The 56,041-nt window shown below is 69.4% G+C and carries 59 protein-coding genes (2 of these 59 running past the window's edge); 18 read left to right on the forward strand and 41 right to left on the reverse strand.

The window, feature by feature from the left end; genetic code table 11:
• Window positions 1-192, reverse strand: the 5' portion of a protein-coding gene (locus FHU38_RS15360; RefSeq protein ID WP_167171950.1) for a sensor histidine kinase. The gene continues 3,300 nt to the left of window position 1, outside the view; only the first 192 of its 3,492 coding nucleotides appear in the window; it begins with the start codon at window positions 190-192; the stop codon falls past the left edge of the window.
• 1,124 nt (window positions 193-1,316) lie between these two features.
• On the opposite strand from FHU38_RS15360, the gene FHU38_RS15365 reads away from it, so the two are divergent.
• From FHU38_RS15365 to FHU38_RS15375, 3 genes are read left to right on the forward strand one after another with little or no spacing between them, the layout of a single operon-like run.
• Window positions 1,317-2,483: a type III PLP-dependent enzyme gene (locus FHU38_RS15365; RefSeq protein WP_167176119.1), complete on the forward strand. Its 1,167-nt coding sequence runs from the start codon at window positions 1,317-1,319 to the stop codon at window positions 2,481-2,483.
• Window positions 2,473-2,862, forward strand: coding sequence for an adenosylmethionine decarboxylase (gene speD / locus FHU38_RS15370; RefSeq protein WP_167171953.1), 390 nt, complete (start codon window positions 2,473-2,475; stop codon window positions 2,860-2,862). The genes FHU38_RS15365 and speD overlap by 11 nt, the downstream gene beginning before the upstream one ends.
• Window positions 2,863-3,738 (forward strand): spermidine synthase, encoded by an 876-nt coding sequence (locus tag FHU38_RS15375; protein WP_167171956.1) that lies wholly within the window; start codon window positions 2,863-2,865, stop codon window positions 3,736-3,738.
• Here the strand turns inward: FHU38_RS15375 and FHU38_RS15380 are convergent.
• The 7 genes from FHU38_RS15380 to FHU38_RS15410 form a co-directional block, all read right to left on the reverse strand.
• A complete protein-coding gene (locus FHU38_RS15380) occupies window positions 3,704-4,048 on the reverse strand; it encodes a DUF3817 domain-containing protein (protein ID WP_167171958.1) in 345 nt (114 codons plus the stop codon). The genes FHU38_RS15375 and FHU38_RS15380 overlap by 35 nt on opposite strands.
• A gap of 1 nt (window position 4,049) precedes the next feature.
• The gene (locus FHU38_RS15385) at window positions 4,050-4,451 is read right to left on the reverse strand and encodes a transcriptional regulator (RefSeq protein ID WP_167171961.1); all 402 of its coding nucleotides are present in this window, start codon (window positions 4,449-4,451) and stop codon (window positions 4,050-4,052) included.
• 55 nt (window positions 4,452-4,506) lie between these two features.
• A complete protein-coding gene (locus FHU38_RS15390) occupies window positions 4,507-5,355 on the reverse strand; it encodes a lytic transglycosylase domain-containing protein (protein WP_167171962.1) in 849 nt (282 codons plus the stop codon).
• A 108-nt stretch (window positions 5,356-5,463) separates the two neighbouring features.
• Window positions 5,464-5,952 (reverse strand): helix-turn-helix transcriptional regulator, encoded by a 489-nt coding sequence (locus FHU38_RS15395; protein ID WP_167171965.1) that lies wholly within the window; start codon window positions 5,950-5,952, stop codon window positions 5,464-5,466.
• A gap of 314 nt (window positions 5,953-6,266) precedes the next feature.
• The gene (locus FHU38_RS15400; protein ID WP_167171968.1) at window positions 6,267-6,434 is read right to left on the reverse strand and encodes a hypothetical protein; all 168 of its coding nucleotides are present in this window, start codon (window positions 6,432-6,434) and stop codon (window positions 6,267-6,269) included.
• A 202-nt stretch (window positions 6,435-6,636) separates the two neighbouring features.
• Entirely contained in the window at window positions 6,637-7,782 is a 1,146-nt protein-coding gene (locus FHU38_RS15405) for a CaiB/BaiF CoA transferase family protein (RefSeq protein ID WP_167171971.1), read from the reverse strand.
• Between the two features lie 32 nt (window positions 7,783-7,814).
• A complete protein-coding gene (locus tag FHU38_RS15410; protein ID WP_167171974.1) occupies window positions 7,815-8,936 on the reverse strand; it encodes an acyl-CoA dehydrogenase family protein in 1,122 nt (373 codons plus the stop codon).
• Between the two features lie 121 nt (window positions 8,937-9,057).
• Between FHU38_RS15410 and FHU38_RS15415 the strand changes: the two genes are divergently transcribed.
• Both FHU38_RS15415 and FHU38_RS15420 read left to right on the forward strand, forming a co-directional pair.
• Window positions 9,058-9,663: a TetR/AcrR family transcriptional regulator gene (locus FHU38_RS15415; protein ID WP_167171977.1), complete on the forward strand. Its 606-nt coding sequence runs from the start codon at window positions 9,058-9,060 to the stop codon at window positions 9,661-9,663.
• A gap of 74 nt (window positions 9,664-9,737) precedes the next feature.
• Complete coding sequence (locus tag FHU38_RS15420) at window positions 9,738-11,339, forward strand: succinic semialdehyde dehydrogenase (protein WP_167171981.1); 1,602 nt, start codon at window positions 9,738-9,740, stop codon at window positions 11,337-11,339.
• 11 nt (window positions 11,340-11,350) lie between these two features.
• Here FHU38_RS15420 and FHU38_RS15425 read toward each other — a convergent pair whose 3' ends face one another.
• The 4 genes from FHU38_RS15425 to FHU38_RS15440 all read right to left on the reverse strand — a co-directional run bounded on the left by FHU38_RS15425 (window position 11,351) and on the right by FHU38_RS15440 (window position 15,815).
• Complete coding sequence (locus tag FHU38_RS15425) at window positions 11,351-14,362, reverse strand: helix-turn-helix transcriptional regulator (protein ID WP_167171984.1); 3,012 nt, start codon at window positions 14,360-14,362, stop codon at window positions 11,351-11,353.
• Between the two features lie 44 nt (window positions 14,363-14,406).
• On the reverse strand, window positions 14,407-14,571 hold the full coding sequence (locus tag FHU38_RS15430; RefSeq protein WP_167171986.1) for a hypothetical protein: 165 nt from the start codon (window positions 14,569-14,571) through the stop codon (window positions 14,407-14,409).
• Between the two features lie 162 nt (window positions 14,572-14,733).
• Window positions 14,734-14,940, reverse strand: a complete 207-nt coding sequence (locus FHU38_RS15435; RefSeq protein ID WP_208415691.1) for a DUF397 domain-containing protein — start codon at window positions 14,938-14,940, stop codon at window positions 14,734-14,736.
• A gap of 14 nt (window positions 14,941-14,954) precedes the next feature.
• Window positions 14,955-15,815, reverse strand: coding sequence for a helix-turn-helix domain-containing protein (locus tag FHU38_RS15440; RefSeq protein ID WP_167171988.1), 861 nt, complete (start codon window positions 15,813-15,815; stop codon window positions 14,955-14,957).
• Window positions 15,816-16,004: 189 nt separating this feature from the next.
• Between FHU38_RS15440 and FHU38_RS15445 the strand changes: the two genes are divergently transcribed.
• The gene (locus FHU38_RS15445; RefSeq protein ID WP_167171991.1) at window positions 16,005-16,373 is read left to right on the forward strand and encodes a hypothetical protein; all 369 of its coding nucleotides are present in this window, start codon (window positions 16,005-16,007) and stop codon (window positions 16,371-16,373) included.
• Here FHU38_RS15445 and tesB read toward each other — a convergent pair.
• From tesB to FHU38_RS15480, 7 genes are all read right to left on the reverse strand, one after another.
• A complete protein-coding gene (gene tesB / locus FHU38_RS15450; protein ID WP_167171994.1) occupies window positions 16,361-17,278 on the reverse strand; it encodes an acyl-CoA thioesterase II in 918 nt (305 codons plus the stop codon). The two genes, FHU38_RS15445 and tesB, sit on opposite strands and share 13 nt — an antisense overlap.
• A gap of 37 nt (window positions 17,279-17,315) precedes the next feature.
• Window positions 17,316-18,740, reverse strand: a complete 1,425-nt coding sequence (gene pyk / locus FHU38_RS15455; protein ID WP_167171997.1) for a pyruvate kinase — start codon at window positions 18,738-18,740, stop codon at window positions 17,316-17,318.
• 101 nt (window positions 18,741-18,841) lie between these two features.
• Window positions 18,842-19,519 (reverse strand): DUF2461 domain-containing protein, encoded by a 678-nt coding sequence (locus tag FHU38_RS15460; protein ID WP_167171999.1) that lies wholly within the window; start codon window positions 19,517-19,519, stop codon window positions 18,842-18,844.
• 45 nt (window positions 19,520-19,564) lie between these two features.
• On the reverse strand, window positions 19,565-20,209 hold the full coding sequence (locus tag FHU38_RS15465; RefSeq protein WP_167172002.1) for a cation transporter: 645 nt from the start codon (window positions 20,207-20,209) through the stop codon (window positions 19,565-19,567).
• Window positions 20,206-20,559 carry a Cd(II)/Pb(II)-sensing metalloregulatory transcriptional regulator CmtR gene (gene cmtR, locus FHU38_RS15470; RefSeq protein WP_167172006.1) on the reverse strand — a complete coding sequence of 118 codons (354 nt, stop codon included), beginning with the start codon at window positions 20,557-20,559 and terminating at the stop codon, window positions 20,206-20,208. The genes FHU38_RS15465 and cmtR overlap by 4 nt, the downstream gene beginning before the upstream one ends.
• Before the next feature lie 181 nt (window positions 20,560-20,740).
• A complete protein-coding gene (locus FHU38_RS15475) occupies window positions 20,741-22,258 on the reverse strand; it encodes an SLC13 family permease (RefSeq protein ID WP_167172009.1) in 1,518 nt (505 codons plus the stop codon).
• A gap of 122 nt (window positions 22,259-22,380) precedes the next feature.
• Window positions 22,381-23,406: a 6-phosphofructokinase gene (locus FHU38_RS15480; protein WP_167172012.1), complete on the reverse strand. Its 1,026-nt coding sequence runs from the start codon at window positions 23,404-23,406 to the stop codon at window positions 22,381-22,383.
• A 260-nt stretch (window positions 23,407-23,666) separates the two neighbouring features.
• Between FHU38_RS15480 and FHU38_RS15485 the strand changes: the two genes are divergently transcribed.
• Complete coding sequence (locus FHU38_RS15485) at window positions 23,667-24,758, forward strand: 3-deoxy-7-phosphoheptulonate synthase (protein ID WP_167172015.1); 1,092 nt, start codon at window positions 23,667-23,669, stop codon at window positions 24,756-24,758.
• A gap of 20 nt (window positions 24,759-24,778) precedes the next feature.
• On the opposite strand, the gene FHU38_RS15490 is transcribed toward FHU38_RS15485, so the two are convergent.
• On the reverse strand, window positions 24,779-25,282 hold the full coding sequence (locus FHU38_RS15490) for a polyadenylate-specific 3'-exoribonuclease AS (protein ID WP_167172019.1): 504 nt from the start codon (window positions 25,280-25,282) through the stop codon (window positions 24,779-24,781).
• 42 nt (window positions 25,283-25,324) lie between these two features.
• Complete coding sequence (locus FHU38_RS15495; protein ID WP_167172022.1) at window positions 25,325-26,086, reverse strand: lysophospholipid acyltransferase family protein; 762 nt, start codon at window positions 26,084-26,086, stop codon at window positions 25,325-25,327.
• Between the two features lie 225 nt (window positions 26,087-26,311).
• Between FHU38_RS15495 and FHU38_RS15500 the strand changes: the two genes are divergently transcribed.
• Both FHU38_RS15500 and FHU38_RS15505 read left to right on the forward strand, forming a co-directional pair.
• On the forward strand, window positions 26,312-27,073 hold the full coding sequence (locus FHU38_RS15500; protein WP_167172025.1) for an alpha/beta hydrolase: 762 nt from the start codon (window positions 26,312-26,314) through the stop codon (window positions 27,071-27,073).
• Window positions 27,070-27,633, forward strand: a complete 564-nt coding sequence (locus tag FHU38_RS15505; protein WP_167172028.1) for a hypothetical protein — start codon at window positions 27,070-27,072, stop codon at window positions 27,631-27,633. Before FHU38_RS15500 ends, FHU38_RS15505 begins: the two co-directional genes overlap by 4 nt.
• 51 nt (window positions 27,634-27,684) lie before the next feature.
• On the opposite strand, the gene FHU38_RS15510 is transcribed toward FHU38_RS15505, so the two are convergent.
• From FHU38_RS15510 to FHU38_RS27425, 7 genes are read right to left on the reverse strand one after another with little or no spacing between them, the layout of a single operon-like run.
• Window positions 27,685-28,572, reverse strand: a complete 888-nt coding sequence (locus tag FHU38_RS15510; protein WP_167172031.1) for an NUDIX domain-containing protein — start codon at window positions 28,570-28,572, stop codon at window positions 27,685-27,687.
• A 13-nt stretch (window positions 28,573-28,585) separates the two neighbouring features.
• Window positions 28,586-29,539, reverse strand: coding sequence for an ROK family protein (locus FHU38_RS15515; protein ID WP_167172034.1), 954 nt, complete (start codon window positions 29,537-29,539; stop codon window positions 28,586-28,588).
• Window positions 29,540-29,938 carry a hypothetical protein gene (locus FHU38_RS15520; RefSeq protein WP_167172037.1) on the reverse strand — a complete coding sequence of 133 codons (399 nt, stop codon included), beginning with the start codon at window positions 29,936-29,938 and terminating at the stop codon, window positions 29,540-29,542. It abuts the gene before it with no gap.
• On the reverse strand, window positions 29,935-31,068 hold the full coding sequence (locus tag FHU38_RS15525) for an ArsA family ATPase (protein WP_167172041.1): 1,134 nt from the start codon (window positions 31,066-31,068) through the stop codon (window positions 29,935-29,937). The genes FHU38_RS15520 and FHU38_RS15525 overlap by 4 nt, the downstream gene beginning before the upstream one ends.
• A 1-nt stretch (window position 31,069) precedes the next feature.
• Complete coding sequence (locus tag FHU38_RS15530) at window positions 31,070-31,513, reverse strand: SRPBCC family protein (RefSeq protein ID WP_167172044.1); 444 nt, start codon at window positions 31,511-31,513, stop codon at window positions 31,070-31,072.
• Window positions 31,514-31,540: 27 nt separating this feature from the next.
• Window positions 31,541-32,329 (reverse strand): metallophosphoesterase family protein, encoded by a 789-nt coding sequence (locus FHU38_RS15535; RefSeq protein ID WP_167172047.1) that lies wholly within the window; start codon window positions 32,327-32,329, stop codon window positions 31,541-31,543.
• A gap of 11 nt (window positions 32,330-32,340) precedes the next feature.
• On the reverse strand, window positions 32,341-32,766 hold the full coding sequence (locus FHU38_RS27425; protein ID WP_167172050.1) for a polyketide cyclase / dehydrase and lipid transport: 426 nt from the start codon (window positions 32,764-32,766) through the stop codon (window positions 32,341-32,343).
• Window positions 32,767-32,876: 110 nt separating this feature from the next.
• On the opposite strand from FHU38_RS27425, the gene FHU38_RS15545 reads away from it, so the two are divergent.
• Window positions 32,877-34,673 (forward strand): AMP-dependent synthetase/ligase, encoded by a 1,797-nt coding sequence (locus tag FHU38_RS15545; RefSeq protein ID WP_167172053.1) that lies wholly within the window; start codon window positions 32,877-32,879, stop codon window positions 34,671-34,673.
• 51 nt (window positions 34,674-34,724) lie between these two features.
• Here the strand turns inward: FHU38_RS15545 and FHU38_RS15550 are convergent, their stop codons facing one another.
• Complete coding sequence (locus tag FHU38_RS15550) at window positions 34,725-35,486, reverse strand: TetR/AcrR family transcriptional regulator (RefSeq protein ID WP_313886791.1); 762 nt, start codon at window positions 35,484-35,486, stop codon at window positions 34,725-34,727.
• An 81-nt stretch (window positions 35,487-35,567) separates the two neighbouring features.
• On the opposite strand from FHU38_RS15550, the gene FHU38_RS15555 reads away from it, so the two are divergent.
• Both FHU38_RS15555 and FHU38_RS15560 read left to right on the forward strand, forming a co-directional pair.
• Window positions 35,568-36,581: an ATP-binding cassette domain-containing protein gene (locus FHU38_RS15555; protein ID WP_167172055.1), complete on the forward strand. Its 1,014-nt coding sequence runs from the start codon at window positions 35,568-35,570 to the stop codon at window positions 36,579-36,581.
• Window positions 36,578-37,393: an ABC transporter permease gene (locus FHU38_RS15560; RefSeq protein WP_167172058.1), complete on the forward strand. Its 816-nt coding sequence runs from the start codon at window positions 36,578-36,580 to the stop codon at window positions 37,391-37,393. Before FHU38_RS15555 ends, FHU38_RS15560 begins: the two co-directional genes overlap by 4 nt.
• Window positions 37,394-37,397: 4 nt before the next feature.
• Here FHU38_RS15560 and FHU38_RS15565 read toward each other — a convergent pair whose 3' ends face one another.
• The 8 genes from FHU38_RS15565 to FHU38_RS15600 all read right to left on the reverse strand — a co-directional run bounded on the left by FHU38_RS15565 (window position 37,398) and on the right by FHU38_RS15600 (window position 44,343).
• On the reverse strand, window positions 37,398-39,314 hold the full coding sequence (locus FHU38_RS15565) for a peptidoglycan D,D-transpeptidase FtsI family protein (protein WP_167172062.1): 1,917 nt from the start codon (window positions 39,312-39,314) through the stop codon (window positions 37,398-37,400).
• Window positions 39,315-39,340: 26 nt separating this feature from the next.
• On the reverse strand, window positions 39,341-39,988 hold the full coding sequence (locus FHU38_RS15570) for a septum formation initiator family protein (protein WP_167172064.1): 648 nt from the start codon (window positions 39,986-39,988) through the stop codon (window positions 39,341-39,343).
• A complete protein-coding gene (gene rsmH, locus FHU38_RS15575; RefSeq protein ID WP_313886792.1) occupies window positions 39,988-40,944 on the reverse strand; it encodes a 16S rRNA (cytosine(1402)-N(4))-methyltransferase RsmH in 957 nt (318 codons plus the stop codon). The genes FHU38_RS15570 and rsmH overlap by 1 nt, the downstream gene beginning before the upstream one ends.
• 319 nt (window positions 40,945-41,263) lie before the next feature.
• Window positions 41,264-41,695: a division/cell wall cluster transcriptional repressor MraZ gene (mraZ, locus tag FHU38_RS15580; protein WP_009153812.1), complete on the reverse strand. Its 432-nt coding sequence runs from the start codon at window positions 41,693-41,695 to the stop codon at window positions 41,264-41,266.
• A gap of 361 nt (window positions 41,696-42,056) precedes the next feature.
• Entirely contained in the window at window positions 42,057-42,809 is a 753-nt protein-coding gene (locus FHU38_RS15585; RefSeq protein ID WP_167172067.1) for an ESX secretion-associated protein EspG, read from the reverse strand.
• Window positions 42,806-43,396 (reverse strand): PE-PGRS family protein, encoded by a 591-nt coding sequence (locus FHU38_RS15590; protein ID WP_167172069.1) that lies wholly within the window; start codon window positions 43,394-43,396, stop codon window positions 42,806-42,808. The genes FHU38_RS15585 and FHU38_RS15590 overlap by 4 nt, the downstream gene beginning before the upstream one ends.
• Entirely contained in the window at window positions 43,393-43,974 is a 582-nt protein-coding gene (locus FHU38_RS15595; protein WP_243852266.1) for a DUF3558 family protein, read from the reverse strand. The genes FHU38_RS15590 and FHU38_RS15595 overlap by 4 nt, the downstream gene beginning before the upstream one ends.
• A 3-nt stretch (window positions 43,975-43,977) precedes the next feature.
• Window positions 43,978-44,343, reverse strand: a complete 366-nt coding sequence (locus FHU38_RS15600) for a hypothetical protein (RefSeq protein WP_167172072.1) — start codon at window positions 44,341-44,343, stop codon at window positions 43,978-43,980.
• 274 nt (window positions 44,344-44,617) lie between these two features.
• Here FHU38_RS15600 and FHU38_RS15605 point away from each other — a divergent pair, with 274 nt between their 5' ends.
• From FHU38_RS15605 to FHU38_RS15615, 3 genes are read left to right on the forward strand one after another with little or no spacing between them, the layout of a single operon-like run.
• Window positions 44,618-45,703 carry an AAA family ATPase gene (locus tag FHU38_RS15605; RefSeq protein ID WP_167172075.1) on the forward strand — a complete coding sequence of 362 codons (1,086 nt, stop codon included), beginning with the start codon at window positions 44,618-44,620 and terminating at the stop codon, window positions 45,701-45,703.
• A gap of 7 nt (window positions 45,704-45,710) precedes the next feature.
• Window positions 45,711-46,979, forward strand: a complete 1,269-nt coding sequence (locus FHU38_RS15610; protein ID WP_167176129.1) for a DUF58 domain-containing protein — start codon at window positions 45,711-45,713, stop codon at window positions 46,977-46,979.
• Complete coding sequence (locus tag FHU38_RS15615; protein WP_167172078.1) at window positions 46,976-49,474, forward strand: transglutaminase family protein; 2,499 nt, start codon at window positions 46,976-46,978, stop codon at window positions 49,472-49,474. Before FHU38_RS15610 ends, FHU38_RS15615 begins: the two co-directional genes overlap by 4 nt.
• A 139-nt stretch (window positions 49,475-49,613) precedes the next feature.
• Here FHU38_RS15615 and FHU38_RS15620 read toward each other — a convergent pair whose 3' ends face one another.
• The 3 genes from FHU38_RS15620 to FHU38_RS15630 all read right to left on the reverse strand — a co-directional run bounded on the left by FHU38_RS15620 (window position 49,614) and on the right by FHU38_RS15630 (window position 52,280).
• Complete coding sequence (locus FHU38_RS15620) at window positions 49,614-50,015, reverse strand: DUF3040 domain-containing protein (RefSeq protein WP_167172081.1); 402 nt, start codon at window positions 50,013-50,015, stop codon at window positions 49,614-49,616.
• Window positions 50,016-50,224: 209 nt separating this feature from the next.
• Complete coding sequence (gene dinB / locus FHU38_RS15625) at window positions 50,225-51,475, reverse strand: DNA polymerase IV (protein WP_167172084.1); 1,251 nt, start codon at window positions 51,473-51,475, stop codon at window positions 50,225-50,227.
• Window positions 51,476-51,515: 40 nt separating this feature from the next.
• Window positions 51,516-52,280 carry a class I SAM-dependent methyltransferase gene (locus tag FHU38_RS15630; protein WP_167172087.1) on the reverse strand — a complete coding sequence of 255 codons (765 nt, stop codon included), beginning with the start codon at window positions 52,278-52,280 and terminating at the stop codon, window positions 51,516-51,518.
• Window positions 52,281-52,347: 67 nt separating this feature from the next.
• On the opposite strand from FHU38_RS15630, the gene FHU38_RS15635 reads away from it, so the two are divergent.
• The 3 genes from FHU38_RS15635 to FHU38_RS15645 all read left to right on the forward strand — a co-directional run bounded on the left by FHU38_RS15635 (window position 52,348) and on the right by FHU38_RS15645 (window position 55,403).
• Window positions 52,348-53,235 (forward strand): ParA family protein, encoded by an 888-nt coding sequence (locus FHU38_RS15635; RefSeq protein WP_167172090.1) that lies wholly within the window; start codon window positions 52,348-52,350, stop codon window positions 53,233-53,235.
• 3 nt (window positions 53,236-53,238) lie between these two features.
• On the forward strand, window positions 53,239-54,060 hold the full coding sequence (locus FHU38_RS15640; RefSeq protein ID WP_167172093.1) for an Fpg/Nei family DNA glycosylase: 822 nt from the start codon (window positions 53,239-53,241) through the stop codon (window positions 54,058-54,060).
• A gap of 278 nt (window positions 54,061-54,338) precedes the next feature.
• On the forward strand, window positions 54,339-55,403 hold the full coding sequence (locus FHU38_RS15645; RefSeq protein ID WP_167172097.1) for a quinone-dependent dihydroorotate dehydrogenase: 1,065 nt from the start codon (window positions 54,339-54,341) through the stop codon (window positions 55,401-55,403).
• On the opposite strand, the gene FHU38_RS15650 is transcribed toward FHU38_RS15645, so the two are convergent.
• Window positions 55,363-56,041 carry the 3' portion of an allophanate hydrolase-related protein gene (locus tag FHU38_RS15650; protein ID WP_167172100.1) on the reverse strand. The gene runs 644 nt beyond the window's last position, so 679 of the gene's 1,323 nt are visible here — the last part of the coding sequence; its start codon lies off the right edge, out of view — the gene reads right to left on this strand; it ends in the stop codon at window positions 55,363-55,365. The genes FHU38_RS15645 and FHU38_RS15650 overlap by 41 nt on opposite strands.

Consider the following 56,041-nt stretch of genomic DNA (forward strand, 5'->3'; position numbering starts at 1 on the left):
CTCGAACTGGCTCGCGACGGTGATGCCACCCAGAACCAGCGCGATCATGATGGGGATCAGGGTGACGGCGCCCAGCTTGGCCGGAAGGCCCCAGTCACGCCAGCGGAGCAAGGCCCGCAGCCTGGACCGCTTGGGCCGCTCCTCGCCGAGGAGCTGTCCGACAGGCACCTGGCCTTCTCCTGCAACGGTCACGAAGGTGACTCCTCTTCCGGATCGCTCGCTGTTCCACGGCGCAGCCCCGAGACGCCCCACCCGGACGGCCCGGGCCGCGCTCTGCTTCGCGACCAGTCACGCACCGCGCGCACACCCACCCTTGTCGCCTTCGCCGAATCTCTCGGCCTTTCACCGTTTGTCACCGTTGTCGGCGTTGTCACCGTTGTCGGAGCTGTCGGCGCTGTCACCGCCCGCCCCTGCGGTAGGCGCGCGGCGATCGTCAACGCTGGTGGACGGTCGCCGCACGGCAGCCGACCGTCGGAGCTCACCGGTCGGCGATGGCTCCACGACCACGGCGTTGCCGCACCCAATTGACGTCTCTGACGTCGGTCGGGGTGAAGAAAGCGTACACCAATCGGGTACTTGCCAAATCTTCTCGAGACGCCGCCGCTGACCAGCCAAAATGGCACTTCAACAGGGCCGCGAGCACCTCGATTAGCCGCGGCCACGACGCCGGGCCGCAATTCGGTTACCGCATTCATCCGGCAACACCCATCAAGCATCACCCACAAAGCGCAAGCCTCCGCGGCACTGTCACCCACCAGCGGCATGGCAGGTGACGTCAGGGTGGAGTGCGAACTGCAAAATGCGCACGATCATGTGGCACCACAACCTCGATCAACCCAGGTGCTTCCTCACCAGATCTCCGCCTTGAGCAGGGGGTCTTCACAAGGACGTCGCGTCCGGGTGAGGGAGGGGCAAGCCCGGCGGCGGTAGGTCACACCCCCGGCCAGGTGTTACTCAGCGTAGAACGACAGCGTGGCAAGGCCCACAGCGGGTCACTCACCGACACCACGCCGTCGCACCCGGTCGACGGCAGGCCGTGGCCGACGATCGGCCGCCGTCCGCACGACGAACGGACCGAACCACCGAACACAGGCGGTGGTCGGCCCCCGGCGCGTCAAGCCGTGCTACCCGTGGCGGAATCGCGGACGCATTCGCGACCAGGAATCGAAACAAAGCACGCACGAAATGTGGCTGGATTCGCGATGGGACGCGCACGGCGAGGCACCGAATATCGATTCACGGACAGCCGCGGGCGAGGTGGTCGCGGCCTCGAACTCCCGGCCTGGGACCCTCGCAGGGTGAACACGGTGAACCCGGTGAGCCCTGCGGTGGACAGAATCCGCGCCTTCCTCGCCGACCACGACCCGCCGACGCCGTGTCTGGTGATCGACATCGACACGGTACTGGACAACTACCGCTCGCTCGCCGAGGCATTCCCCGGCGCCCGCATCCAGTACGCGGTGAAGGCCAACCCCGCTGGGGCGGTGCTCAGGGCCCTTGTCGGGGAGGGGGCCGCCTTCGACGTCGCCAGCCCGGCCGAGATCAGGCGCTGCCTCGCGGCCGGAGCCCGACCACAGTCGGTTTCCTACGGCAACCCCATCAAGAAGCCGGCCGACATCGCGTTCGCTCACTCGGCCGGGGTCGACGAGTTCTGCTTCGACTCGCTCGCAGATCTGGAGAACATCGCCGAGCACGCTCCGGGAGCGCGGGTGCTGGCGCGGCTTGCCGTGGACGGCCCCGAATCGGCCACCCCGTTCGGGCACAAGTTCGGCTGCGACGCCGAGGAGGCGGCCGAGTTGCTTTCGCGTGCCGGCCACCTCGGTCTGCGCCCAACGGGCCTCAGCTTCCACGTCGGCTCGCAGCAACTCGACCCCGGCGCCTGGGAACTGGCCATCGGCGCGGCGGCGAAGGTGTTCGAAGCCAGCTCGGCGGGAGGCACAGCGCTACGCAGCCTCAACATCGGCGGTGGATTCGGCGTGGACTACCGTGCCGCCGCGCCCTCCCCGCACGAGTACGCCGCCTCGGTGTTGCCCGCGCTGCGGTCGCACTTCGAGTGCCCGCCCGAACTCGTCCTCGAACCGGGGCGGGCGATCGTCGGCGCGGCTGGCCTGATCCGCGGCGAGGTGGTGCTGGTGGCGAACCGGCGGGGGGAAGCCGAACGCAGATGGGTGTACCTCGACATCGGCAGGTACAACGGGCTGGCCGAGACGGAGAACGAGGCGATCGCCTACCAGCTCGAAGTTGTCGAAGATCACCCCGAACCGGACGGGCCTGTGATCATCGCGGGGCCGACGTGCGATGGTGACGACGTGCTCTACCAGCGAACCCCGTACCGGCTGCCGCTGTCCTTGCGGCCGGGCGATCAAATCGACATCCTCGCGACGGGCGCGTACACGGCGAGTTACTCGTCGATCGCGTTCAACGGGATTGAGCCATTGCGTACGTACTGTGTATCTGAAGGGAGGCTGATCAGTGCCGAGTGAGTTCGTACCGGTCGGCGTGTTTTCCGGCAAGCACGTCCTCGCAGAGTTGGACGGCATCGATCCACATCTGCTTGACGACGAGCAATTCCTACGGAGCACCTTGGCGAGCACGCTGACCGAGGCGGGCGCGACGGTGTGCGACGTGATCGCGCACCGGTTCGAACCGCAGGGGGTGACCGTTCTGGCGATGCTTTCCGAGTCCCATGCTTCGGTGCACACCTACCCGGAGATCGGCGCGATGTTCGTCGACGTCTTCACGTGCGGCGATCGGGCCGACCCGCAGGAGGCGGTACGGCTGCTTGCCGACGCACTCGGCACGCGATCGATGAACATGTCGACACTCCAGCGCGGGCGGCTGCCCGTGAACGCGGGGAAGTGAATGTCAGAGCAGATCGTCGAACCCCTCGGCGCCGGCCTTTCCCGGGTATGGGAACTGTCCGGCACCATTCTCGACACACACACCGACTACCAGCACGTCGTCATCGCCAAGACGGCACAGGGCGTGACGCTGTTCTGTGACGACGAGCGACAGAGCACCGAGACGAGCCAGCTCGTCTACCACGAGGCGCTGATGGTGCCCGGGATGTTGCTCGCCGACAACGTCGACCGGGTGCTCGTCATCGGCTCGAGCGAGGGCGTCGCCAGCCAGCTCGCGGTCGCGTTCGGAGCGGAGTTGGTCGACCATGTCGACATCGACCGCGAGACGGTGCGCGCCTGTGCGCGACATCTGCCCTACGGCTACTCCGACGCCGAGTTGGCGCGGGCGGAGCGCGGCGAAGGCAAGGTCAGGATGCACTACCGCGACGGGTGGGAGTTCCTCGATACCGCGCGGCAGCGCTACGACGTGGTGGTCATCGACCTCCCCGACGAGAACACCGATCCCGCCGCACAGCACAATCGGCTCTACGGCGAAGACTTCCTGAGCCGATGCAGCGACTTGCTCAGCCCCGGCGGAGTCGTCGTGTGTCAGGCGGGGTGCCCGACGCTGTGGCGCAACGACACGTTGCTGGCGGCGTGGAAGCGGTTCGGCGAGATCTTCGGCACGGTCGTCTACTTCGGTTCCGACGAGCACGAGTGGGCGTTCCTGTCAGGCAGGCCGGACCGCGTCGACGCACCCGTGGACGGCATGATCGAACGGTTGTCACGCTCGAGCTACCGGCCCCACTCGATAGACGCCGAAACGCTGCGCGGCGCGACCGTGCCGCCGTACTCGGTGCGGGCTACAGCTTCCGGCCCGCCAGCACCCGGCGCGTGACAGCCCGCTCGGCGACGAAGGACAGCAGGGGCACACAGCCCGCGAGCAACACCCCGATGGTGCCCTTCACCGACCACCGCGCCTTCAGTGCCAGGTCGACAGCCAGTACGAGATAGACCATGTAGATCACGCCGTGGATGGGCGAGTACACGGCGGAAGGGTCGGGGTTGTCGAAGCCGTAGCGCAACACCATCACGGCCACCAGCCCGAGCAGTCCGATGCCGGTGACGAAGGCGGCGACCCGAAAGCGCAGCAACGGTCCGCGCAGGTTCGTGGTCGCCGCCACCTCGTCACGGTCGGTCGTCACCATGTCAGTTCCCCTCGCGATCTCGAGCGTTCAACTCCGCCAGGTATCTGTTGTAGGCGGCAAGTTCGTCATCAGCGGGCCCGGCGCGTGCGACCGACCGCGCCGATGCTGTGGTCGGCGCATCGGTCCGCCGCTGCTTCAGCGGCACGGCTGTGCCGCCTGTGGGCTCGGTCTCGGTTCGCTGCTCAGCTGCCTGCCGCCGCAGCCTGCGCATCCGCCGCACCATGAACAACGGGAAAAGCCCGAACAGTGGCCACTGCAACACGTAACCGAGGTTCTGGAAGGTACCGCCCGCCGAGGAGTAGCGCTCCCACTGCCACCACGCCAGCCCGAGGCCGACCACGAGGCCCAGCACGCAGACGGCGGCGATCGCCAGCCCACGGGATACGGTCGAGCTCTTGGACACGCCTTCGACGCTAGCACTCGTCGCGGGCACCCCCGCCCAGGGCGGGCGGCGCGCGCTACCGGGCTTGCCTTACCGCGGCCGCGTAGTCCTCGGCGAGGCCGAAAACCTTGCGCCCGTACTCGGTGGAGTTGTTGTAGGACAGCACCCCCGACCACCAACCCTCGGCGGTCGACATGTCCCTTCCACTCGCGCACAGGTAGCGCGCGGCCGACAGCGCCGCGTCGTCGATCTGTTGCGGGTCGGCCATGCCGTCTCCGGAGGCGTCGGTCCCGTGCCGCAGCCAGGTGCTCGGGATGAACTGCATGGGGCCGACGGCCCGATCGTGTTCGACGTCACCGTCGAGCCTGCCGCCGTCGGTGTCCAGGATCGCCTTGACTCCCTCGGAACCGTCGAGCGGGACACCGATGATCGGTTTCGACGGCCTGCCGTCCTCGCCGAGTATCGCGCCGCCGTAGCGGCCATGGTTGGACTCGACCCGTCCTATGCCAGCCAGCGTCGCCCACGACAGCCTGCAGCTGGGCTGGTGCTCCCGCATCACCAGTTCAGCGTTGCCGTATGCCAGCAGCGCCCGTTCCGGAACCGCGGTGGCGGCCGAGGTCGTGCGGGCCCAATCCAGCAGCGGGTTGGCGCCGGGGGCGGTGACCCGACCGCCACCAGCCCTGCCACTGGTCCCGCGGTCGGTTATGTGGTCGGTGGCGGGTGCGGCCGAACCCGGCTCGACGTCGGCCGGTCGCACGTCCAGCGCCGGGATGTCGGTGGTGGTCGGGCCTGCCTGTGGGCTGGCGGCGCGGGCGACGAGCCACACTCCGCCCGCCGCGACGCCGAGTACCGCCACCACGATCACCAGGCGGGCCAGAGCCGCCCGCCCGCTTCGACTCGCCGTGCGTGTCCGCGGTTCGTGCACCGCCTGGCCCTCCACCCGACCCGATTACTGACCTTTCGACAACGACGTGCCGCGGGCATACGTTACGGCGTGGCCGTCGCGCTGCTCGCGGCACCGTCGTCGATCAGGTCAGCTCGCGTCGCGGCGCTGCTGCTGCCGCGCGAGGCGCGCGACACACCAAGCGGGAGCGCTGCCACGGCGCAGGTGCTCGAGCACCGTCAGCGGGCCGAGCCGCCTGCCGAGGTCGGAGGGTGTCAGCCCTGCGGCCCGGTAGTCGAGCGCACGCTGGTCGAGCGGGCTGATGCCGGCATCCCACCACGCCTTGGCCTCTTCGACGTCACCGATCATCTGCCACCATCCCGCGGCGGCCGTCAACAGTTCGAGCGGCGCTTCGGGAAGGCGCTGCCGCATCGCTTCGAGATATCCCGGGTCCGCGACGTCCACCGGCGCCCAGCGCTGCGGGCCGCTCTCGCGCCGCTGCCCCGGGATACCCGGCGCGGACCGCGGAGCCTCGGCCAGCCAGGTGGAGGCGATGCGGTGAACCTCCCGGTCCTCCGCGTTCTGCTCGCGCTCGGCCGCCCACTGCCGGATCACCGCGTCAACTCCGGGATCTCGCATCCCTGCCTCCTCTACAACGCACTGCTGTGGTTGGTGCAAAGACTGTCGAGCAACGTTGTTCGAGATGTAGGAACGTGACCGGTCAGGTACCTGCTCGATCACGCAATGTGAGCACCGTAGGAGAGCGGGCCCAAGCTTCGCCAGACCCTTCGAGCGAGGAATTCGATGACCAGCGCGTTCACCCCGGTAATCCACCCGGTTGGCCCAGCCTGGCGACGAGTTGACCACAGTCCATGACCGTGAGTAGCTGTACCGTTTTTCGACAGCACGACGACCGGCACCGCGGTGCGGTGCCGGTCGTCGTGATGGGTTACTCAGGCGAACAAGCTCTGCACGAACGTCACGATGGCCTCGGCCCCGTCCTGCAACCAGCCGAGCGCGGCCCGGACGGCATCCGCCGACTCGGTCGGGCGGGTAATCAGGAAGAACAAGACGAGCGCGACGAGACCGAAGATCAGTACCTTCTTCAGACCCGGCGACATGGCTCCATCCCATCCGATGTTGGGCGGCGTATGGCGGCTTTGCACCACCCGCCGACACCCCATCTTGCCGTAACAGGACCTGATTCCGGCGGGTAGTCACGCGAAGAGGCATCCCCGGCCGGAGCCGGTAACCGCCCGTGTCCGCGTGGCCCTCAGGACTCTAGGTCCCCCTGCCGCCGTGAGCCGTCACGACACGCCGCCCTCAGTTCACCGCGCCCGCGTCACGCAACCGCTCGATCTCGCCGTCGGCGAGTCCGAGTTCCTCCGACAGCACGGCCGCAGTGTCGGCGCCCTTCTGGTGAGGTGCCCCCGGCGCGGCCGCAGGGGTGCGGTCGAACTTCGGTCCCGGTGCGGGTTGCACGACGCCATCGACCTCCACGAACGTGCCCCGCGCCTCGTTGTGCGGGTGCGACGCCGCCTCCCACGGGGACAACACCGGGGTCAGACACGCGTCGGTGCCCTCTGCCATGGCGACCAGCTCGTCCCTGGTGTATTTGCCTATGGTCTCGGTGAGTTTCTCCCGCAGCCGGGGCCATTCCCGCTTGTCGAGGTGGTTGGGCAGTTCCTCACCCTCAAGCCCGAGCACCCGCACCAACGCCGCCCAGAACCGCATCTCGAGTGCGCCGACGGCGACGTACTTGCCGTCAGCGGTCTCGTAGGTGTCGTAGAAGGGCGCGCCGGTGTCGAGCATGTTCTCGCCACGCTGGCCGTCCCACAGCCCGCTCGCCCGCAACCCGTGCAGCTGGGCGGTGAGCAGTGCTGCGCCGTCGACCATCGAGGCGTCCACCACCTGCCCCTGACCAGAGGAAGTCCGCTCGTACAGCGCGGCGAGCACGCCCATCGCGAGGAACAGCCCGCCGCCACCGAAATCGGCGAGGAAGTTCACCGGCGGCAGCGGCCGCTGTCCCGCCCTGCCGATGGCGTGCAGCGCCCCCGACAGGCCGAGATAGTTGATGTCGTGCCCCGCCCTTGGCGCAAGCGGACCGTCCTGGCCCCAGCCGGTGATCCGGCCGTAAACCAGCCGCGGGTTGCGGGCGTGCACCTGTTGCGGGCCAAGTCCCATCCGCTCCGCGACACCGGGCCGGAAACCCTCGACGAGCACGTCGGCTCGCTCGGCGAGCTTCAGCACCAACTCCACGCCCTCGGCGGTCTTGGTGTTCACGCCGATGGTCCTGCGGCTGCGCAGCAGCGGGTCGTAGGGCATTCCCAGCACGTCCTCGCCGGGGGTCGCCCTGTCCACCCTGATCACGTCCGCGCCGAGGTCGGCGAGGATCGTGCAGGCGAACGGAGCTGGCGCGAGGCCGGCGAGTTCGATCACCTTGAGCCCGCTCAGCGGACCAGCGTTCATCGATTGAATCCCTTCCTGGTTCCGCCTCGCCCTCACAGCGTGCGGGAGATGATGTCCTTCATGATCTCGCTGGTCCCGCCGAAGATCCGCGAGATCCGCACGTCGGCCCACGCCCTCGCGATCGGATACTCGGTCATGTAGCCGTAGCCGCCGAACAGCTGGACGCACTCGTCGATCACCTTGTTGACCCGCTCGGTGGTCCACAGCTTCGCCATCGCGGCGCCCTGCACGTCCAGTTCTCCCCGCAGGTGCCGCTCGATGCACTGGTCGAGGAAGGCCCGCGACACCGCGGCTTCGGTGGCGGCCTCGGCGAGCTTGAACTTGGTGTTCTGGAAGCCGAAGATCGGCCTGCCGAACGCGGTGCGTTCCTTGGTGTACTCGATGGTCTTGTCCACCGCGCCCTCCATGCCCGCGACCGCGGTGACGGCGATGATGAGCCGCTCCTGCGGAAGCTGCTCCATCAACTGGATGAAGCCACGGCCTTCCTCCTCACCGAGCAGGTTCTGCGCGGGCACGCGGACGTCGTCGAAGAACAGTTCGGCCGTGTCCTGGCCGCGCAGGCCTACCTTGTCCAGCACGCGGCCCCGCCGAAAGCCCGGCGTGGAGGTCTCGACCGCGATCAGCGAGACGCCCTTGGCGCCCGCCTCCGGGTCGGTCTTCACCGCGACGACGACGAGGTCGGCGTGGGCGCCGTTGGTGATGAAGGTCTTGGAACCGTTGATGACGTAGTGGTCGCCGTCGCGCACCGCGCGGGTCTTGATGCCCTGTAGGTCGGAACCGGTACCGGGCTCGGTCATCGCGATGGCCCCGACGTACTCACCGCTGGCGAGCTTGGGCAGCCACTCCCGCTTGCGCTCCTCGCTCGCGTAGGCGAGCAGGTAGTGCGCGACGATTCCGTTGTGGACGGACACGCCCCACGCGCCGTCACCGCAGCGGGCCTGCTCCTCGTAGAGAACGGCCTCGTGCGCGAAGGTGCCGCCACCGCCACCGTATTCCTCCGGAATGGACAGTGCGAGCAGGCCGACCTCCCCCGCCTTGGTCCATACCTCGCGGTCGATCTGCTTCTGGGCCATCCACCGCTCCTGATTCCCAGCGAGTTCCTTGACGCAGAAACTCCTCGCCAGGTCGCGGAAGTCGTCGAGTTCCTCGTTCATCCACGAGCTTCTCTGGATGGTGAGCGCCACGGTGCCTCCTGGGACTGGAAAACATTACGGTTGGAAGGTAAGTTATACCCGGAATGTACATCGGTCCCGTCGACGGGTAAAGGGAATCGCTGTGACGACGCGAGAACGCGGACACCGCACGCAGGCGCAGCGCCGTGCCGAGACCCGGGCGGCGCTGCTCGACGCGACGATCGACTGCCTTGTCGAACTCGGTTACGCGCGCTCGTCGATGCAGGAGATCTGCTCGCGGGCGGGAGTGTCCAAGGGTGCCGCGCAGCACCACTTCGCGGGCAAGGCACAACTGATGGCCGCGGCGGTCGAGCACCTTGCGACCAAACTGAAGCAACAGCGCACACCGGACGCCGAGAGCCTGCCGGACGGGCCCGCACGCGTGGCCGCGGCGATCGACCTGCTGTGGCGCGCGTACTCGGGCACCCTCGCCAGCGCCGCGATGGAACTGTGGGTGGCCGCACGCACCGATCCCGAACTCCGGGCGGCGATGCGCCCCGTCGATCGCGCACTCGGCCGCTCGACGCTGGAAGATCTCGCCACGCTGTCCGGCGACCTGCCGAGGCAGAACCTGGAGACGCTGTACTGGCTCACCGTGAACCTCACCCGAGGGCTGGCGCTGGACGCCGAACTGGGGGGTGACCCGCAGCGCAGGGCGCAACTGCTGGAGGAGTGGAAGCGGATCGCGACGACGCTGTACGCCCGCTGAGCCGGCCGGGCCACCCGCCGTACTGACGGTATGTTCTACTACTCGTCAGTAACAACCGGGCTCTCGGAGGTGTCATGACGAGCACGACGCCGGTGAATCCGTCCCGACCGGCCACGATCGGCGGGGTGCCAGGCGCTCCGCGCACGAGCAGAGCGGCCGAGTTGGCCGACCGCGCCGTGGGCGGCCTGCACAACGCGCCCATCGAGCTGAAGGCCCCTTTCACCGGGCTGACCACCGCGACCCTGCCGCAGGCCACCGAGCATGAGGTGCGGGCCGCGTTCGAACGCGCCCGCGAGGCACAGCGGGCCTGGGCACGCCGCCCGGTCCGGGAGCGGGCACGAGTGCTGCGTCACCTGCACGACCTCGTACTCGACAAGCAGGCAGAAGCGCTCGATCTCATCCAGATCGAAGCGGGCAAGTCCAGGCTCGACGCCTTCGACGAGATCAGCGCGACCGCGCTCGTCGCCGCCTACTACGGCAAGCACGGGCCGGGCATTCTCGCTCCGCGCAGGGTGGCCGGTGTACTCCCGCTGCTGACCAAGGCAGGGCAACTGCACCATCCCAAGGGCGTGGTGGGAGTGATCTCACCGTGGAACTACCCGCTGGCGCTCACCGCGATGGACGTGTTGCCCGCACTGCTCGCGGGCAACACCGTTGTGCAGAAGCCGGACAACCAGACGGCCCTTTCGGCGCTGTGGCTGCACGAACTGGCCTGCGCCGCGGGCTTGCCGCCGCAGGCGTGGCAGATCGTGCTCGGCAGGGGCTCACAGATCGGCGACGCGCTGGTAGAAGAGCCCGACTACGTCTGCTTCACCGGTTCGACCCCGACAGGCAAGCGGCTGGCGGGCCGGATCGCGCAGCGGCTCACCGGCTACTCGCTGGAACTCGGCGGCAAGAACCCGATGCTCGTGCTGCCGGACGCGGATGTCTCCAAGGCCGCCGCGGGCGCGGTCGCGGCTTGCTTCTCCTCCGCGGGGCAGTTGTGCGTTTCCGTGGAGCGCATCTACGTGCACGACAGCATCGCCGAGGAGTTCATCGCCGCCTTCGCGCGGCGTACCGAAGCGCTGCGGCTGGGAGGAACCCTCGACTACGGCACGGACATGGGCTCGCTCACCTCCACCGGGCAGCTACGGGCGGTGTCGGCGCACGTCGACGATGCCCGCGCGCAGGGCGCCACGGTGGTGACCGGCGGCAAGGCACGGCCCGACATCGGCCCGCTGTTCTACGAGCCCACGATCCTCACCGGGGTGCCGGAGACGGCCAGGGTGTTCGCCGAGGAAACCTTCGGGCCCGTGGTGTCGGTGTACCGCTACTCAAACGTCGACGATGCCGTCGAGCGTGCCAACGACACCGAGTTCGGGCTCAACGCGAGTGTGTGGTCACGCGACGGCAAGCGGGGCTGGGAGATCGCCGCCAGGCTGAGGGCGGGCACGGTGAACGTGAACGAGGGCTACGCCGCCACGTTCGGTACGGTGGGACTCCCGATGGGCGGTATGAAGGAGTCCGGCGTCGGCCGCCGCAACGGCGCGGAGGGGCTGCTGAAGTACACCGAGTCGCAGTCGATCGCCGTACAGCGTGGAATGCGGCTGCGCCCCTTCCCCGGCATGCCACCGCGGATCTGGACCACGTTGATGACACTGGGCATGCGCCTGCTCGCCCGACTACCTCGCCGCTGAGCACTGGTGGCTCACCGCCGGGTGAGCAGCCCCCGGTCGTAGGCGATGGCCACGGCCTCGGCCCTCCTGCTGGCGCCGAGCTTGGCCATCGCCCGCGACAGGTGCACGCTCACCGTCTTCTCGCTGATGTAGAGGTCCTCGCCCACCTGCCGGTTGGTGCGGCCGAGCGCGACGCGCTCCAGCACCGCGTGCTCCCTCTCGGTGAGCGGTCCTCTGCCCTGGTCACGCCGCACCGGCTCGTCCGCCAGGCTGATCCTGGCGCGGCGGGCCAGCGCCTCCACCGCATGGCGTAGCGGTTCCGCGCCGAGCTTGCCCGCCACCTCGTGGGCCCGGCGCAGTGATTTCGCCGCCGCCGCGGGTTCGCCCTCGGTAAGCAAGCTCCGCGCGTGCTGCCATTCGCACACCGCCTGGTCGTAGACCGCGCCGTAGCCGAAGGCCTCGGCGGCCTTCGCCCACAGTGCCGGGTCGGCCGGGCCGCCCAGCAGCTCACCGGCAACGGCTTCTAGCCTTGCCAGCCACGCCTGCCCCTCCGGGCCGAGTGTGCCGGAACGCGGGCGACCCTTCGTCGCGCACAGCCTGGCGAGTTCCACCAGCTTCGCCCCCATTCCCGCCGCTTCGGCCTCGGCGGCGCTGTCGCCGCGTGACCGGGCATCGGCCAGCCACGCCACGCACGCCTCCGCGCCGAGCGTGGCCACCCGCACACCTCCCAGCCCTAACGCGTACAACCGCTCCAGCCAGCCGATACCCTCCTGCGCGCTGAGCGCGGCCTGCCGGTACTCGCCCCGCCAGAAGGCCAATTCGGCGCCTGCCGTGCTCGCCTCGAGCGCTACCAAGATGTCGTGGCGCCACTGCCCGCGCAGTTCGGCGATCAGCCGCTCCGCTTCGGCGAAGCGGCCCCTGGCGACCGCGAGGTGACTCCACGGGCAGCTGAGCATCGCGGCCACCGCACCGGACTCCACCGAGCCCGGTCGGTCCTGTTCGGACTCACCCGGCCAGTCGCCGCTCAGATAGCGCAACGACACCAGCCGTGAGCGGGCCGCGACACCGAAGGTGCTCCACAGCAGCCCCGACTCCTCCGCACGCTCCACCACCCGGCGATACAGCTCCATCGCGGGCACCAGGTCGGCGTGATCGTCGTGGCTGAGCGCGTAGAAATACCTCGCCCTCAGTTCGGTGCCGACCGCGCCCGCCGTCTGCGCCTTGCGGGCGGCCTCCGCCAGCAGCCGGCGCGCCTGCTCGGCATCGCCGTCGGCATCGGCGAGCGTGCCGAGTGTGGCCAGCGCCGAAGCCTCCGGTGCGGCGGCGCCGCTTGTCCTGCCGTCCGCGACCGCGGTGCGAGCGCTGTCCGCGGCCTCGTCGAAGCGCTCCATGCCGCGAAGAATCTGCGCCCTGGTGGCGAAAACCCAGGCGCGATCCGCGCTCGGCTCGGCATCGGTGACGAGTTCCCACGCCCGGTCAATCGCTTCCTCCGCCTCTATGAAGGTGCTGTCGAGCACCATCAGGGCTTCGGCGAGCCTGCGCCAGACCAGTGCGGCGCGCTGGGGCGCGATCTCGGGTCCCAGCGTGTCCACCGCCGAACGCGCGAACGCGATCGCCCGCTCCGGTTCCCCTGACGTCCCGGCGAAATAGGAGGCCTGCAGCAGCAGGCCCAGTTCGTCGTGATCGCCGGGTCTTTCCCGCGGCGACACGGCATCCCAGATCTCGAGTGCCTGTTCAACGTGCCGCAGCGCGGCACCGGGGGCGCCGATCCGGTCCGCCTCGTCGGCAGCCCGCAGCGAGGCGGCCAGCGCCGTGGCGAAGTCCTTGCTCTCCAGGCTGTGGTAGGCAAGCTTGGCCTCCGCGCCGCGGTCCTGCGGTACCGAACGCAGCCTGCTCGCGTAGGCCGCGTGCATACGGACCCGCTCCCCCGGCAGCAGGTCACCGTAGACGGCTTCACGCTGCAACGCGTGCCGGAACAGGTAGCAGCCACGTTCGACAACCAGCACATGGTGCTGCACCGCCTCGCGCAGTGCCTCCTCCAGTTCCGGCTCGGCCATACCGCTCACCTCCGCGAGCGCGGCATGGCTCACCGCCTCGCTGGCGACCGCCACCGCACGCAACATACTGCGGGTGTCCGGTGTCAGCCGCTCCAACCGCGCCAGCAGCACCTCGGCCAACCCGGAGGGCAGGTCGGTTCCCTCGCAGTCGGTTCCCGACGCCAGCAGTTCCTCGACGAAGAACGGGTTGCCCTGCGACCGGGACACCACACTGTCTACGACGTGCTCCGGCAACGGCTCATCGGCCAGCGCCGCCACGAACGCCCGCGCGTCGTGCGGCGTGAACGCCGACAGTTCCACCCGCTCGACCGCGGGCAGCCGCACCAACTCGGCAAGCAGTCCCCGCAGCGGGTGCCGCCGGTGCACGTCCTCCTCCCGGTAGCTGCCGACCACGAGCAGCCGGTGATCCGCCAGCCTTGACAGCAGAAACGAGAACAGGTTGCGGGTGGACCGGTCGGCCCAGTGCAGGTCTTCCAGCACAAGCAGCACGGGCCGGTGAACGGACAGCTCCGCCAGCGTCCCCAGCACGGCGTCGAACAGCTGCAGCTGCCCGAGGTCCTGCTCGGCGTGCACCCGCCTGCCCTCGTGATCCGCCGTCGAGGAATGCCCGGGCCCAGGTCCGGCGCTCGCCTCCCCCTGCTGAGTGGGCAACAGCCTGGCGAGTGCGGGGCGAGCCCGAACCGCGCCCGCCACCGCCTCGTCGTCGATCGCGGTGAGTGTGGCGAGTGCCTCGGCGAAGGGCAGGTAGGGCAGTCCGCCCTCCTTGATGTCGATGCAGCGGCCGGTCAGTACCAGCGCCCCGTTGGTGGCGGCGTGCTCGGCCAGTTCGGTGAGCACCCTGGTCTTGCCGACCCCCGCGTCGCCCGCCAGCAACACACCCGCGGCCCTCGCCTGCCGCGCGCGGGCGAACGCGGCTCGCAACCGGGACAACTCGTCGGCGCGACCGATGATAGGGATACCGGAACCAAGACGGGGCACAACTCGCATTCTTGCCTATACCTGCGACAGTTCCGTAGCGGTTTTGCCCACGGCTAACGGCCGCGCCCTCTGCGAGCGTTTTCCCGCGATTCGGCACGCTGTCGAGGCAGTTCCGTGCGGCGCGCCCGCCACCTGCCACCTGCCTTGCGCAGTTCCTCCGTGCGGTACTCGACCTCGGCCAACGTCGCGTCCGAAGCCCGGTCCCCTGGCATCCTCATCGCCTGTCACTCCTCACCCTTGTTCGTGGTGAGTTCCAGACTGGTGCGCAGGGGTGCCTCGCGGCATCGGGCGATCACGCAGGCCTGAGACGGATCGACCCCTTACCCGTGGCCGAGCAGGGAAGACCACGGGTAAGGGGTCCGCGACGATCGAGAGGCGGGTCAGTGCGGGTTCAACACACCCGACCGCGCGGCCTCGAGCAGGGCGTCCCATTCGGCTGCCGGGACCGCCAACGCACCCGCGGCGGGGTTCTTCGAGTCGCGCAACGCGGCCCCGTCACCGGTGAAGGCGACCTCGACACAGTCGTTGCCGCCGCCACTGTAGCTGCTCTTTCGCCACTTCAGGCCGGATAGCTCCATGTCGCTCATGATCCCTACTCCGTTCACTCGCTTCGTTGTTCGAACCGCCGTGCCGCGTCGGCGATCACGTTGACCGAGTCGTCCGGCCCGAGCGCGGCGGCCCGCAAATGATCGAACATGAGGGCATAGCGCCGCACATCGGGCTCCAGTTCCAGATACACGCCGCTGCTCGTGCTGTCCACGTATACGACGTCGGGGTCGGCTTGCTCGGGAAAGCCGAGGATGAGAAAGGGGCCCTCCATTCCCGGATGCGCCCCCGCGCCGAACGGCACCACCTGGATGGTCACGTGCGGCAACTGAGCGACGTCGGCCAACCTGCCCAGTTGCTCGGCCATCACCTCAGCTCCGCCGACGACCCTTCGCAGCACCGCCTCGTCCACAACGGCCCAGTACTCGGGTGGACTCGGATCGCTGAGCAGCCGCTGCCGGGTCATCCGCGCGGCGACTCTGCGCTCGATCTCGGCATCGGCCGCATCGGGCCGCATCGCGTGGATCACCGCCCTGGCGTAGCGCTCGGTCTGCAACAGGCCGGGCACCAGCAATGCCTGGAACGCACGTAACGAGCTGGCATCCGCCTCCAGCCCCACGAAGGCACCGGTGAACACCTCGTTATAGGCGTGCCACCAGCCGCGCTTGCGGGCCTCTCTCGCCAGCTGGACCAACGCCTCCTGCTCGTCTCCCCGTACCCCGTACAGCTCGAGCATGTCCCGCGCGTCTCGCGGGGTGACCCCCACGTGCCCGGTTTCGATCCGGCTGATCTTCGATGCCGAACACTCGAGTTTCTCGCCGACCTCATCGATCGTCAGCTCAGCCCGTTCCCGGAGCCGCCGCAGTTCGCTGGCCAGCCTGCGCCGTCGAACGGTCGGCCCCTGCCCTCGTGTCATGGCCTCACCTCCGGTTCATCCGCCCCGCAACATCTAACCAGCCGCTCAACGCGGCAACTGACCCCTTGGGCCGGGCGGTGCCGGGATTGCCCGATCGATGGACTGCAAATTGCAGTTCCGGCTTGTATCCTGCATCGTGCGCCGAACGACAACGACCGGCGCCAGGACCGGCGAACATCGGGAGGACACGTGGCCGGGCGCGATCCCATCGTCACCCCCCTCCAGGCGAGCGTCCACCGCAAACTCGACGAACTCGCTCTCGAGGGCAACGACGCCTCATCCGAGATGCGGCCAGAGCCGGGCGCCGCCAGCACGGCGCTGCTGGCGGGCGCCCTCCGCAGCGTGCTGGCCGACCACAGACTCGACCCCAGCGGCCACTGCGCGTTCTGCCACGGCCGCCGCAGACCGTTCTCCCGCAGACGCTCCCGGCTGCCGTGCCGCGCCTACCTCGCGGCGCAGATCAGCCTGGGTACCGGAGACGACACGGCTGAGGAACTGTCAGCGGATTCGAACGGCCACCACCGCCGCCGCAAGCCCTCGCTGCACTACGCGGGGTGATCGGGCAACCGAATGAGGCCCTCTTGGACGACGGTGGCGATGTGCTGACCAGAACGGGAGAAGAAGCGCCCTGTCGCCAACCCTCGACCACCGGAAGCCGTCGGTGAAGCGCTGTCGTAGAGCAGCCACTCGTCGGCGCGGAACGGCCGGTGGAACCACAGCGCGTGGTCCAGACTGGCGCCGATCACTCTGTCGAGATCCCAGTACACCCCGTGGCTTGCCAGTACCGAGTCCAGCAACGTCATGTCGGAGGCGTAGGTCAGCACGCAGACGTGCAGCAGCCGGTCGTCCGGAAGCGTGCCGTCCGCACGCATCCAGACCTGGTTGCGCGAAGGGCGCTTCGGATTGCCCCGCGTCACCCACGGCGGTTCGGTGACGTAGCGGATGTCGATCGGTCTGGGCTGCGACCGCAATCCGAGCCGGTCGGCGTACTCTGCGGTGCGCTCGCTCAGTGTCGGCAGCGACTCCGGCGCGGGCACGTCCGGCATCTGCTCCGCGTGCTCCACGCCCTCCTCTGCCAGCTGGAACGACGCCGACAGCGAGAAGATGGCCTTGCCGTGCTGGACTGCGACCACCCTGCGGGTGGTGAACGACCTGCCGTCGCGGATGCGGTCAACCTCGTAGACGATCGGTACCTTCGGGTCACCCGGCCGGATGAAGTACGCGTGCAGGGAGTGCACTCCGCGTTCCGGCGGCACTGTGCGGCCTGCCGCCACGAGAGACTGTCCTGCCACCTGCCCGCCGAACACCCGGGTCGGCGAGTGCGGCGGGCTCACGCCACGGTAGATGTTCTCCTCGATCCGTTCCAGGTCGAGCAGCGCGACAAGCCGGTCGAGCACCGGCTGCCCGCCGAGACCGCCATCGGTGTCCAGCCCGGAAGCCGCCTGCCTTGCCAGCTCAGTCATGCGGGTAATTCAACACGGTCGGTGCCCGCACGCCTCGTCACGCGTGGTCTTCCTCACCGAGCCGGTGAACCCGGATGAGGTTGGTGGACCCGACGGTGCCTGGAGGCGAGCCCGCGACGATCACGACCAGGTCGCCGGGCTGGTAGCGGCCCGTCTCCAGCATCGCGTGGTCGACCTGCTGGATCATCCGGTCCGTGGAATCGACCTGGGACACGATCCTGGCCGTGGTGCCCCAGGTCATCGACAGCTGGCAACGCACGCTCTCCAGTGGAGTGAACGCCAGCAGCGGCAGCCTGGTGTGCAGGCGCGCGAGCCTTCGAACGGTGTCGCCGGATTGAGTGAACGCGACGAGCGCCTTGGCATTGAGCCGCTCACCGATGTCGCGGGCGGCGTAGGAGATCACACCGCGTTTGGTTCTGGGAACGTGGCTCAGCGGCGGAACGGACGGCATGTCCGCCTCAACCGCCTCCACGATCCTGCTCATCGTCTCGACCGTCTCGATCGGATACCGGCCCACGCTGGTCTCGCCGGAGAGCATGACCGCGTCGGCGCCGTCAAGGACGGCGTTGGCGACGTCGGAGGCCTCCGCCCTGGTTGGCCTCGAATTGTTGATCATTGAGTCGAGCATCTGCGTCGCCACGATCACGGGTTTGGCGTTCTCCCTCGCGATCTGGATGGCGCGCTTCTGCACCAGAGGCACCTGCTCCAGCGGCAACTCGACGCCGAGGTCTCCCCTGGCGACCATGAGGCCGTCGAAGGCGAGCACGATCGCCTCCAGGTTGTAGACCGCCTCAGGTTTCTCCAGCTTGGCTATGACCGGAACACGACCCGTTCCAACGCGGTCCATCACCTGATGCACGAGGTCGATGTCGGCGGGCGAGCGCACGAACGACAGTGCGACGAAGTCGACACCGAGTTCCAGCGCGAACCGCAGGTCCTCCAGGTCTTTCTCCGACAGCGCGGGCACGGACACGTCCATGCCCGGCAGCGAGACGCCCTTGTTGTTGCTGACCTGACCGCCCTCGGTGACCTCGCAGATCACGTCCGGACCCTCGACGCGCTCCACGACAAGGCCCACCTTGCCGTCGTCGACGAGGAGACGGTCACCGGGCTTGGCGTCCTTGGCGAGTCCCTTGTACGTCGTGGCAACCCGATCGTGTGTGCCCGCGATATCCTCGACCGTGATCCGGACGCGGTCGCCGGTACGCCACTCCACAGGTCCGCCCGCGAACGTGCCGAGTCTGATCTTCGGACCCTGCAGGTCGGCGAGGATACCGACGGCACGGCCGCTCTCCGCCGATGCCGACCTGATCAGGTCGTAGACCTGCTTGTGGTCACCGTGGCTGCCGTGGCTGAAGTTCATCCTGGCGACGTCCATGCCCGCGTCGACCAGCGAGCGGACCTTGTCCGCTGTCGCCGTCGCAGGACCGAGAGTGCACACGATCTTTGCTCGTCGGCTCACACTCGCAAAGCCTAGCCGCTTCTCGCCCTCCCGTCTGTACCGATCCCGAGATCGTTAAGGCCTTCCCTGGCCGTTCATGTGGAATTCGACCTCGTTCGACCTCAACGTTGTTGGCTGGGACCGACGTGGGTGTCGGCCCACGCGTTGAGCGCACGCAGCTCCCGCCAGCCCGAACGCACCAGACCAAGGCACTCCCGGTTGTGCAGCGTGTCGTCAGGCTCCCAGCCGCGCAACGCGTACAGCGAGCGGTGCCGTAACAGCTCCAACCTCGGATGATCAGCGGGAACACCCCTCGGCCTCGTCTTGAGCAACTCGCCGCCGACCTGCCAACCGTCGCGCCGCAGTTGGTCCACGACCTCGCGCAACCGCTCGCCGTGCGGCTCGGCGTCCACCGCACGCCGGAACCGCGCGAGCTGGTCGGCGGCGAGATGGAAGCAGCCACCCCCGACGCGCAGCCCGTCCGGTCCCACCTCGACGTAGTAGGCGCCACCACCCCTGCCGCGTTCGATCACGGCACCGCAGTGCGTCTTGTAAGGACTCTTGTCCCTGGCGAAGCGCACGTCGCGGAACGGACGGAACACCTTGGCGTCGGCTCCCGCACCGAGTTCGTCGAGGAACTCGCCTGCCAGCTCAGCGAGCAACGCCTCCATCGGCTCGCGCACGTCCCGCCGGTAGACGGCGAGGTTGTCCTGCCAGTAGGTCCGGGAGTTGTCGGCGGCGAGCCCTGCGAAGAAGTCGACGGCGTACTCACCGAATCCGGCGAAGGGACGGCTGCCCATGGCTGCCACGCTACTGCGCCGGTCACCGACGCCCTGGCGGGCGGGTCAGCAGCAGTGCTCGCCGCGCCATGCCTCGCGCCCTTCCCGCACCGCCATCGCGGCGATCAACAGTGCGACCGCGGGGTCGGCCCATGCCCAGCCGAGCGTCGCGTTGAGCACCAGTCCGACGAGCAGCACCCCGGAAAGGTAGGCACACAGCAGCGTCTGCCTGCAATCCGCGACCGCGCTCGCCGAGGCAAGCTCGCGGCCCGCGCGCCGCTGCGCGTACGACAGCAACGGCATGACCAGCAGCGACACCGCCGCCAGCACGATCCCGACGGTCGAAGGGTCCGCCTGCTCCGCGCCGAGCAGCGACCGCACCGATTCGACGGTGACGTAGGCGGCCAGCGCGAAGAACGACACTGCGACAACCCGCAGCGCGATCCGCTCTCGCGCACGCGGGTCCGGCCCGGAGAACTGCCATGCCACCGCGGCGGCCGAGGAAACCTCGATCACCGAGTCGAGCCCGAAGCCGATCAACGCCATGGAATTGGCCACCGCGCCCGCGGAGATGGCGATGACGGCCTCGACCACGTTGTAGGTGATCGTGGCGCTGACGAGCAGCCGCACGCGTCGCGACAACACCGCTTCGCGGTCGCCGCTGAGGGCGTCCGACGCCCGCCCGCCCGCATCGCCCGCGTGCCCGGTCACGCGCGCACCTCCCGCTGCCCTGTCGAGGTGGGCTCATCATCGAGGCACGGTTGAGCGTCGTCGACGGCGAGGACCACCTTCACCAGCTCCTCGAGCGCCTTGGCCAGGTGGCTGTCGGCCAGCGCGTAACGCACCTGGCGCCCCTCGTAAGTCGCGACCACGAGACCACAACCGCGCAGGCAGGCGAGGTGGTTCGACACATTGGAACGGCTCAGCCCCAGCCGCTGGGCCAGCAGCCCCGGGTAGTTCACACCTTCGAGCAGAGCCACCAGGATCCGGCACCGCGTCGGATCCGCCAGCGCACGGCCGAGCCGGGCCAGCGCCTCGACCCGCGTCTCATACGTCAGCATGCGCAAAATAGTACAGCATCGACTGACATATCGGCCATCGCTGACCTCGGCTCGCCGACGCGGGCTCGTGACGAGCGTCGATCACTCGCCACGAGCCCGAACGCCGGGATCGCCATCGGCCCAACTCGGGGCCTCGGCAGTTCAGGGCCTCAGCAGTTCAGGGCCTCAGCAGTTCAGGGCCTCAGTAGTTCAGGCCGAGCACCCAGCCGCCTAGCGTGTAGGCGGCAAGCGTGACCAGCACGAGCCCGACCACGTTGAGCCACACCCCGCCTCGGACCATCTGTCCGATGGTGACGTGGCCGGACCCGAACGCGATGGCGTTGGGCGGCGTCGCGACCGGCAGCATGAACGCGCAGGTCGCGGCCAACGCGGCGGGCACAACCAACACCATCGGCCCGTGTCCCAGACCCACCGCGACGCCGCCGAGAATCGGCAGGAACGCGGCGGTGGTCGCGGTGTTGCTCGTCAGCTCCGTCAGCAGCAGCACCAGCAGCACCACCACCGCCGCCACCAAGATGACGGGCAGGCCTGCCAGTCCGCCCACCTGCTGGCCGATCCACTTGCTGAGCCCGGTGTCGGTGAAGTGGCTCGACAGGCTCAACCCGCCGCCGAACAGCAGCAGGATTCCCCACGGCAGCTGCTTGGCGTGGTCCCAGTCCAGCGTCCGCACACCGCGCCTGCCCTCGACGGGAAGGGCGAACAGCACCACGGCGGCCGCCATGGCGATACCCGCGTCGGAGATGTTGTCCAGCCACGGCAGCGCACCGGCGATCGCGTCCACGTCGGCGAGCGCCGGAATGACGATCCAGGACACCGCCGCGAGCACGAACACCGCGAGCGCGTTGCGCTCACCCCTGCTCATCGGCCCGAGTTCGGCCAGCTGCTCCCGGATGAGTTCCTGCCCACCCGGCAACGACTTCAGCTTCGGCGGGAACACGACCCTGGTCAGCAGCAACCACGCAAGGAAAAGGAACACCACCGAGATCGGCAGCCCGAACAGCATCCACTCGCCGAAGGAAATGCTGATGTCGAAGTTGTCCTCGAGGTAGCCAACCAGCAACGTGTTGGGCGGTGTACCGATGATCGTGCTCAACGAGCCGATGGAAGCCGCATAGGCGATGCCGAGCAGCAACGCGGTCGAGAAGTTGCGGTCGCCACCGCTGCCTCCCTCCGCCGCGCCGAGCTGGCTCACCAGGCCGAGCACGGAAACCCCGATCGGCACCATCATCACCGCGGTGGCGGTGTTGCTGACCCACATGCTGAGGAACGCGGTGGCGATCATGAATCCCGCGATCAGCATGACGGGGCGGGTACCGACCGAGAGCACGGTGCGCAGCGCGATGCGCTTGTGCAGGTTCCACCGCTGCATCGCCAGCGCGATCATGAACCCACCCATGAACAGGAAGATCACGTCGTCGGCGTAGGGCGCGGCCGCATCCTCGATCTCGCTGACCCCGAGGAACGGGAACAACACCAGCGGCAGCAACGCGGTCGCGGCCAGCGGCAACGCCTCGCTGACCCACCACACCGCCATCAACACGGCGACCGCTCCGGTGATCCTGGCCGGGGTCGGCAGGTCGCCCGGCAGTAACAGGAAGGCGACGACGGCAAGAATCGGGCCGAGCGTGAGCCCGATCCACTGCCGCCGCGCCCTGCCCTGTGTCTCGGTCGTCGATTCGCCGGCAACGGACTGAGACATCACTCACCTCCAACGCTGGGGTGCCGGGAATGTACCGCCTCGGGCGGACATTGTTCACACCATTGCGCGATTGGTGGGAGATTGCCGTCAGCCGGACCGTGCCGTGGGGAGCACGCGGCCGATCAGCCGAAGAAGACCTCCGCCTCGGCATACCGTGCGGGTGGCACGGTCTTGAGTTCGGCCGTGGCCTCGGCGAGCTTCGCCCGCACGATGTCGGTGCCGCGAAGAGCGACCATCACGCCGAAGTCACCGTCGGCAACGGCGTCGACGGCATGCAGGCCGAACCGGGTGGCCAGCACCCGGTCGTACGCGGTGGGGGTGCCACCTCGCTGGGTGTGCCCGAGCACCACCGCACGCGACTCCTTGCCGGTGCGCGAGGCGATCTCCTCGGCCAGCCAGGTACCGACACCACCAAGCCGGACATGCCCGAAGGCGTCCTTCTCCCCGCTCTGCAACACTTCGGCGCCGCCCTCCGGCAACGCGCCCTCGGCCACGACGATGATCGGTGCGTACTCACGCTCGAACCGGCGTGACACCCACTCCACGACCTTGTCCACCGAGAACGGCCGCTCAGGAACGAGGATGCCGCTCGCCCCGCCTGCCAGGCCCGAATGCAGGGCGATCCAGCCCGCGTGCCTGCCCATGACCTCGACAACGAGGGCGCGATGATGCGACTCGGCCGTGGTGTGCAACCGGTCGATCGCCTCGGTGGCGATGTGCACGGCCGTGTCGAATCCGAAGGTGTAGTCGGTGGCGCCAAGATCGTTGTCGATGGTCTTCGGCACGCCGACCACGTTGATCCCCTCCTCGGTGAGCCGGTTGGCGACGCCGAGGGTGTCCTCACCACCGATCGCGATCAGCGCGTCGACCCCCTTGTCGGCCAGCACGGCCTTGATCTTGTCGGGGCCGCCCTCCTCCTTGTACGGGTTGGTGCGTGAGGAGCCGAGTATCGTGCCACCGCGCGTGAGGATGCCTTCGACGTCGTCGCGCTCCAGCGGCTTTCCCGCCCCGGTGAGCGGGCCTCGCCAACCGTCGCGGAAGCCGAAGATGTCCCAGCCGTGCATCTCGATGCCCTTGCGGGTCACCGCACGGATCACCGCGTTGAGCCCAGGGCAGTCGCCGCCACCGGTCAGCACACCGACTCGCATCAGATTCAGTCCTCCGCCGCTTGTTCTCCGGTCACGCCTCGTACTCGGCCGTGCGCCTGCAAGCCTAGCGGGGACGGCTCTTGATCGTTGCAGCAGAGCGGCTCTGTTAGAGTCGCGGGCGTGCGGCGTTATTTCTGGTTTAGCGGACCGGCCCGAGGTGGGCCGGTCGGCGACGCCGCGCGCTGACCACTGCCACCTCGAGCCGGACGCCAAGCCGGCTCGCGGTACTCGACGGGGCGGCTTGCGGAAAGGAAGCCCCCATGTCACCAGTCGCCGGTCCCGCGGATTCGGCTGATTCACTGCGGCAGCTGGACAATCTCCGCACCACCTCGGTCCGTCCGCTGATCTCACCCGCGCTGTTGCGTGAGGAGCACCCCGTCAGCCCGGCGGTCGCCAAGACCGTCGCGCAGGGCCGTGCCGAGGCCGTGGACATTCTCGACGGCCGAGACGATCGGTTGCTCGTGGTCGTCGGGCCGTGTTCGGTGCACGATCCCGCGGCCGCCATGGAATACGCCGGTCTGCTCGCCGAGCAGGCACAGCGACTTCGCGACGCGTTGCACATCGTGATGCGGGTCTACTTCGAGAAGCCGCGCACCACGCTGGGCTGGAAGGGCCTGATCAACGACCCGGAGTTGGACGGCAGCTTCGATGTCAACAAGGGGCTTCGGACGGCACGGCGGTTGTTGCTCGACATCTCCGCGCTCGGGCTGCCGGTCGGTTGCGAGTTCCTCGACCCGATCACCCCGCAGTTCATCGCCGACACTGTGTCGTGGGGTTCCATCGGGGCGCGCACCGCGGCCAGCCAGGTGCACCGCCAGTTGTGCAGCGCACTGTCGATGCCGGTGGGCATCAAGAACTCCACGGAGGGCGACGTGCAGGTGGCGGTGGACGCCACCAAGGCGGCGGCGGCAAGCCACGTGTTCGCGGGCATCAACGCCGACGGCCTCGCCGCGCTGTTCACCACCTCGGGAAACCCAGACTGCCACGTCATCCTGCGTGGCGGCTCGGCCGGACCGAACCACGACGCGGGTACCGTGCGCGACACCCTCGACCGGCTGCGCCAGGCCGGGTTGCCGCGACGAGTGATGATCGACGCCAGCCACGGCAACAGCGGCAAGGACCACCACCGGCAGGCCGAGGTGGTCGCCGAACTCGCGGGCCGTATCGGCGCGGGAGAACGCGGCGTCGCCGGCGTGCTGCTGGAGAGCTTCCTGCGAGCAGGGCGGCAGGACCTGACCCTGGGCAGGGCGGCCGAACTGATCTACGGGCGCAGCATCACCGACGCCTGCATGGATTGGCCCACAACGGCGGCGCTGCTGGACGAACTGGCCTCGGCGGTGCGGGGGCGCTGAGCCCCCGCCCTGCCGCCCGGTCAGCGTTTCGACGACTCCTCGCGCTGGCGTGCCTGCTCCATGGCGCGCCAGCGCGCCAGGTTGTGCCTGGCGTCGGCGAGCGCGTCGTGCGCGTCGTCCGGCGCGGTCGGCAGTTTGGGTTTGCCGAGGTCCTCCCACCGCTGCCGCAGGTCGCGGGTGAACCGGGGCAGCTGCCTTGGCAGCGCGGGCATCGGTCCCCACAACTGGGCGAGCGCCACGTGGTCGTACGCGGCGAACCACGCCCACAACTCGATGCCGCCTGCCGGGTTGCCGAAGTACTCCAGCAGGTCGGCACGAATGCGGTCGCGGCTGCGCCAGACCGGGTCGCCCGGTGAGGGCAGCTTCGTCAGCACGTGCTCGCGAACCCAGGGACCGGCCTTGCCCGGGTCGAACTCGGTGGACACCGCGTAGAACTCTCGTCCCCGCTCGTCCACGACACCGATCGACACCAGATCGATGGTCACGCCGTCCTCGATGAACTCGGTGTCGTAGAAGAACCGCACCGAAGGGACGGTACTAAACGGCGCTCGGCGTGCGCGGGCGGCTCAGCCCGCCTTCGTCTCCGGCAGCCGGGCGCGGTCCAGCGCTCCCGGTTGGGCCGGTACGGCAGGCCGCACCCCGGCCTCCTCCGCGGCGAGCAACTCCTTCGCCTTGGCCGCGTACACGTCGACGTACTCCTGACCGGACAGCTCCATCAACGCGTACATGATCTCGTCGGTGATCGAGCGCTCCACGAACCGGTCACCGGAAAGGCCGTCGTAACGCGAGAAGTCCAGCGGCTCGCCGAACCTGATCTCCAGCTTGCGTGGCCGCCACAGCTTCGAGCCGATCGGGTTGACGCGCTCGGTGCCGATCATCACGACCGGGACCACCGGCACCCGCGCCTCGAGCGCGATGCGGGCGACGCCGGTCTTGCCCTTGTAGAGCCTTCCGTCGGGCGAGCGCGTGCCCTCCGGGTAGATCCCGAGCAACCGCCCTTCCCGCAGCAGCCGGATGGCTGTGTCGATGGCTGCCTGCGCGGCCGAGCCGCCGGAGCGGTCGATGGGGAACTGCCCAACGCCCGTGAAGAACCACTTCTTGAGCCTGCCTTTGAGGCCCTTCTCGGTGAAGTACTCCTGCTTCGCGGGAAAGGTGACCCTGCGCTTGACGTATAGCGGCATGAAGAAGGAGTCGGCGACCGCGAGGTGGTTGCTCGCCAGGATCGCGCCGCCCATGCGCGGGATGTGCTCCAGCCCGGTGACCTTGGTCGGCCACAGCAGCCGAAGCAGGGGCCCCAGCAGGACGTACTTCATGAGGCGATACAGCACTACGGTTGCCCTCCTCCGGCGCCAGACCTGGCGAGCCTCCAGCATTCCAGCCTACGAACCTTCGCGCAGGCCGCACAACATCGGGCACCCGGTAACCAGGCCGTCGCGACAGATCTCACAGGTGGCCCTGTGGGCCGACCGGGCATCGGCCCCACCCCCACACCCATGCGAACATGGTGGGACCAAGCTTGCGGACCAAGCTTCACGGGGAAGGGCAGATCGGGCATGCCTGTGCTCGCTGGTGCGGAGCCGTTCTCGCACACCGGCTCGACCGAGGTCGGGGTACTGCTGTGTCACGGCTTCACCGGGACACCGGCGAGCATGCGTCCGTGGGGTGAGCACCTCGCCACCGAGGGTTTCACGCTGAGCTGTCCCAGGTTGCCAGGACACGGTACGACGTGGCAGGAGTGCAACCGCACACGCTGGCCCGACTGGTACGACCGCGTGCGTTCGGAGTTCGACTCACTGGCGCGCCGTTGCGACTCGGTGTTCGTGTTCGGCCTGTCCATGGGTGGCACGCTGGCGTTGCGTCTGGCCGAGGAGCTGGGCCCTGCCGTGGCGGGGCTGGTGCTGGTGAACCCCTCGGTACTCACCCTGCGCAGGGACGCCAAGCTGCTCGCGGTGCTGGCCCCGTTCCTGGCTTCGGTGAAGGGTGTGGCCGGTGACATCGCCAAGCCGGGGGTTACCGAGCTGGCCTACGACCGCACCCCCGTGCGGGCGGCCGCCAGCCTGAGCCGGTTGTGGAAGGTCGTCAGGCAGGACCTGCACAAGGTCAACCAGCCGCTGCTGCTGGCACATTCGATCGTTGACCACGTCGTGGAGCCGGTGAACTCCCGCGTCGTCGCGGAGAGCGTGCGCAGCCGCGAGCTGACCGACCTGCCGCTGCGCGACAGCTACCACGTGGCGACGCTGGACAACGACGCGCCACTGCTGTTCGAACGTAGTGTGGCGTTCGTGCGAGCCGTCAGAGGTGTTGGTGCCCGATGAGCAGACTGTCAGGCGCGGACGGCCCCGAGGACGTCGACGCGACGTTCGAGCGAATCGTGGCCGACCTGCGGGCGCAGGGCGTCGGAGCGCACGGCGACGAACCGGACGATCTCGACGATTTCTCCGGTGGTGCCGACACCGAGGACCGCACCGACCGCACCGACTCCACCGGCACGGCCGACACCAGGTCCCCGCGTGAGTCGGAACCGAGGACGCGCGAACTCGGCGAGCCGGAGGCGACGCGGGCGAGCGGTGGCTGGCGCGAGAGCGAGACCGGCTGGGACGAGACCATGTTCGGTCCCGACCCCGGTAACGACGAGCACTACGTGCCCCCGGAGCCGCCTCCGCTGCCGAGGCCACGCAAGGGCGCCTTCATCGTGTTGCTGTTTTTCGTCGTCGGCCTGCTGCTGTTGATCTCACCCGGTGTCATCGGGCTGAACAGCACGATCGGCACTCCGCTCGGGATGCTGGCGCTCGCCATCGGCATAGCGCTCGGGTTGCTGCGCGTCAGGCAGGGGCCCCCTGACGGCGCTGACCCCACCAACGGCGCCCAGGTCTGACAACGGCGCACAACGGCGCGGGCTCCTCGAACCGGCTTCACCGCACCGGCCTCACTGCGGGCACTCCAGCTCGTCGAGCAGGCTCAGCAACGCGGAGGGACCCGCGATGTCGCAGCCGTCGGCGCGCACCCGCTCCCGCAAGACACGGTCGGCGGTCACCACGACCACGTGGTCTCTCGGCCGGAGGCGCCGGCACTCCCGGGTGGCGCGCACGATCTCGCTGTCCCCGTCCGTGGCCGCCGCGACCACCTCAACCGCCGGGATACCTGCCGTGTTCCTGGCCTGCCCCTCCACGACGAGAACGACACGCGGCCACCACAGCCAACCGCCGCCGGGCCGCAGACCGAGTTCGGCCGCACGGACACCGGTGTGGGTGAGAACGGCGAGCCGATCACGCAGCCTGCGTGCCGCGGCCGCACGATCGCGCCACCAGCCGTCGGGCCGCGAGCCCACCACGTTGGCGGCATCGACCAGCAATACCAGCTCCCTGTCGAGCTGCGGGCGCAGCGTCGGCCACGCGGCGGCGAAGTCCCGGTGCAGCGGGTAGCTTTCCACCTCCTCGGGGGGCACCCAGCGCAGTTCCGTGCTCTCCTCGTTGGCCACCCGAGCGCGTACGGGCTGCTGAGTGGTGGCCAGCACCGTGGTGTAGCTCCAGGTGCCATGGTCCTCGGTGCGCGCCGCCAGTGCCCGAACGGCGTCGGCGGGTACGGCGGTCTCCTCCTCGGTCTCCCTCATCGCGGCCCGCGCGGGCGACTCACCTGTGCGTACGGCTCCGCCCGGCAGCGCCCAGGTCTGGCCGTGATGTGTCCAGCCTGCTCTGTGTTGCAGCAGCACTCCGCGTGTGGGGTCGGTCAGCAGCAGACCCGCCGCACCGTGCAGTCCCCAATGGCGATGTCCACAGGCGCAGCTGACGAAACCGTCCCCGTCACCGAGCAGCATCGGACCAGCCTAGTCAACACATGGCCAAGGTCTGCTCGCGCGCGAGCGCCGCTGCTCCGACCAGCGCTGTCTCGTCGCCCAGCTGCGCCGTGCGGATGCGTGCGAGCGGGCGGTGCCCCGCACCGGTGACGGCGTGCGCGTAGTGCTCACGGGCTTCGTCGAGAAACAGCGGCGCCGACTCCGACACGCCTCCCGCGATCACCACCACCTCGGGGTCGTACACGTCGGCCACCAGTGCGAGACCCTCGCCGAGCCATCTGGCCAACTCCGCCATCGCTCGTTGCGCGATCGGATCGCCGTCCCTGGCGGCGCCCGCCACCCTCCTGCCCGTGATCGAGCCGGGATCGCCCGCTGTCTCCCATGCCAGCACCGTCGAGCGCCCCGGGTTGCGAGCCAGCAGCTCCACGGCGGTCGCGGCGAGCGCGGTGCCGCTGCAGTAGCGCTCCCAGCAGCCGTGCTTACCGCACGGGCAGGTCCGCCCTCCCGGCACCACGCACAGGTGACCCAGTTCCGGAGCCACCCCGTGCGCGCCGCGAAAAATCCGACCGTCCAGCAGCAGCCCGGCACCGATGCCGGTGCCGATCGCCACCAGCGTCGCCACACGTGAGCCTCGCGCGGCACCGAACCGGTGCTCGGCGACCGCGGCCGCGTTGGCGTCGTGCTCCAGGGTGACCGGCAGCCCCACCCGTTTGGAAATGCGGTCGGCGACGGGCGCCCCGCGCCAGGGCAGGTGCGGTGCGAACATGACCGAACGCCGGTCGGAGCGCACGAACGCCGCCACCGCCAGCCCAACGGCGCCTACCTCGTGCCGGTTGCGCAACTCGTCGATCACGCCCGCGACGGCGTCCTCGAGAGCGGACTCGTCACTCGGCGTGCCCACCCTCGCGGTGTCCAGCAGGGCGCCCTGCTCGTCGACGACACCGGCCCGCACGCTGGTACCGCCCACATCGACGCCGATAGCCAGCATCTAGCGGTCCCACCCCGCCGCCGGGCGAACGGGGATGTGCTGCACGCGGGCGGCCCGCTGCTCGCGCGCCGCCGGCTCCGGCCTCGGGCCCGGGGTGAAGCCCGGCATGTGCACCCCCTCGTGCGGCTGCCACCGGTCGGCAAGCACGGCACGCAGCAACGCCACCAGTTGGGCTGCCTGTTCGAGCAGGCGTGCCGCGAACTCGGGCCGCTCCCCCCGCACCACGGCCACCACCGCACACAACGGGCACCACCCGCAACTGAAATCGCCGTGCTCGGCCCGCGGCCCGTGTCCGGCCCGCACGACGCCGTCCAGCCACGGCGCTGCCCGCTCGACGACCAACTCGACGAGCAACCGGATCTCCTCGGCGAGCCGGGCACCGTATTCCGCTTCCGTCATGAGCTCTTCTCCAGCCGCACGAGCAGGCCCCGCGCGTCCGACTCGGCGCCGACCACCCGGCAGTGCCGCAGCGGCTCGGGCAGTGCCAGCAGCCTGCGAAAGCCGTCGATTGTGACAGCGAGATCGTCGTCCACTCTGGCGAGATCGACCACCGAATCCCTCGAAAGCGGCAGCGCGATCCGCAACTCGTATCCGTTGTCCACCTCGGACACCCGCAGCAGCGGCGCGCTGTCATTCTCACCGGTGAGCGGACTCGCCTCCCCGTACAGCTCGTTCGCGATCTCCAGCAGTGCGGCGAGCCCAACCGGTTCCTCGGCCCGGTGTTCCACCGAGCGCAGCAGCGGCTCGGCGAGCCCGCCGGCGCGCAACTCCTCGAGCACCCGCTCCTGCTCCGCCCTGCGGGTGCACAGCCAGGCCGCGGCGGAGCCGCGCCACCGTCCCGGCGCGGGCACCAGCCGGTTGGCTACCAGACCGTCGACCCGGATGCCTCGCAGCGCCAGCGAGGTCAACGTGCGGCGGGTCTCGGCGACCACCATGCGTTCCGGTGTCAGCACGAGCCGGACGGTGGTGGTCTCGCGGTCGGTGAGCAGTTCCCGCAGCGATTCCAGATGAGTTGCCAGCCGTTGCACCGACCGGGAGAGGCCGAACCTGGTCCTCCACCCGTATGCCCGATCGAGGTAGCCACTGACCGCCTCAGGCAGCGCGAGCAGCCGCAGTGTCTCCGCGGTCGGGCCACAGTCGACCACGACGCTGTCCCACGGCCCCGTCTCGATCAGCCTGCGCACCTCGGTCAACGCCAGCAACTCGTCGACCCCGGGCAACACGGTGAGTTCGGCTGCCTCGAGCGCGTCAAGCCCCGCCCCGGTGAGCGCTGCGCGCAACTGCTCCCGCAGTGTGGTCCACGCGCTGTCCACCAGCCCCCTGGCGTCCACCTGCGCGGCGTGCAGGCTGCTTTCCACTTCGGCGGGCTCGCAGGCGAGCGGCAGGCCGAACGCGTCCGAGAGCGAGTGCGCGGGATCGGTGGACACCACGAGCGTCTTGCGTCCCCGCTTCGCGAGGCGGGCGGCGGTCGCCGCGGCGAGCGTCGTCTTGCCGACGCCGCCCTTGCCGGTAAACAGCAGGACGCGCACGCTACGCCGTACCCTCGACGCGGCGCTTGAGCTCCTTCAGCGCCGTATCCATGATCATTTTCTCCGCCTTGCGGCGCAGCAGCCCGATCATCGGCAGCATCAGCTCCACGGAGAGGGTGTAGGTGACCTTGGTGCGGTCGGCGCCGAGCGGCTCGAGCACATAGCGACCGTGCTGCGACTTCTGCATCTGCCCCTTCACCAGCCGCCAGCTCACCGACAGTCCGTCGTCGGCCCAGTCGTAGGCGAGGACGTAGACATCCTTGACGGGTCCGGAGTCCAGTGTGAACCGCACCTGCTCGGCTCGGCCGGCCTCGTCGGTTTCGAGGATCTCGGTCTCCCGGACCGCTTTGGCCCATTCCGGATAGGCGGGCAGGTCGGCTATGACGGCCATGATCTCCGCCGGTGGGGCGTTGACCTCGATGGACTGCGTGGACTGCTCGGCCATGGGCCTAGAGCGTAGCGGTCCGGCCGCTCACCAGCGCAGCACGTAGGGTCGCGTGGTGTGCTTGAAGTGCCCCACGTTGCGGCACTCCGTGCGCCCTGCCCTCGAACGTGCCGCCAGCGGCTGGTGCACGTGCCCGAACAGCGCCCACCTCGGCTGCTCGGCCGCGATCACGTCGAGCAGGGCGCGGGAGCCGATTTCGGGTCGGCGCGCCACCACGTCGTAGGTGAGATCAGGTATGGCGGGCGGGATATGACTGCACAACACGTCGATCCCGGAAATGCCGGCCACTGCCCGGTCGAAGTCCTCCCGCGTGCGCAGATACGGGCGCCAGACCGCGTTGCGTTTCGGCGTGACCCCGTCGGGTAACAGCGCGCCTCCCACGAACCCGAACCGCAGCCCGCCGATGTCCACCACTTCACCGTCGACGAGTCTGACGTCCGGCCCGCTGAACTCCGGCCACAACGCGGGGGCATCGACATTGCCGGGTATGGCGTAGGTCGGCGCGGTCATCGCGGCGAACAACTCCGCGTACTGTTCGCGCAGGGCCTCGTCGACGGCCCCGCTCGGATCGTCGAGGCCTGCCCACAGCGACCTGGCGAACGCCATGGTTTCCTCGCGCGAACCCTGCCTGCGCAGTTTGGCGAAGGTGCCGACGTTCTCCGCGCCGAACAACCGGCCCAGGATGCCGCCGCCGTGGTCGTGGTAGTCGACGAAATCGATGAGGTCACCGAGCACGATCAGCGCGTCGGCGCCGTCACCGGCGCGGGCGAGGGCCTCGGCGTTGCCATGCACGTCGGAGACCACGTGTACGCGCACGGTTTCCGATTTTACCGTGACTCCACCGTTTCGGGTGCCACCCCCGGTTCCCTGCCGTCCTCGAGTACGGTCTTGAGCTCCAGTGCGATGGCCTTGGCCGCCCTCGCCCTGCGATCGGCCTCCCCGCGCAGCAGCCGTGGCCGCCTGCGGTCCGGCGCGGTAGGTGTGGCCCGCAGGAAGTAGTGCAGCAGCGTGCCGTCGAGCACCGGCTCCAGCCACACCTCCATGGTGCCGACGAGGGCACCGCGCACGGTCCAGCGCAGGCCCTCCTCGCCCCGGTCGGTGTAAACTTCCAGCACAAGGTCCGGCCAGTACAGAGCCCACGAGCGGGGGTCGGCGAACACCGCCGCCACGGTGCTCGGTGGCACGGCGAGGAACGTCTCGTCGACTATGTCAAGCGCCGGCTCGAGCGCCGGTGCGTTCTCAGAACCTGACACGCAACGCAGAATGGCATGCTCGTCGATTGGTTACGCCCCTGGCATGGTCAACCGGTCGGCCAACGGCTAAGTTGACCGGCGAGTAACACCGGTCGAACACGGAGGTTCACGTGCGCGAGTACACCGCCCCTTCGGTGCAGGCGGTCGCCGAGGACGAGAACATGGCGGACGTCGTGTGGGTCAACGCCGAGCGGTTCGGCGACACCGTGAGTTTCCGTCGGCACCGGGACGGCTCCTGGTACGACGTGACCGCGAGGGAGTTCGCCGCCGAAGTGCTCGCCGTCGCCAAGGGCCTGATGACCTCGGGCATCGGCAAGGGCGACCGGGTCGGGCTGATGTCGAAGACCCGCTACGAGTGGACGCTGCTGGACTTCGCGATCTGGGCGGCGGGCGCGGTCAGCGTGCCGATCTACGAGACCTCCTCCGCCGAGCAGTTGCACTGGATCCTGTCCGACTCCGGCGCCAAGGCCGTGCTCGTCGAGACCGCCGAGCACGCGGCGACGCTGGAGGAGGTGCGTGGCAGGCTGCCGGAGCTGGACAACGCCTGGCAGATCGAGGGCGACAAGCCCGCCGTGAGCGCGCTGTCCTCGCTGGGGGCGGACCTGGCCGACGACCAGGTACACGAGCGCAGGCGCAGCGTGCGTGCCGCCGACCTGGCCACCATCGTCTACACCTCGGGCACCACCGGCAGGCCCAAGGGCGTCATGCTCACCCACCACAACCTGCTGGCCGAGGTGCGCGCCGACATCAACGCGTTCCCACAGCTCATGGGCGCGGGTAACTCGCTGCTGCTGTTCCTGCCGCTGGCCCACATCCTCGCAAGGGCGATCGCGCTGACGGCGTTCACGTCGAGGGCGACGCTGGGGCACACCCCCGACATCAAGGACCTTGTCGCCGACCTGGGCACCTTCCGCCCGACGTTCGTGGTGGCGGTGCCACGCGTGTTCGAGAAGGTCTACAACGGCGCCAAGCTCAAGGCCCATTCCGAGGGCAAGGGCAAGATCTTCGACGCGGCCGAGGCCACCGCCGTCGCCTACAGCCAGGCGAACGACAGCGGCGGTCCCGGGCTGGGACTTCGCCTCAAGCACGCGGTGTTCGACAAGCTCGTCTACACCAAACTGAGGGCGGCACTCGGCGGTCGGTGCATCGCGGCCGTGTCCGGTGGAGCGCCACTGGGTGCCAGGCTCGCGCACTTCTTCCGCGGTATCGGCGTGCCGGTTTTCGAGGGCTACGGGCTGACCGAGACCTCCGCCGCGGCCAACGTCAACACCGAGGGCGCGTTCAAGGTCGGCACGGTCGGCAGGCCGGTGGCGGGCACCTCGGTGCGGATCGCCGACGACGGCGAGGTGCTGCTGTCCGGCGACGTGGTGTTCTCCGGTTACTGGAACAACGAGCAGGCCACGGCCGAGGCGATTGAGGACGGCTGGTTCCGCACCGGTGACCTCGGCGAACTCGACGACGAGGGCTTCCTGAAGATCACCGGGCGGAAGAAGGAAATCATCGTCACCGCCGGTGGCAAGAACGTGGCGCCCTCGGTCCTGGAGGACACCCTCAAGGCGAACCCGCTGATCAGCCAGGCGATGGTGGTCGGTGACCAGCGGCCGTTCATCGCCGCACTGCTGACCGTCGACGAGGAGTTCTTCCCCACCTGGAAGTCGCAGCGGGGCAAGCCGGAAAGCGCGACCGTTTCCGAACTCGCCGACGACCCGGACCTGCTCGCGGACATGCAGGCCGCGGTGGACGAGGCGAACAAGCAGGTCTCGCAGGCGGAGTCGATCAGGAAGTTCACCATCCTCCCTCGCGACTTCACCGAGGCGGGCGGGGAGATCACGCCGAGCCTGAAGCTGAAGCGCAACGTGGTCAGCAAGAACCACGCGAACGCGATCGACTCGCTCTACACCCGGTAGTTCCCCCAGCCGAACCCGGCCGCGCCGACTCACCGCTCGGCGCGGCCGGAGTCATTCGGAATCCCGGCCGCCAGGCTCCTTGCCCTTGGGTAGCGTCGCCTCGATACCCGCGAGGAAACGCTCCAGCGCTCGTTCGAAGCGTTCCTCCTCGTCGAGGTGTAGGGAACCCGCCTCGGCGATCATGCGGGAGAGGTAGGGGTAGCGGCCGCTCTCGACGATCGACTCCACGTATGGCCCCATGGCGCGCTGCACCTCCTCCTGCGTGGCGCCCCCGAAGTAGGCGCGCGCGTCCAGCTCGGTGCGCACGTGCCCGTTGACCCACGTGTGCACCAGCGTGACGGTCTCGAGCATCTCGTCGATGTCGAGCCCGAGGCCGTCCACGATGGACATCGCTCGCTCGAAGCCTGCGAGCATGTTGGGACCCAGCGTCGGCCCACCCGACCACACCCGCAGCAGCCAAGGGTGCTCCAGCAGCGCCCTTCGCTGCCCGCGTGCCACGTCGCGAAGGTCCTGCCGCCAGTCACCGGTCAGCGGCGGCCAGTCCTGCCTGCCGAGCATCCGGTCGCTCATCAACTCGAACAGCGCGTCCTTGTTCTCGACATAGCGGTACAGGCTCATCGCCCCGGTGCCCAGCCGCGCCGCGACAGCACGCATGGTCACCGCGTCGAGCCCGTCGGCGTCGGCGATCTCGATCGCGGCGTCGGCGATCTGGTCCCGGTCGTAAGCCGGTGCCGGTCCGCGTGACCGCCGAGCAGGCAACCACACGCGGACCCGGGACAGCAGTGGCGAATCGCCGTTCGATGACACGTTCACCTCGAGCGAAAACTCGTTGCGTACATCGTACTCGGTTGAGTACCGTTTACCGCGTACATCGTACTCAGTCTAGGGGAATCCATGGGGACACAGGAGAGTGACACCGCGGACGCCGTGGTGGTCGCCGAGAACGTGCACAAAAGATTCGGACAGACCCATGCACTCGCGGGCCTCGACCTTACGGTGCCCGCCGGAGCCGTCTACGGCCTGCTGGGCCCCAACGGCGCGGGCAAGAGCACGGCGGTCCGGGTCTTCGCCACACTGACCAGGCCGGACGAAGGCAAGGTCACGGTCGCCGGACACGACGTGGTGCGCGAGTCCGCCTCGGTGCGCCGCAAGATCGGACTCGCAGGTCAGCACGCTGCGCTGGACGAACAGCTCACGGGCAGGGAGAACCTGCGCATCTTTGGCAGGCTGTTCCGGCTCGGCGCCGCCCGCGCCCGCAGCCGAGCCGACGAGTTGCTGGAACGGTTCGACCTCGCCCACGCCGCCGACCGGCTCGTCAAGACCTACTCCGGAGGTATGCGTCGCAGGCTGGACCTCATCTCCAGCCTCATCGTCTCGCCGACCGTGCTGTTCCTCGACGAGCCGACCACGGGACTCGACCCGCGCAGCCGCAACGAGATCTGGGACACCGTGCGGGAACTGGTGGCCGGGGGTACCACCGTGCTGCTGACCACGCAGTACCTGGACGAGGCCGACCAACTCGCACAACACATCGCGGTGATCGACACCGGCAAGGTCATCGCCTCGGGCACGCCCACCGAACTGAAGGCCAGGATCGGCGGGCGCATCGACGTCGTTGTCGCCGACACCACGGACCTCACCGAGGTGGCGCGGGCGCTCGCGGTGCTCGCCGACACCGGGGCACGGCCCGACATCGACGCTGACCGCAAACTCGTCAGCCTGCCCGTCGGCACCGACTCGCTCGCGCTGCCCGACATCGTGCGCCAACTCGACCAGGCGGGCATCAAGGCCGTCGACGTCGGAATCCGCCGCCCCACGCTCGATGAGGTGTTCCTGACCCTGACCGGCAAGCCCACCACCGACGCCGAGCCGGCGTCCGCGAACCGCGACGAGGAGACCATCCGATGACCGCACCCGCGCCAACCTCCCCGCTCGGGGGCGTACTCTCCGACGGGCTCACGATCATGAGCCGCAACCTGCTCAAGCTCAAGCACCAGCCGGGCCAGATCGCCGCGACGTTCGCCTTCCCGCTCATCTCGGTGATCCTGTTCGGCTACGTCTTCGGCAGCGCCATCCCGATCCCGGGCGGCGGCAACTACCGCGAGTACCTGATGCCCGGCCTGTTCGTCATGGGCACCGTGTTCGGCGTGATGGGCTCGCTCACCGTCATCGCCAAGGACAACGGGCTCGGCGTCATGGACCGCTACCGGTCGATGCCCATGGCACGCTCCGCGGTCCCGTTCGGACAGACTGCCTCCGACCTCACCGTGCACACCGGCAGCCTGCTGGTCATGGCGGGCTGCGGGCTGCTGTTCGGCTGGCGCGCGCACAACGGCGTCGCCGCGACACTCGCCGGATTCGGGCTGCTGCTACTGCTGTACTACGCCGTGTCCTGGGTGGGCGTGTTCCTCGGCTCGCTGGCTAAGAACGAGGAGACCGCCGCGCGGATCGGTCCGCTGGTCATGCCCATCACGATGATCTCCAACATCTTCGTTCCCACCGAGGGCATGCCCGCAGTACTGCGAACCATCGCCGACTGGAACCCGGTCAGCGCCGCCACCGTGGCCTGCCGCCAACTGTTCGGCAATCCGGGCCTGCCACATGGGGACCTGGCCTGGCCGCTCGCTCACCCGGTGCTGGCGACCCTTGGCTGGTCGGTGGTGCTGCTGGCGATCTTCGTCCCGCTGTCGATTCGCCGGTTCCGCACCGCGGGCCTGTGACGGCTTACTGGACCAGACGCACCCGCGGCGCCGGACTGTCCGACAGCGGTATCTGGAAGCGTTGCGCCAGGTACGAGGCGATGTCGTGGAACAGCGGCGCCGCGGTGCTGCCCTCGGGCAGGGTCGCGTCGGGCGCGTCCAGCCGGATGCCGACAACGAATCGAGGGTCATCGGCGGGCAGCATCCCCGCGAAGGTGATGTTGTACAGCCGGTTGCTGTAGGCCCCTGTGTTCGGGTCCACCTGCTGCCCGGTGCCGGTCTTACCCGCGATCTGGTAGCCCTCCAGCGCCGCCTCCGGCGCGGTGCCCCGATAGTCGTAGTCACCGTCCTGCGTGACCGCGCGCAGGATGTCCTTGACGGTGTCGGCGGTTTTCGGGCTGACCACCTGCGTCGTCGCCGGAGCGGGCTCCGGGATGCGCCTGCCGTCCGGCGTCACCTTGGCACGCACGATCCTCGGCTCCACGCGCTTGCCGTCGTTGGCGATGGCTTGGTACATGCTGGCCAGCTGCACCACGGTCATGGAAAGCCCCTGGCCGATCGGCAGGTTGCCGAACGTCGTGCCGGACCATTGCGCACGCGGCGGCACGTAACCGGGGCTTTCCCCCGGCAGCCCGATCCCCGTTCGCTTGCCGAGCCCGAACCGCCGCAGCATCTCCAGGTAGCGGTCGGGGCCCAACTCCTGAGCGAGCATCAGGGTGCCCACATTGGACGACTTGGCGAAGATGCCGGTGGTGGTGAACGGCTGCGTGCCGTGCGACCAGGCGTCGTGCACCGTGTGGTCGGAGATCTCGATGCTGCCCGGCACCTGCCGCACCGACTCCGGACCCGCGATGCCTGCCTCGATCGCCGCCGCGGCCGTGATGACCTTGTTCACCGAGCCGGGTTCGAACGGCGTCGTCACGGCCGCGTTGTTCATCAGTTTCGGCTGCAGCGTGGACTGATCGGTCGGGTCAAAGGTCTGGTCGGTGGCCAGCGCGTACACCTCACCGGTCCTGGCGTCCAGCACGACAGCGCTCGCGCCGCGCGCCCCCACGCGACCGGCGTAGTCTGCGAGGCGGCTCTGTACCTCGTACTGCACGTCGGAGTCGATGGTCAACTCCAGGTCGGAGCCGGGTACGGCCGGTTGCAGATCGCGTTCGGTACCGGGTATGACGACATCGGCACCCTGCGCGGTGTCCACGATCTGCCTGCCCGGTGTGCCCGCCAGGTCGTTGTCTCGCATGCTTTCCAAGCCGGACAGTCCGTGCAGGTTGTGCTTGGAAACGTCGGGGCTCTCCTGGCGCCAGTTCGCGTAGCCGACGATGTTGGAGGCGAGTTGACCGCCAGGGTAAACCCGCTTGGCCCGCTTCTCGTATCCGATCTCGGGATAGGTCTGCTTGATCAGCTCGGCGACCGACGGTTCGACGTCGTCGACGAGATAGGTGAAGCTCGCGTCCTTGTGGAAGGCTCGCAGCAACTCGCTCTCGGTTGTCAACTCCGGCACCTTGCCCGCGATGAACCTCGCGATCTCGGCGACGCGCGAGTCGTAGTCCTGTCCCGAGCCTGGATGCTCGCGCGCGAACTCGCTCCAGGTCTTGCGCATCAACCGCAGGTTCGCCCACAGCATCCGAGTCTCGATGCTGAATGCCAGGTCCGCACCGTTACGGTCCTTGATGGACCCGCGCTCTGCCGGGATGTCGATCGAAGTCGTGCGCTGCCGCTCAGCACGCGCTGACAACGCCTCCGCCTCGAAACCCTGCACGTGAACGAGCTTCACGCCAGCGGCCACGAGCAGCACCGCGAGGGCGATCCGCCCTGCGACGAAGCGACCGCGATAGTCGCGGTTACGCGCCGCGCCCCCTCTGCGCGCGCCCACCGGGTAGGTGCGCCGCGTGCCGCTGCCCGCTCGGGAGCGGCCGCTCGCGCCTGCCTTGCCTGGCATCAGTCCCCTCCGGTCATCCCCTGTCTCTACCCGGCCGAGGCGTGCGGCTCCCCCGCCGCCTGGGCCTGGTCATCGGCCTGCTGTTGCTGCACTCCCTGCTGCGTTGGCTGCTGGGCGGGCCGCGAAGGTGGCGGGGCCGAGGCCGAGGACGGCTCACCGACCACGACGACGGAGCCGTCCTGGCGTACCACCAGCCTCGCGGGGTTTCCGCCCGGCACCATCCCGAGTTGCCGGGCACGCTCGGCCAGCGACGACGGCGACTCCAGGTGGCTGACCTCACGCTGTAGCTGTTCGGAACGCTCTGCCAGACCCGCGTTCTCCTGGCGAAGCTGCTCCAGCCGGTAGGAGTCGGTGATGGCCTGGGTGGACAGCCACAGCGTCGCGGCCACGCCCGTCACCATCATCGCCATGAGCAGCAGCACGAAGGAGGTGCGGGAACGCGGCCAGCGCAGCAGCGGGATGCGGCTGCGCTGGGGGCTCGCCTCGGCCTCGCCCTCCGGCCGCGTGACCTTGGTGCGCTGAGCCTTGCGTGCGTAGGCGCGCTCGGCGGCCGACGTGCGCCGTTTCGCCGTCCCGGAGCCCGGCGTGTCAGGCGCCTTGGTGCCGGCCGTGGCATTGGGCCGCTGACGGGTGCGCGGGGCGGGCTGGTTACGGGTGCGAGCAGGTGCGGTCATCAGGCAGCCGCTCCAATCTTCTCGGCCGCGCGCAGCCGTACCGAGGCCGCGCGCGGGTTGCGCTCGATCTCCTCCTCGCTCGCCTTCTCGGCGCCGCGAGTCAACAACCGCAACTCGGGGCCGTGCCCCGGCAACTCCACCGGCAGCCCCTGCGGGGTCCGTGACGCCGCACGCCTGGCGAACTCCCGCTTGACGATGCGGTCCTCCAGCGAGTGGTAGGACTCCACAAGGATGCGGCCACCATCGGTGAGCAGATCGATCGCGGCGGGCAGCGCGGCACGCAACGTGTCCAGCTCCGCGTTGACCTCGATTCGCAGTGCCTGGAACGTGCGTTTCGCCGGATGCCCTCCGGTTCGCCTGCTCGGCGCGGGCACGGTGTCGTACAGCAATCGCACTAGCCGTTCGCTGCGGTCGAACGGCTCACGCTCGCGTTCGGCGACCACCGCCTTAGCGATCCGGTTCGCGAACCGCTCCTCGCCGTACTCGCGCAGCACCCGTGTCAGGTCCGCCACCGAGTAGGTGTTGAGCACATCCGCCGCGGTGAGCCCCGCCGCTGGGTCCATGCGCATGTCCAGCGGTGCGTCCCTCGCGTAGGCGAAGCCCCGCTCCTGCCTGTCCAGTTGCATCGACGAAACCCCCAGATCCATCAGCACGGCATCCACATGGGACAGTCCGAGTTCGGCGAGTACGTCGGGCATCCGGTCGTACACCGCGTGCACCAGTCGTACCCGGTCACCGTGGCGGGCGAGTCGCTCGCCAGAGCCGCGCAACGCCTCGCGGTCACGGTCGAGCCCGACGAGGCGAAGCGAAGGGTAGGCGGTGAGCAACGCGTCAGCGTGTCCGCCGAGACCGACGGTCGCGTCGACGAGTACCGGTTCGCGGCCGGTGAGCGCGGGCTCCAGCAACTCCAGCACGCGGTCGAGCAGCACGGGGACGTGTTCGTCGTTCCCGGTCACGGTCACACCCGGCCGGTGCTCACGTGCCGAACGTGGCCGGGGCTTGCCTTGCTCACGGTTCTCCATTCCCGCTGAGGCGCTGCGCCCGGCACCCGACGTGCCTCCAAGCCCGGATGTCCGTAGCGTGCTCAACGCCTCGCCTGTCTCCTGCGCCGTCCGCGCGACATCCCCCTCGACTCCAGGCGCGGGCCCGGTTGCCGGGAGGCGGATGCCGTCAGGTTGCGGACCTGATACCGGGGAAGGTGCATCAGGGCCGCAGCCTCACGGCATCCGGGGTGTGGAACCCGCGCCCCCGACAGCGCGGGTGCCGCCTCGGGCGCTAGAACACGCCTGGCAGGATCTCTTCCTGGGCCTTCGCGTAGCTGTCCTCGTGTTCTTCCAGGTAGCCCTCCCAAGCCTGGGCGTCCCAGATCTCCAACCTGGTGATCGCGCCGATCACCACGCACTCCTTGTTGAGCCCGGCGTAGCGCCGAAGCTCGGGCGCGATGGCGATACGCCCCTGGCCGTCCGGCCGTTGCTCGTCGGTTCCCGCGAACAGGTATCGCTGGTAGGCCCTCACCGATTCGTTGGTGAACGGGGCTTCCGCGACCTTGCGGGCCAACTGCTCGAACTCCGCGCGCGGAAAGACATAGAGGCAATGATCCTGTCCCTTGGTGATCATCAGCCCACCTGCCAGCGCGTCCCGGAACTTCGCAGGCAGCGTGAGCCGCCCCTTGTCGTCCAGCTTCGGGGTGTGGGTGCCGAGGAACACCGGCCACCACCTCCCCTACCGACCAGCGCCTGAACCCACGAGCCGGCCGTGGAATCCACCGAGATCGGCACGAGGCTCCCTTCCGCCCCACTGGCCACCACCGTACCCCACTTTCCACCACAGTCAACGGCAAAACGGCCCCATACGAGCGAAAGTCGCGGCGTTTTTGCTGGTCACAAGGGTGGGGCTGGAGTGGGGCGCCACACGGACATCGCCAGCGCGGGTGACACCGATGGCCACGAAAGAGGCGGCCCCGATCGCTCAGGCGGCGCATCCGGGCGCGCCGACAGGCCCAACCGGGGCAGCCGTGAAGGTACCGGGCACCGCCGGTGGGGCCCGGTGGGGAACCGCGGTGAGATCGCTACGGCAACTCGGCCAACCGAGCGGCGATTCGCTCGCGATCGGCCGGCGCCACGTTGACCCACTGCCTGCCCGCGCGGCCCTCGGTCGTCGTGCCCAGGTACGCACCGATGTCCGTGCTGAACCAACTCACCCCGCCGAGCCTGCGCGAACCGGCCTCCTCGCGAACACGCACGCTGAATTGCCCCGCCCCCAGTACCGGCCTCGCCTGGATGGCGAGGACTTCTCGAAGTTGCCGCTGCTGCGCGGCCGAGCGGCCGGACTCCGCGTCCCCGTACACCGGATCGTCGACCTCACCGTCCACACCGAACACCGAGGCGGGCAGGCTCACGCCAAGGCCGGGGCCCGGCGACAGCGGCGGCAGCACCCCCACGGCGGCGGCGAACACCTCGCTGCCGCCGCCGATCTCCGCCAGTGCGATGGTGCGGTTCGGTTGCACCGCCAGCACTCCACGACGACCGGTGGTGGCGGCGACGGCCCGCAGCGGCTCCTCCTGCTCCAGATCGAGCAACGCCTCACATTCGACATACACCGAAGAACGAGCGAGCACCCGCAGCCGCTCCCGCAACGCGGCATCGAGTTCACCGGCGTGGAACAGTCCGCGCTCGGCGAGGTTCTCGTAGACCGCGGCTCGGATGTCTCGCCGATCCGCTTCCGTAGCGCCGACGCTGCGCACCCGCAACGGCGCGGGCGGATCCCGGTACCCGAGATCGCTGTACAGGATGTCGAACGCCGATGCGGACACCCTGATCACATCGGACCCGAGCCTTCCGCGCCGAGGGGCGAAAGCGCCGTCAGTGGCGGCGGATCATCGAACGAAACCGCGGGCAACTCGTCGGCGAGCGCGCTGTCCCTTGCGTACATCACGTCGACGGCCTGTTGCCTGGCGGCCTCGGCCCGCTCTCGCTGTGCGGCCATCGCGTCGGACAACCCGACGAGCCGCCATACCTGTCCGCTGTTGGCCGCGGCCCGGATCATGCCCGCCGGGTCGTAGCCGACCGGCTCGGGCATCTCCGCCCTGGCTTTCGCGGCCACTTCCGCCTGCCTACCGACCGCCTCGCCGACGGTGGTCGCGGCCGCCGCCACTTCGGCCGACCACCGAGCAGCCCGGCCGAGTACGCCACGCAGGGCCTCGCCCGCCGGTCCCCGCCACGCCTCCTCACTCGCCGCCGAGGTCTGCTCCAATACATCGCCCGCGTCACGCAGCCTTGCGGCCAGGTCTGTCCATTCCCGACCGAGCTCGCCAGCGGCCGCGGGATCGCTGCCGGTCTCGACCTCCGCTCGCATGGCCTCGTGGCTGTAGGACTCGTAACGGCTCGCAGGGTGCGGCTTCTCGGTCATTTCAGCTCCGGTTCGATGAGTTCGGCCACTGTGGTCGCGCGTGCGCAGGCCCGCGCGGTGTCGCGGAAGTCGGCGCTGCTGACGTCGACATGCACGCTGCCGGACTCCCCCATGGCGAGCAGCACGGCACAGGTGCCGTCGTCGGCGCGTTCGTCGGCGACCAGCAGCGCCTCGCGCTGCCCGATCCGCAGGTCGCGCACCCGCCGCGGCGCCACTCGCAGGTCCGCCAGCCCTGCTCGCTCGTCGATGGTGATGGTGACGCCGTAACCGCCGGGTTCGGTGTAGTCGCATGCCCTCGCGTCACCGACGGTAGTCGGCGTCCCTACCTTCGTGAGTCCTGCGCTCGACCGCGCCGAAGGTGACAGCAGCGCGCACGGGTCGGCCGACGCGGTGCGACCGGCGGCCGAGGCCGTCGCTTCCGTGGCGTGCCGTCGGCCTTCGGCGTCCGCAGCGGCGTCCACGGAGGGCACGGAGGGCACCGAGGGCCCGGCACCGCTTCGTTGTAGCCCGCACGCCGAGGTCAGTAGCGGCAACGCAGCCAGCCCAAGCGCGATCCACACGGTTGGCCATCGCCGCATCCTTCAGCCGCCACCCCGGCAGTCCACCCCGTCGGCCGCGGCGTCGTCCTGCTCCTCGTAGCGCCGCATGGCCTCGCTGATTCCCAGCTTGAGGTCCTCCAACTCGCGACCGAACCTGGTCAGTGCCCGCACGACGGAATCCGGCGACCCGGCGTCGCCGAGGCCGTAGCGAGCCATGAACTCGCCGACCTGCCCCGCGTATCCGTCACCGAGTGGTACCGAGCGACCGAGCACCTTGGCCTGCCTGATCACCTGCCCGACGACGTCCTGCAACTGGCTGAGTCGCTGGAACGCGTCAGCCGCGAGCTCGGGCGAGACCGCGAACGCGTCGGCGGGAAGGACGCGGGTGGCCGTGTCGAGATCGGTCATCCCGTGCCTCTCTCTGCGGTAATCGACTGATTCCGCTGCGCAGCATAGGACAGCGGGCGGCGGTGACGGCACCGTCTCAGCCAGCTCACCTGAACGGGCTAGCGAAATCTGTGAGATGCTGCCGGTGACATTGAGTGATCAAGGGGTTGTCCCCAGCGAGTTCGCCCGCGTTTGACACACTGGATGGCAGGCTGGGCGGAAGGCGACACCAGCCCGACCCACGAACGAACGACCGTTCGTTACGTGTGCGAGGGCTTCGGCACCGGGAGGTCGTGTGACGTCGAGACCACAGTCCGCTGCTACCGCCGAGCGTGACGACCAGCAACGAACCACGCAGGTGCACTACCCGGCTGCCGGGCTCTACCCGGACAGCGGGGGTAACGGCCACGACCGCACCGCGGCACTCGACGAACTGCACGACACCGTGCGCCGCATCGCGGCGAATGTCGAGCGCGTTCTCGTCGGTAAGCCCGACGTCGTCCGGCTGGCGCTGGTGACGCTGCTCGCGGAGGGACACCTGCTGGTCGAAGACGTGCCGGGCGTCGGAAAGACCTCTTTGGCCAAGGCACTGGCTCGCTCCATCGACTGCACGGTCAGCCGGGTGCAGTTCACCCCCGACCTGCTGCCAAGCGACGTCACCGGAGTGTCGATCTTCAACCGGCAGAGTTCGGAGTTCGAGTTCCGCCCCGGCCCGGTGTTCGCGAACATCGTCGTGGGCGACGAGATCAACCGGGCCTCCCCCAAGACCCAGTCCGCGCTGCTGGAGTGCATGGAGGAACACCAGGTCACCGTCGACACCACGACGTATCACCTCGGCAGGCCCTTCATGGTCATCGCGACGCAGAACCCGATCGAGATGGAGGGCACCTACGCGCTGCCGGAGGCACAACGCGACAGGTTCACCGCCCGCGTGTCCATCGGCTACCCCGACCCGCAGGCCGAACTGGCGATGGTCGACGAGCACGCGGGCAGCAGGCCGCTCGACGAGCTGCGGCCGGTTTCCGACGGCCACACGGTGCAGCGACTCGTCGAGGCCGTCCGCGGGATGCACCTGGCTGCCGAGGTCCGCCAGTACGCCGTGGAACTGGTCTCGGCGACCCGGCAGGTTCCCGAGGTCCGGCTGGGCGCTTCGCCAAGGGCGACACTGCATCTGGTGCGCGCGGCGAAGGCACAGGCAGCGCTGTCCGGCAGGCAGTTCGTGGTGCCCGACGACCTGCACGCCGTGGCCGTGCCGGTGCTCGCGCACCGACTGGTGCTCACCACCGAAGCCCATGCGGCACGCCGCTCGGCCACCGATGTGGTTCGCGCGGTACTGCAACGCGTGCCCGTGCCACACGGTGGCAACGGGCAGCACCGGTAGCGCGGCGATGTTCCGGTCGCTGTCTGGCCTCACCACTCGCGGCCGCTGCCTACTCGCCGCAGGAGTCGCGGCGGCGGTGTGCGCCGCCGTGCTCAACGAACGCGACCTGCTGAGGGTCGCCGTGTTCGTCATCGCGTTACCGCTGTTCGTCGCGTTGCTCGCGTCGGCGTCGAAGGTGCGGATAGGGGCCACCCGGACAATGCTGCCCGAGCGGGTACCCGTCGGTGGCCACGGCGAGATCCAGCTCGACCTGTGGCGCACCGGCAGGCTTCCCGCGGGCGAGATCCTGCTCGAGGACGGCATCCCGTATGCCCTCGGCTCCCGCCCTCGGTTCGTTGTCGAGCGCCTGCCGCAGCACCGTTCGGTGCCACTGCGTTACCCGGTGCAGCCGACCCTGCGCGGCATCCACCGGGTCGGGCCACTTCGCGCGACCATCACCGACCCGTTCGGGCTGTGCGAGTTCGAGCGTGAGCTGATCTCGCACTCCAGGCTCGTCGTCGTACCACGTGTCGCCACACTCTGGGGCCAACCTGCCGGCGCCGGTATCGGCACCGACGACGACGGCAACATCCGGCTGCACGCGGGTCAGGGCGAGATCGATGTCGTCGTCCGGCAGTACCGGCAAGGTGACGACCTGCGCAAGGTGCACTGGCGTTCCACAGCCCGGCGGGACGAGATGATGGTGCGGGTCGAGGAGCGCCCGTGGCGGGGCGGCACCACCGTGTTGCTGGACCACCGCGCCGCCGCGCACCACGGCACCGGAGCCACGGCGAGCCTGGAATGGGCGGTCGAGTTCGCCGCGAGCGTGTGCCTGCATCTGTCCAACTCCGGCCACCATGTACGGCTGGTCAGCGAGCACGGCAGGCTGCTTGCCGAGGCTCAGGGGGGACCCACCAGGGACAGCCCCGTGCTGGACGCGCTCGCCGCACTACAGCCCGCCCACGAGCGCGACATCACCACCGGTTTCGATCCAGGACACGGCCAGGAACTCATCGCGGTGCTCGGCACGATCAGCAGCGACTCGGTGCACGAGCTGACCAAGTGCCGCCCGCGAGGTGCCCGCAGCCTCGCGGTGTTGCTCGACACTCCCGCATGGTCGGGCGCGATCAGCGCTCCCGAACATCGGAGCGCGGCCAGTGACGAGTCCGCGACGCTGCTTCGCGCCGCCGGGTGGGGGGTCGTCGTCGCTCACCCCGGCACACCGATGTCGCAGGTATGGGCGCAGTTGTGCCGTGAGGCCGCGCCCGGCGCCTCACTGATCGGCGGGGCGTCATGAGCGTCGGGACCTCCCGACCGGCCACCGACTCGCAGGCGCCACCCCGAGGGCAGGGCGCGGGCCCCATCGGCAACGGCGTGCTGACCCCGGCGATGGCCGGACTCGCCACCGTCGGCGCTGCGACCTCGCTGACCGGCGTCGTCCAGGGCGCGGCGTGGTTCGGCTACGTCATCGTCGTCACCGTGCTGGTGGGCTGCACCGGGTTGGCGCTACGGGCACTTCGACTGCCCTCCCCCGCGGTCGGGGGCGCGCAACTGCTCGTACTGCTGTTCCTGGTAACCGGCGCCTTCACGGGTAGCGGAATCCTCGCGATCATCCCAGGACCCGCCGCGCTTGGCGAGCTCGACGACGTGCTGAGCCAGGCGTTCGAGCAGATCAAAACCGGTCTTCCCCCGGTGGAGGCCAGTGCGCCGATCCTGTGCCTCGTGACCATCGCGATCGGGCTGGTCGCGATCCTGGTCGACACCCTCGCGGTCGCCGCGGCGGCTCCCGCCGCTACGGGGCTCGTGCTGCTGTGCGTCTACGCCGTCCCCTCCGCGCTGGCTGGTGAGCTGCTGCCCTGGTGGACGTTCGTGTTCGGCGCGGCGTCGTTCGCGGCACTGCTGGCCGCGGACGGCAGCCACCGGCACCGGAGCTGGCGCAACCGCACGGCACCCGGTACCTCGGCGTCGCCGGGCACCACGTCCGCGCCTGCGGCCGTCGTGGCCGCCTCGCTCGTCGTGGGCCTCGTCGCCGGTTCCACCGTGACGGCGATCGGCACCGAGGGCAGCCTGCCTGGCAGCGGCTCCGGTGCGCAGAACGTGCCGGGCGGGCTCGGCGTCAATCCGTTCACGTCGCTGCGCGGCATGCTGGACCAGGGCGAGACCGTGGAGTTGTTCCGGGTGCGTGGGCTGCGCGACGGCGAGCGCAAGCTGCTGCGGGCCTTCACGCTCGACACCTACCGCCCCAACGAGGGTTGGGGCCTTCCCGACGGCCCGATGCCCGCCGGGGTGCCCGCGAACGGCCCGCTGCCCGCGGCTCCCGGCGACGACGGCACCGGCGAGAGCAGGGAAATCCAGATCGAACCCGTGAACTGGTACGACCTGTGGCTTCCGGTGTACGGCTCGCCGCGCGGGCTGCGCGACGTCTCCGAGGGCTGGTACTACGACCGGACCAGCGGCGCGGTGTTCCGAGAACGCAGGCAACGTCCCGGTGCCTACGTCGAGGTGGCTTCGTTGCGGGAGCCCACCAAGGCAGCGCTACGGCAGGCTCCGCACGGCGCTCGCCAGGTACCGTCCACCTACACCGACCCTGGACGCCTCGACCCTCGGGTAACGGCGCTCGCGCGGCGGCTGACCAGCGGCCGGACCAACAACTTCGACAAGGCCGAGGCGATCTGGCGCTACTTCAGCGTGGAGAACGGCTTCGTGTACGACACGGCGACAGCCCCGGTGTCCGACAGCAACGCGCTCGCCGATTTCCTGCTCAACGGCAAACGCGGGTTCTGCGAGCAGTACGCCTCCTCCATGGCGGTGATGTTGCGGGCGGTCGGCATCCCGTCGCGCGTCGCGGTCGGCTTCACCACCGGCTACGACAACGGCAAATACCGCTCCATCACCTCGCAGGACGCGCACGCGTGGGTCGAGGTGTACTTCGGTGGGCACGGCTGGGTCAGTTTCGACCCGACACCCCTGTCGGACGGGCGAGGCTTCGTACCGCCCTACCTGCGACCCGACGACACGGCCGGTGACCCGGCCGAACAGCAAGGGCAGGACGTGCCCTCGATCTCCGCCCAGACCGAGGTACCGCAGGAACAGGCGCAGCAGGACACGGCACAGGACACCGCGGCCGCTGACACCGAGAGTGACGGCGCACCGCCGTGGTCCGGCTGGGGTGCGTTGCTGGCCGCGCTCGCCGCCGGGGCGGTGACGGCGGCTGCGCTGACGTTCGCACGCCGCGTGGGCCCGGCGGCGCGGCATCGCCAACCGGGACAGGGCATCCCTGCCTGGATGACACCGGTGGCCACGGGTCTGTGGCTGTTGTCGCTCGCACTGCTCGCCGTGTGGTGGCACTGGAGCATCGCCGTGGCGCTGCTGGCGGTGGCGACCGTGGTGGCGGGCCCGGCCGCGATCAGGCAGATACAGCGGCGACACCGGTTGCGCCAGATCGAGCAGCGGCTCCCGTCGGCGGCCGATGCAGCGTGGGACGAGCTGCTCGACGAGTGCACCGACCGGGGGGTCGAGATTCCCCGCACGGACACGGTCAGGAACGCCGCCCAGAAGGTGGCACAGCGGCACCGCCTGGACGACCAGGGCAAGAACGACCTGCGCACGGTGGTCAGCACCGTGGAACGCTCCTGGTACGGCCAGGGTGCGCGGGAAAGTGAAGCCGACCCGGAGCTCGCCCGCGCGTTCCAGGGACTGCGGGACAGCCTGGCGCGCACAGCGCCGATCTCGCTGCGCGCCAGGCTGCTACCGCGTTCGCTGCTGCGCCGCCGCCGTCCTCGCGGGAGTTGACGCGGCCGGCACCCTGACGCGTACCGGCCGACTCGACAAGGTCACCCGGTGAGCCAGGAGCGGGAGGCACCGTGACGGCAAAGGCAGGGTGTCCTTGAACGACACCCTGCCCGCGAAGCTGGCTGATCGGCCGAGGCGGCTAACGATCGTCGAACCGCTGGCGGAAGCGATCCTCCATGCGCTGCGTGAACGAGCTGCGCCGCGTCTGCTTGCGAGCGGCGCCACCGGCGCCTTTACCGTCCTTGGCCACCGGCTCACCCTGGGTTCGCATGGCAGTGACGGCGAGCAGCACTCCGAAGAACATCACCACGAACCCGAGCACGCTCACCAACGGGATCTCTGCGACCCGGAAGGGCACGACGACGCCCAGCACCAGCAAAGCGATGCCGACTACGAACAGGGCGATACCCTGCAGCCGCCGACGGCGTGTCGGGCGGTGCATCCTGGCGCCGCGTACGGTGGACGCGAACTTGGGGTCCTCGGCATAGAGCTCGCGCTCGATCTGTTCGAGCAGCCGCTGCTCATGCTCGGAGAGTGGCATCTTTCCTCCTCCGGCACAGCGTAATCTCCGACCCCTTGGTGGGCGCCGGACCGCGCATCGTCGTGGACCCAACGACCCCCCGATCGGGGTGTCCCCACCCAGGATACGAGGCGCGCGCGCCGACGACTACCCGATCTCGGTTCCAGCACGAAGAGATTTGTGGAGAACGACCCCTGCCGCGACAGCGAGCAGGACTTTCGCGACGAAGATCACCCCTCATCGGGTGACAGCAGCGAGGCAGGCCGCACCGCGGCCGCGCCGAACCTCGAGCGCGCGACGTCGGCGGCGACCTCCGCGTCCCGCCATCTCGGCTCGGGAGCATCGAAGGCGAGCTGCTCGCCAGCCGCGCCGTCGGTGAGCCCGTCCAGGCGCACGCCGATCAGCCGTACCGGCTGCGCACCATCCTGGGGTGCCGCCTCCTCGAGCAGCGAAACGGCGACGGCGTGGATCTCCCTGGCGACGTCCGTCGCGCCGGGGAGCGTGCGTGCCCTGGTGATGGTGCGGAAGTCGCCGAAGCGAACCTTGATCGACACGGTCCGTCCCCGCAGGCCCTTGACCCGCAGGGTGCTCGCCACCCGCTCCGACAGCAGCAGTAACCGCCTGACCAGCACGGCGCGGTCGTGCTGGTCGGCGGCGAAGGTGTGCTCGGCGCCGATCGACTTCTCCTCCGCCTGCGCGACCACGGGCCGCTGGTCGCGCCCATGCGCCAGCGCGTGCAGGTGTTCACCGGTCGCGACACCCAGCATCCGGCGCAGCCGCTCCAGCGGTGTCGCAGCGATGTCTGCGATGGTGTCCAGGCCGTGCCGCCGCAGGTTCTGCTCGGTCTTGGCGCCGACACCCCACAGCGCGGACACCGGAAGCGGGTGAAGAAACTCCAGCGTCCGTGCCACGGGGACCACCACCATGCCATCAGGCTTGGCCATGCCGGACGCCAGCTTGGCGACGAACTTCACCCCCGCCACCCCGACCGAGCAGGTGATGCCGTGCTCGGCGGCCACCCGCTCACGGATGTGCGCGCCGAGGGCCGCGGGCGTCGTGCGCAGCCGCCGCAGTGCACCGCTGACTTCGAGGAAGGCCTCGTCCAGGCTGAGTGGCTCCACCAGCGGCGTGAGTTCGCGAAAGATCGCCAGCACACCTCGGGAGACCTCGGCGTAGGCACCCCTTGTGGGCGGCAGGTGCACGGCCTGCGGGCACAGCCTGCGTGCCGCACCGACCGGCATCGCCGAGCGCACGCCGTAGCGCCGGGCAGGGTAGTTGGCCGACAGCACGACCGACCTCGGCCCTGTGCCTGCCACGATCACCGGACGGTCGGCCAACTCCGGCCGCGTCCTGAGCTCGACGGCCGCGAAGAAGGCGTCCATGTCGACGTGCAGCATCCCGCACCCGGTGTCGTCGGGCACGTTTCGCCCTTCGACCCGGAACCGCTGGAAACCGTCCGGCAGCGCCGCGTTCCTTCCCATCGCTGGTGAGCCTACGTGCCGCCACCGACGATATGGGGGTTCACGCGGGGCGGCGGGCCAGTGCGTGCAGTCGGCCGGCGATGTCGCGCAGCGGAGGGACAGCCGCCGCCTCGGCCTCGAACTCGGCCAGTTCGTGCTCCACCGATCCCAGCTGCGTAGAGGTTTCGGCGGCGGTTCCCACCGGCACGATGTCGGAGACCACCCCGTCGCCCTGGATGAGCACGACCTCCAGGCCCGCGCCCGCGAGCAGTCCGCGCAGGCCGTCGGTGTCCATTCGCCGCAGCAGCGTCTCGGAGTCGTGGGTGAGCACACCGTCCGGTTCGGCAAGCAGCCTGCGGGCCTCGTCGAGCCTGCCGGTGAGGGCCCGGTGCAGCACAGCGCCGTGCCGGTTGGCCACAAGCACCGAGACGGCTCCGCCAGGTGCCGTCACCTGAGCCAGTGCCGCCGCGACGGCGGCTGGGTCGTCGACCACCTCGAGCAGGCCGTGGGCGAGCACCAGATCGGCCGAGGCAGGTCGTACGTGCTCACCGAGGGCGTCGCAGTCGTCGGCCACCACCGTGATCCGGTCCACGACGCCGACCTCCGCTGCCCTGCGCTCGAGCGTGGCAAGCGCGTCGAGGTTGGGCTCGACCACGGTCACCAGGCAACCCTGCGAGGCCAACGGCACCGCCCACGACCCGCTGCCACCACCGACGTCGACCACTCTCGGTTGTTCCGCCCCGCGATCGCGGGCGGCACGCAGCTCAGCTTCCAGCACTGTCCGCACCGCCGCCGAGGTGTGCCCGGCCGAACTCTCCGTTCGCATGGACGGCAAGCCTAGTTGGGGTGGTCACACGTTCTCACGGTGACCGCACACGGCTACGCTCGCAGGCGTGCACACGGTCGCCGTACTGAGCCTCAAGGGAGGCGTCGGCAAAACGACGGTCGCTTTGGGGATCGCCTCCGCCGCCCTGCGCAGGGGAACCCGGACATTGGTGGGCGACCTCGACCCACAGGGCAACGCGACTGCCACGCTCGACCCGCCGTTGACCGACGCGACACTGGCCGACGTGCTGGAAACGCCCCGGCTGGCCGTTATCAACCGGGCCATCGCGGCGAGCAGCTGGAGCGACCGGCTGGACGTGCTCGTCGGAGCGGAGGAACTCGAGCTGCTGAACGAGCCGGGCCCGGACAGCCGCAGGATGGAGAACCTCGCCAGGGCACTGGACGAGCTGCGCGCCGCCCCGCGCGGCGAGCCCTACGAGCTCGCGATTCTGGATTGCCCACCGTCGTTGGGCAGGCTGACACGTTCGGCACTGATCGCGGCGGACGCCGCACTGCTGGTGACCGAACCCACGATGTACGCGGTGGCGGGCGCGCAGCGCGCGCTCGAGGCGATCGAGGCGGTGCGCGCCGAGCACAATCCCCGGCTGCGGCCCGCGGGGGTGCTGGTGAACCGGCTGCGCGTGCGTTCCTACGAGCACCAGTACCGCGTCGAGGAGCTGCGCGAGTCGTTCGGCAGGCTCGTCATGCCCACCGCGATCCCGGACCGGCTGGCCGTGCAGCAGGCACAGGGCGCGTGCACCCCGATCCACGAGTGGAACTCACCGGGCGCGCAGGAGATCGCCCTCACCTTCAACATGGTGCTCGCCAAGATCCTGCGCTCGAACCGGGCTGGCAGGCACCGGCTCAGCAGCGACGAGCCCGATGTGCCCTCCGACAACGAGACCACCTCCGAGTTCCCCGCCATCCGCGCGTTCGCCGAGCACGAGACCGGCTGAGCCGTGCCCGAGGGTGACACCGTCTTCCTCACCGGGGCGATCCTGCGACGCGCGCTGGTGGGAAGGCGGCTCACGCGCACCGACTTCAGGCACCCCGCACTGGCCACGGTCGACCTCGCGGGCACGGAGGTCAGCGCCGTTCGCACGGTGGGCAAGCACCTGTTCGTCCGGTTCTCCTGCGAGTTGAGCCTGCACAGCCACCTGCGTATGGACGGCTCGTGGCGGGTGTTTCGCCCAGCACAGCGCTGGACCATGCCCGCGCACCAGGCGCGGGTGGTTCTTCAACACCCGCAGGCCGAGGTCGTCGGCTTTCGATTGCACGACCTCGAACTGCTCGCGACCGGTGAGGAGTCACGGCTTGTCGGCCACCTCGGTCCTGATCTGCTAGACCCGCACTGGTCAGCCGAGCAGGCCGAAGCCGCCGAACGGGCACTGGCGCGGCAGCCCCGCGAGCAGATCGGGACCGCCTTGCTGGACCAGCGGGTGATGGCTGGCATCGGCAACGTCTACAAGACCGAGATCTGCTTCCTGCTCGGGGTTTCGCCGTGGACGCCGGTGGCCGAGGTCGACCCGGCCCGGGCCGTGGCGCTGGCCAGGAGGTTGCTGTCCGCCAATGCGTCGCGGCCACAGCGCAGCACCACTGGCGAAATGGCGGTGGGCCGGCGGACCTGGGTGTACGAACGGACCCGTCAGGGCTGCCTTCGCTGCGGCGGCCCGGTACGCGTCGCCTCGCAGGGAGCGGGTGTGTTCGCGCGACCGACGTGGTTCTGTCCCCGGTGTCAGCCGGGTCCTTTCCCCGGTCAGCCATCCGACGCCGGAAAATGACGTTGCCGCCCACCTCGCCGTTGGCATAGCGTTGCGGTACACGAGAAAGGAGGTGGTCCTAAGTTGAATAGCTACAGGACTCGTGAGGTGGCTGTCCGCTGACAGTCAGCACATGGACCACTCCAGTGGCGTGTGTCTGTCGGTGAATACCAGGCAGTCACCGGCCCCCTGACGCTCCCGAGAGCCGGTCCGACTCGGGCCGTGAACGGCTGACGACGGTCACGGAGTCGCGTCGGGGGTCTTCTCATTTCCGCTGCCGGGTACGGCAGCATTAGCTCGTGTTGTTCGACAGGATCCTCCGCCCCGCGCTGTACCGGCTCGGTGGCGGTGACGCCGAGACGGTTCACGATCGCACCGTGCGTGTGCTGGCGCGGGCCGCGGCCCTGCCGCCGGTGCTCACGGCGCTGCACCGTCGCTACGGCGTCGACGCGCCAGTGAGCATGTTCGGGCTGCGCTTCCCCAACCGGGTCGGCCTCGCCGCCGGAATGGACAAGGACGGTCGCGCGCTCGCGGCGTGGCCCGCACTCGGCTTCGGCTTCGTCGAGGTCGGCACTGTCACCAAGCTGGCGCAACCGGGCAACCCGCGACCCCGGCTGTTCACGCTGCCGCGCAGCGAGGCCGTCATCAACCGGATGGGCTTCAACAACGCGGGCGCCGAGGCGCTGGCACGGCAGCTCGCGGCCCACGGCAAACCCGCTGTGCCGCTGGGCGTCAGCATCGGCAAATCGAAGGTGACACCACTGCAGGACGCGGTCGCCGACTACTGCTCCTCGCTGACGACGCTGTACCCCTACGCCGACTACTTCGCCGTCAACGTCAGCTCGCCCAACACACCTGGGCTTCGCTCGCTGCAGGACCGGACCGCCCTTACCGAACTGCTCGAGCGGTTGCACGACACGACGGTGGGTCTGGCAGGCGCTGCCGGTCGCGCACCGACACCACTGCTTGTCAAGGTCTCCCCCGACCTGACCGACAACGCGCTCGCCGAACTACTGGAAGTCTGCCTCGAGCACCACGTGGCCGGGATCGTCGCCACCAACACCACGCTGGGCAGGAGCGGCATCGTGGCGGAGGAGAAGCACGTCGCGGAGCAGCGAGGAGGCCTTTCGGGGCGGCCGCTGACCGAACGCGCAAGGGCAGTGGTGCGCTTCGTACATACCGAGGCGGGCGATCGGCTTCCGGTGATCGGTGTCGGCGGCATCGTCAGCCCTGACGATGCCGAGCGGATGATCGACGCGGGAGCCGGCCTCGTGCAGCTCTACACCGGATTCGCGCTGCACGGTCCCGGCCTCGTACTGCGGGTCAATCGGGCGTTGGCGGCTCGACATGGCGTTGCGTGCTGAGATGTCGCAGGTAGGCGCGCCAGCAGCCGAACGAGGTCACGTCGGTGCCCTCGGCGGCTGCCGGTTCGCACAGGATGCCCGTGACCGTCCTGCCGTCGGCAAGCTCGACCCCGCCGAGCGTGAGCGGAGCCGGTAGCCGGGTGGCGAAGCCGCTAAGAGCGGCGGGCGAGATCAGCCAGCGCTCGCCGAGCAACCGGGCGCCGTCCTCGGCGGCGAACACACCCGCCTTCGGAGAGCCGCCCGGCAAGGCGATCATGCGGTAGCGCTGGGCGGTTTCGACGAGTCCCGCGAAGCGCGCACCGAACCGGGCCAGCTCACCGTTGTCCGGTTGGCCGCGCAGGTAGGCGCCGAACGCGATCAGCTCCACCCCGACGGCGGGATAGGGCGTGGCGGCGTTGGCACTGGTGAGCAGCGCGGCGATGTCGATGGCTACCTGGTCGTCGAAGGCCTTGGCCAGCACGCCCAGGCCGGAAGGACCGCCCGGCAGCACCACGACGGCCGCGTCCAGCCGTGCCGCGAACTCCGCAAGGGCGGGTCTCGTGCCCGCACCCGGCAACAGCAGCGCGTCGTTTCCCAGCAGCGTCGCGGCGTACCCGGCACGGACGTCGAGCATGTCCCGCAGCCGCACCGGGTTGACG

This window comes from Saccharomonospora amisosensis, from assembly GCF_011761185.1.
Taxonomy (GTDB): Bacteria; Actinomycetota; Actinomycetes; order Mycobacteriales; family Pseudonocardiaceae; genus Saccharomonospora_A; species Saccharomonospora_A amisosensis.

Coding starts and splice junctions, on each gene's coding strand:
- FHU38_RS15425 (WP_167171984.1), bottom strand. CDS start 14,362: ATGCGAGTTGTGCCCCGTCTTGGTTCCGGTATCCCTATCATCGGTCGC.
- FHU38_RS15405 (WP_167171971.1), bottom strand. CDS start 7,782: ATGAACGCTGGTCCGCTGAGCGGGCTCAAGGTGATCGAACTCGCCGGC.
- FHU38_RS15375 (WP_167171956.1), top strand. CDS start 2,863: ATGTCAGAGCAGATCGTCGAACCCCTCGGCGCCGGCCTTTCCCGGGTA.
- FHU38_RS15395 (WP_167171965.1), bottom strand. CDS start 5,952: ATGCGAGATCCCGGAGTTGACGCGGTGATCCGGCAGTGGGCGGCCGAG.
- FHU38_RS15435 (WP_208415691.1), bottom strand. CDS start 14,940: ATGAGCGACATGGAGCTATCCGGCCTGAAGTGGCGAAAGAGCAGCTAC.
- FHU38_RS15410 (WP_167171974.1), bottom strand. CDS start 8,936: ATGAACGAGGAACTCGACGACTTCCGCGACCTGGCGAGGAGTTTCTGC.
- FHU38_RS15630 (WP_167172087.1), bottom strand. CDS start 52,280: ATGCGAACGGAGAGTTCGGCCGGGCACACCTCGGCGGCGGTGCGGACA.
- FHU38_RS15620 (WP_167172081.1), bottom strand. CDS start 50,015: ATGCCACTCTCCGAGCATGAGCAGCGGCTGCTCGAACAGATCGAGCGC.
- FHU38_RS15600 (WP_167172072.1), bottom strand. CDS start 44,343: ATGACCGATCTCGACACGGCCACCCGCGTCCTTCCCGCCGACGCGTTC.
- FHU38_RS15400 (WP_167171968.1), bottom strand. CDS start 6,434: ATGTCGCCGGGTCTGAAGAAGGTACTGATCTTCGGTCTCGTCGCGCTC.
- FHU38_RS15420 (WP_167171981.1), top strand. CDS start 9,738: ATGACGAGCACGACGCCGGTGAATCCGTCCCGACCGGCCACGATCGGC.
- FHU38_RS15430 (WP_167171986.1), bottom strand. CDS start 14,571: ATGAGGATGCCAGGGGACCGGGCTTCGGACGCGACGTTGGCCGAGGTC.
- FHU38_RS15555 (WP_167172055.1), top strand. CDS start 35,568: ATGGGGACACAGGAGAGTGACACCGCGGACGCCGTGGTGGTCGCCGAG.
- FHU38_RS15475 (WP_167172009.1), bottom strand. CDS start 22,258: ATGTCTCAGTCCGTTGCCGGCGAATCGACGACCGAGACACAGGGCAGG.
- dinB (WP_167172084.1), bottom strand. CDS start 51,475: ATGGGAAGGAACGCGGCGCTGCCGGACGGTTTCCAGCGGTTCCGGGTC.
- FHU38_RS15485 (WP_167172015.1), top strand. CDS start 23,667: ATGTCACCAGTCGCCGGTCCCGCGGATTCGGCTGATTCACTGCGGCAG.
- FHU38_RS15590 (WP_167172069.1), bottom strand. CDS start 43,396: ATGACCGAGAAGCCGCACCCTGCGAGCCGTTACGAGTCCTACAGCCAC.
- FHU38_RS15480 (WP_167172012.1), bottom strand. CDS start 23,406: ATGCGAGTCGGTGTGCTGACCGGTGGCGGCGACTGCCCTGGGCTCAAC.
- FHU38_RS15595 (WP_243852266.1), bottom strand. CDS start 43,974: ATGCGGCGATGGCCAACCGTGTGGATCGCGCTTGGGCTGGCTGCGTTG.
- FHU38_RS15610 (WP_167176129.1), top strand. CDS start 45,711: ATGTTCCGGTCGCTGTCTGGCCTCACCACTCGCGGCCGCTGCCTACTC.
- FHU38_RS15515 (WP_167172034.1), bottom strand. CDS start 29,539: ATGCTGGCTATCGGCGTCGATGTGGGCGGTACCAGCGTGCGGGCCGGT.
- FHU38_RS15520 (WP_167172037.1), bottom strand. CDS start 29,938: ATGACGGAAGCGGAATACGGTGCCCGGCTCGCCGAGGAGATCCGGTTG.
- cmtR (WP_167172006.1), bottom strand. CDS start 20,559: ATGCTGACGTATGAGACGCGGGTCGAGGCGCTGGCCCGGCTCGGCCGT.
- tesB (WP_167171994.1), bottom strand. CDS start 17,278: ATGACTGAGCTGGCAAGGCAGGCGGCTTCCGGGCTGGACACCGATGGC.
- FHU38_RS15460 (WP_167171999.1), bottom strand. CDS start 19,519: ATGGGCAGCCGTCCCTTCGCCGGATTCGGTGAGTACGCCGTCGACTTC.
- FHU38_RS15615 (WP_167172078.1), top strand. CDS start 46,976: ATGAGCGTCGGGACCTCCCGACCGGCCACCGACTCGCAGGCGCCACCC.
- FHU38_RS15440 (WP_167171988.1), bottom strand. CDS start 15,815: ATGACACGAGGGCAGGGGCCGACCGTTCGACGGCGCAGGCTGGCCAGC.
- FHU38_RS15565 (WP_167172062.1), bottom strand. CDS start 39,314: ATGCCAGGCAAGGCAGGCGCGAGCGGCCGCTCCCGAGCGGGCAGCGGC.
- FHU38_RS15560 (WP_167172058.1), top strand. CDS start 36,578: ATGACCGCACCCGCGCCAACCTCCCCGCTCGGGGGCGTACTCTCCGAC.
- FHU38_RS15500 (WP_167172025.1), top strand. CDS start 26,312: ATGCCTGTGCTCGCTGGTGCGGAGCCGTTCTCGCACACCGGCTCGACC.
- FHU38_RS15505 (WP_167172028.1), top strand. CDS start 27,070: ATGAGCAGACTGTCAGGCGCGGACGGCCCCGAGGACGTCGACGCGACG.
- FHU38_RS15510 (WP_167172031.1), bottom strand. CDS start 28,572: ATGCTGCTCGGTGACGGGGACGGTTTCGTCAGCTGCGCCTGTGGACAT.
- FHU38_RS15380 (WP_167171958.1), bottom strand. CDS start 4,048: ATGGTGACGACCGACCGTGACGAGGTGGCGGCGACCACGAACCTGCGC.
- FHU38_RS15530 (WP_167172044.1), bottom strand. CDS start 31,513: ATGGCCGAGCAGTCCACGCAGTCCATCGAGGTCAACGCCCCACCGGCG.
- FHU38_RS15570 (WP_167172064.1), bottom strand. CDS start 39,988: ATGACCGCACCTGCTCGCACCCGTAACCAGCCCGCCCCGCGCACCCGT.